49 protein-coding genes and 1 riboswitch (1 of these 50 cut by a window edge) are annotated in these 57,144 nt (G+C 62.9%); of the genes, 24 read left to right on the forward strand and 25 right to left on the reverse strand.

What is annotated here, in order from left to right; translation table 11 throughout:
• Positions 1–1,257, forward strand: the 3' portion of a protein-coding gene (locus tag LNV09_RS06165) for a SulP family inorganic anion transporter (protein WP_263556204.1). It extends 402 nt beyond the left edge of the window; only the last 1,257 of its 1,659 coding nucleotides appear in the window; the start codon falls outside the window, past its left edge; its stop codon occupies positions 1,255–1,257.
• Here LNV09_RS06165 and LNV09_RS06170 read toward each other — a convergent pair.
• The 3 genes from LNV09_RS06170 to LNV09_RS06180 are packed head-to-tail and all read right to left on the reverse strand — an operon-like array spanning position 1,247 to position 3,936.
• Positions 1,247–3,244 carry a monovalent cation:proton antiporter family protein gene (locus LNV09_RS06170; RefSeq protein ID WP_263556205.1) on the reverse strand — a complete coding sequence of 666 codons (1,998 nt, stop codon included), beginning with the start codon at positions 3,242–3,244 and terminating at the stop codon, positions 1,247–1,249. The two genes, LNV09_RS06165 and LNV09_RS06170, sit on opposite strands and share 11 nt — an antisense overlap.
• A 28-nt stretch (positions 3,245–3,272) precedes the next feature.
• A complete protein-coding gene (locus LNV09_RS06175) occupies positions 3,273–3,539 on the reverse strand; it encodes a TfoX/Sxy family DNA transformation protein (RefSeq protein ID WP_263556206.1) in 267 nt (88 codons plus the stop codon).
• A 7-nt stretch (positions 3,540–3,546) separates the two neighbouring features.
• A complete protein-coding gene (locus tag LNV09_RS06180; protein ID WP_263556207.1) occupies positions 3,547–3,936 on the reverse strand; it encodes a VOC family protein in 390 nt (129 codons plus the stop codon).
• Positions 3,937–4,038: 102 nt separating this feature from the next.
• Between LNV09_RS06180 and LNV09_RS06185 the strand changes: the two genes are divergently transcribed.
• The 5 genes from LNV09_RS06185 (at position 4,039) to LNV09_RS06205 (ending at position 12,158) form a co-directional block, all read left to right on the forward strand.
• Positions 4,039–5,421: a M16 family metallopeptidase gene (locus LNV09_RS06185; RefSeq protein ID WP_263556208.1), complete on the forward strand. Its 1,383-nt coding sequence runs from the start codon at positions 4,039–4,041 to the stop codon at positions 5,419–5,421.
• An 86-nt stretch (positions 5,422–5,507) separates the two neighbouring features.
• The gene (locus LNV09_RS06190) at positions 5,508–6,914 is read left to right on the forward strand and encodes a M16 family metallopeptidase (RefSeq protein ID WP_263556209.1); all 1,407 of its coding nucleotides are present in this window, start codon (positions 5,508–5,510) and stop codon (positions 6,912–6,914) included.
• Positions 6,906–7,082, forward strand: a riboswitch (yybP-ykoY riboswitch). It overlaps the preceding gene by 9 nt.
• 14 nt (positions 7,083–7,096) lie before the next feature.
• Positions 7,097–7,678 carry a TMEM165/GDT1 family protein gene (locus tag LNV09_RS06195; protein WP_263556210.1) on the forward strand — a complete coding sequence of 194 codons (582 nt, stop codon included), beginning with the start codon at positions 7,097–7,099 and terminating at the stop codon, positions 7,676–7,678.
• A 169-nt stretch (positions 7,679–7,847) separates the two neighbouring features.
• Positions 7,848–9,002, forward strand: coding sequence for a response regulator (locus LNV09_RS06200; protein ID WP_263556211.1), 1,155 nt, complete (start codon positions 7,848–7,850; stop codon positions 9,000–9,002).
• A 27-nt stretch (positions 9,003–9,029) separates the two neighbouring features.
• Positions 9,030–12,158 (forward strand): ATP-binding protein, encoded by a 3,129-nt coding sequence (locus LNV09_RS06205; protein WP_263556212.1) that lies wholly within the window; start codon positions 9,030–9,032, stop codon positions 12,156–12,158.
• Positions 12,159–12,207: 49 nt separating this feature from the next.
• Here LNV09_RS06205 and glpK read toward each other — a convergent pair whose 3' ends face one another.
• Positions 12,208–13,701: a glycerol kinase GlpK gene (gene glpK / locus LNV09_RS06210; RefSeq protein WP_263556213.1), complete on the reverse strand. Its 1,494-nt coding sequence runs from the start codon at positions 13,699–13,701 to the stop codon at positions 12,208–12,210.
• A gap of 23 nt (positions 13,702–13,724) precedes the next feature.
• Here glpK and glpD point away from each other — a divergent pair, with 23 nt between their 5' ends.
• Positions 13,725–15,266: a glycerol-3-phosphate dehydrogenase gene (glpD, locus tag LNV09_RS06215; RefSeq protein ID WP_263556214.1), complete on the forward strand. Its 1,542-nt coding sequence runs from the start codon at positions 13,725–13,727 to the stop codon at positions 15,264–15,266.
• 40 nt (positions 15,267–15,306) lie between these two features.
• On the opposite strand, the gene LNV09_RS06220 is transcribed toward glpD, so the two are convergent.
• From LNV09_RS06220 to LNV09_RS06235, 4 genes are all read right to left on the reverse strand, one after another.
• On the reverse strand, positions 15,307–15,930 hold the full coding sequence (locus tag LNV09_RS06220) for an NF038129 family PEP-CTERM protein (RefSeq protein ID WP_263556215.1): 624 nt from the start codon (positions 15,928–15,930) through the stop codon (positions 15,307–15,309).
• A 13-nt stretch (positions 15,931–15,943) separates the two neighbouring features.
• Positions 15,944–18,265, reverse strand: coding sequence for a CehA/McbA family metallohydrolase (locus LNV09_RS06225; protein ID WP_263556216.1), 2,322 nt, complete (start codon positions 18,263–18,265; stop codon positions 15,944–15,946).
• Between the two features lie 175 nt (positions 18,266–18,440).
• Positions 18,441–19,265 (reverse strand): PEP-CTERM sorting domain-containing protein, encoded by an 825-nt coding sequence (locus LNV09_RS06230; RefSeq protein ID WP_263556217.1) that lies wholly within the window; start codon positions 19,263–19,265, stop codon positions 18,441–18,443.
• A gap of 359 nt (positions 19,266–19,624) precedes the next feature.
• Positions 19,625–20,032 carry a DUF6524 family protein gene (locus tag LNV09_RS06235; protein ID WP_263556218.1) on the reverse strand — a complete coding sequence of 136 codons (408 nt, stop codon included), beginning with the start codon at positions 20,030–20,032 and terminating at the stop codon, positions 19,625–19,627.
• 182 nt (positions 20,033–20,214) lie between these two features.
• Here LNV09_RS06235 and LNV09_RS06240 point away from each other — a divergent pair, with 182 nt between their 5' ends.
• Positions 20,215–22,284 carry a TonB-dependent receptor plug domain-containing protein gene (locus LNV09_RS06240; protein ID WP_263556219.1) on the forward strand — a complete coding sequence of 690 codons (2,070 nt, stop codon included), beginning with the start codon at positions 20,215–20,217 and terminating at the stop codon, positions 22,282–22,284.
• Positions 22,285–22,292: 8 nt separating this feature from the next.
• On the opposite strand, the gene LNV09_RS06245 is transcribed toward LNV09_RS06240, so the two are convergent.
• Together LNV09_RS06245 and LNV09_RS06250 are read right to left on the reverse strand one after the other, a co-directional pair.
• A complete protein-coding gene (locus tag LNV09_RS06245; protein ID WP_263556220.1) occupies positions 22,293–22,850 on the reverse strand; it encodes an urease accessory protein UreE in 558 nt (185 codons plus the stop codon).
• Between the two features lie 7 nt (positions 22,851–22,857).
• A complete protein-coding gene (locus tag LNV09_RS06250) occupies positions 22,858–23,832 on the reverse strand; it encodes an alpha/beta hydrolase (RefSeq protein ID WP_263556221.1) in 975 nt (324 codons plus the stop codon).
• Here LNV09_RS06250 and LNV09_RS06255 point away from each other — a divergent pair.
• Positions 23,831–24,352 carry an ABC transporter ATP-binding protein gene (locus tag LNV09_RS06255; protein WP_263556222.1) on the forward strand — a complete coding sequence of 174 codons (522 nt, stop codon included), beginning with the start codon at positions 23,831–23,833 and terminating at the stop codon, positions 24,350–24,352. The two genes, LNV09_RS06250 and LNV09_RS06255, sit on opposite strands and share 2 nt — an antisense overlap.
• Here LNV09_RS06255 and LNV09_RS06260 read toward each other — a convergent pair.
• Positions 24,346–25,110, reverse strand: coding sequence for a spermine/spermidine synthase domain-containing protein (locus tag LNV09_RS06260; protein ID WP_263556223.1), 765 nt, complete (start codon positions 25,108–25,110; stop codon positions 24,346–24,348). The genes LNV09_RS06255 and LNV09_RS06260 overlap by 7 nt on opposite strands.
• Positions 25,111–25,185: 75 nt before the next feature.
• Here LNV09_RS06260 and LNV09_RS06265 point away from each other — a divergent pair, with 75 nt between their 5' ends.
• The 5 genes from LNV09_RS06265 to LNV09_RS06285 all read left to right on the forward strand — a co-directional run bounded on the left by LNV09_RS06265 (position 25,186) and on the right by LNV09_RS06285 (position 30,800).
• On the forward strand, positions 25,186–26,175 hold the full coding sequence (locus LNV09_RS06265; protein ID WP_263556224.1) for a KpsF/GutQ family sugar-phosphate isomerase: 990 nt from the start codon (positions 25,186–25,188) through the stop codon (positions 26,173–26,175).
• Positions 26,175–26,759 (forward strand): KdsC family phosphatase, encoded by a 585-nt coding sequence (locus tag LNV09_RS06270; RefSeq protein ID WP_263556225.1) that lies wholly within the window; start codon positions 26,175–26,177, stop codon positions 26,757–26,759. Before LNV09_RS06265 ends, LNV09_RS06270 begins: the two co-directional genes overlap by 1 nt.
• 11 nt (positions 26,760–26,770) lie before the next feature.
• A complete protein-coding gene (gene lptC / locus LNV09_RS06275) occupies positions 26,771–27,472 on the forward strand; it encodes an LPS export ABC transporter periplasmic protein LptC (protein ID WP_263556226.1) in 702 nt (233 codons plus the stop codon).
• Entirely contained in the window at positions 27,469–28,242 is a 774-nt protein-coding gene (locus LNV09_RS06280; protein ID WP_263556227.1) for an SDR family oxidoreductase, read from the forward strand. Before lptC ends, LNV09_RS06280 begins: the two co-directional genes overlap by 4 nt.
• A gap of 242 nt (positions 28,243–28,484) precedes the next feature.
• Entirely contained in the window at positions 28,485–30,800 is a 2,316-nt protein-coding gene (locus LNV09_RS06285) for a carbohydrate binding family 9 domain-containing protein (RefSeq protein ID WP_263556228.1), read from the forward strand.
• Positions 30,801–30,872: 72 nt separating this feature from the next.
• On the opposite strand, the gene rbp is transcribed toward LNV09_RS06285, so the two are convergent.
• Positions 30,873–31,391: an RNA-binding regulator gene (gene rbp, locus LNV09_RS06290; protein WP_263556229.1), complete on the reverse strand. Its 519-nt coding sequence runs from the start codon at positions 31,389–31,391 to the stop codon at positions 30,873–30,875.
• A 256-nt stretch (positions 31,392–31,647) separates the two neighbouring features.
• Here rbp and LNV09_RS06295 point away from each other — a divergent pair, with 256 nt between their 5' ends.
• From LNV09_RS06295 to LNV09_RS06310, 4 genes are read left to right on the forward strand one after another with little or no spacing between them, the layout of a single operon-like run.
• Complete coding sequence (locus LNV09_RS06295; protein ID WP_263556230.1) at positions 31,648–32,568, forward strand: hypothetical protein; 921 nt, start codon at positions 31,648–31,650, stop codon at positions 32,566–32,568.
• On the forward strand, positions 32,565–33,338 hold the full coding sequence (locus LNV09_RS06300; protein WP_263556231.1) for a helical backbone metal receptor: 774 nt from the start codon (positions 32,565–32,567) through the stop codon (positions 33,336–33,338). The genes LNV09_RS06295 and LNV09_RS06300 overlap by 4 nt, the downstream gene beginning before the upstream one ends.
• A gap of 44 nt (positions 33,339–33,382) precedes the next feature.
• Positions 33,383–34,024, forward strand: a complete 642-nt coding sequence (locus LNV09_RS06305) for a MarC family protein (RefSeq protein ID WP_263556232.1) — start codon at positions 33,383–33,385, stop codon at positions 34,022–34,024.
• Positions 34,025–34,030: 6 nt separating this feature from the next.
• Positions 34,031–35,707, forward strand: coding sequence for a GMC family oxidoreductase (locus tag LNV09_RS06310; RefSeq protein WP_263556233.1), 1,677 nt, complete (start codon positions 34,031–34,033; stop codon positions 35,705–35,707).
• Here the strand turns inward: LNV09_RS06310 and LNV09_RS06315 are convergent.
• From LNV09_RS06315 to LNV09_RS06330, 4 genes are all read right to left on the reverse strand, one after another.
• Complete coding sequence (locus tag LNV09_RS06315) at positions 35,694–37,229, reverse strand: methyl-accepting chemotaxis protein (RefSeq protein ID WP_263556234.1); 1,536 nt, start codon at positions 37,227–37,229, stop codon at positions 35,694–35,696. The two genes, LNV09_RS06310 and LNV09_RS06315, sit on opposite strands and share 14 nt — an antisense overlap.
• Before the next feature lie 54 nt (positions 37,230–37,283).
• Complete coding sequence (locus LNV09_RS06320) at positions 37,284–37,760, reverse strand: cache domain-containing protein (RefSeq protein ID WP_263556235.1); 477 nt, start codon at positions 37,758–37,760, stop codon at positions 37,284–37,286.
• A 145-nt stretch (positions 37,761–37,905) separates the two neighbouring features.
• Positions 37,906–39,282 carry a leucyl aminopeptidase family protein gene (locus LNV09_RS06325; RefSeq protein WP_263556236.1) on the reverse strand — a complete coding sequence of 459 codons (1,377 nt, stop codon included), beginning with the start codon at positions 39,280–39,282 and terminating at the stop codon, positions 37,906–37,908.
• A gap of 52 nt (positions 39,283–39,334) precedes the next feature.
• Complete coding sequence (locus LNV09_RS06330) at positions 39,335–39,700, reverse strand: thioredoxin family protein (RefSeq protein WP_263556237.1); 366 nt, start codon at positions 39,698–39,700, stop codon at positions 39,335–39,337.
• A 208-nt stretch (positions 39,701–39,908) separates the two neighbouring features.
• Between LNV09_RS06330 and LNV09_RS06335 the strand changes: the two genes are divergently transcribed.
• Positions 39,909–40,082 carry a hypothetical protein gene (locus LNV09_RS06335; RefSeq protein ID WP_263556238.1) on the forward strand — a complete coding sequence of 58 codons (174 nt, stop codon included), beginning with the start codon at positions 39,909–39,911 and terminating at the stop codon, positions 40,080–40,082.
• Between the two features lie 27 nt (positions 40,083–40,109).
• Here the strand turns inward: LNV09_RS06335 and LNV09_RS06340 are convergent, their stop codons facing one another.
• Entirely contained in the window at positions 40,110–42,968 is a 2,859-nt protein-coding gene (locus tag LNV09_RS06340; protein ID WP_411969226.1) for a DEAD/DEAH box helicase, read from the reverse strand.
• Between the two features lie 43 nt (positions 42,969–43,011).
• On the opposite strand from LNV09_RS06340, the gene LNV09_RS06345 reads away from it, so the two are divergent.
• From LNV09_RS06345 to LNV09_RS06355, 3 genes are all read left to right on the forward strand, one after another.
• Positions 43,012–44,274 (forward strand): YfiM family lipoprotein, encoded by a 1,263-nt coding sequence (locus LNV09_RS06345; RefSeq protein ID WP_263556239.1) that lies wholly within the window; start codon positions 43,012–43,014, stop codon positions 44,272–44,274.
• Between the two features lie 147 nt (positions 44,275–44,421).
• Complete coding sequence (locus LNV09_RS06350; protein WP_263556240.1) at positions 44,422–45,075, forward strand: hypothetical protein; 654 nt, start codon at positions 44,422–44,424, stop codon at positions 45,073–45,075.
• A complete protein-coding gene (locus LNV09_RS06355) occupies positions 44,981–45,577 on the forward strand; it encodes a tRNA-uridine aminocarboxypropyltransferase (protein WP_318023272.1) in 597 nt (198 codons plus the stop codon). Before LNV09_RS06350 ends, LNV09_RS06355 begins: the two co-directional genes overlap by 95 nt.
• Here the strand turns inward: LNV09_RS06355 and LNV09_RS06360 are convergent.
• Both LNV09_RS06360 and LNV09_RS06365 read right to left on the reverse strand, forming a co-directional pair.
• Positions 45,568–47,496 carry a B12-binding domain-containing radical SAM protein gene (locus tag LNV09_RS06360; RefSeq protein WP_263556241.1) on the reverse strand — a complete coding sequence of 643 codons (1,929 nt, stop codon included), beginning with the start codon at positions 47,494–47,496 and terminating at the stop codon, positions 45,568–45,570. The genes LNV09_RS06355 and LNV09_RS06360 overlap by 10 nt on opposite strands.
• 59 nt (positions 47,497–47,555) lie before the next feature.
• Positions 47,556–48,956, reverse strand: a complete 1,401-nt coding sequence (locus tag LNV09_RS06365; protein WP_263556242.1) for a TIGR03790 family protein — start codon at positions 48,954–48,956, stop codon at positions 47,556–47,558.
• Positions 48,957–49,424: 468 nt separating this feature from the next.
• Here LNV09_RS06365 and LNV09_RS06370 point away from each other — a divergent pair, with 468 nt between their 5' ends.
• Together LNV09_RS06370 and LNV09_RS06375 are read left to right on the forward strand one after the other, a co-directional pair.
• Entirely contained in the window at positions 49,425–50,186 is a 762-nt protein-coding gene (locus LNV09_RS06370) for a sulfite exporter TauE/SafE family protein (protein ID WP_263556243.1), read from the forward strand.
• A 101-nt stretch (positions 50,187–50,287) separates the two neighbouring features.
• On the forward strand, positions 50,288–51,106 hold the full coding sequence (locus LNV09_RS06375) for an HDOD domain-containing protein (protein ID WP_263556244.1): 819 nt from the start codon (positions 50,288–50,290) through the stop codon (positions 51,104–51,106).
• Here LNV09_RS06375 and LNV09_RS06380 read toward each other — a convergent pair whose 3' ends face one another.
• The 6 genes from LNV09_RS06380 to sucD form a co-directional block, all read right to left on the reverse strand.
• Complete coding sequence (locus LNV09_RS06380) at positions 51,107–52,432, reverse strand: GGDEF domain-containing protein (protein ID WP_263556245.1); 1,326 nt, start codon at positions 52,430–52,432, stop codon at positions 51,107–51,109.
• A 266-nt stretch (positions 52,433–52,698) separates the two neighbouring features.
• On the reverse strand, positions 52,699–53,352 hold the full coding sequence (locus LNV09_RS06385) for an FHA domain-containing protein (RefSeq protein ID WP_263556246.1): 654 nt from the start codon (positions 53,350–53,352) through the stop codon (positions 52,699–52,701).
• Between the two features lie 75 nt (positions 53,353–53,427).
• On the reverse strand, positions 53,428–54,216 hold the full coding sequence (locus LNV09_RS06390; RefSeq protein ID WP_263556247.1) for a Stp1/IreP family PP2C-type Ser/Thr phosphatase: 789 nt from the start codon (positions 54,214–54,216) through the stop codon (positions 53,428–53,430).
• On the reverse strand, positions 54,213–55,298 hold the full coding sequence (locus LNV09_RS06395) for a serine/threonine-protein kinase (protein WP_263556248.1): 1,086 nt from the start codon (positions 55,296–55,298) through the stop codon (positions 54,213–54,215). The genes LNV09_RS06390 and LNV09_RS06395 overlap by 4 nt, the downstream gene beginning before the upstream one ends.
• A gap of 16 nt (positions 55,299–55,314) precedes the next feature.
• Entirely contained in the window at positions 55,315–56,046 is a 732-nt protein-coding gene (locus tag LNV09_RS06400) for a TerC family protein (RefSeq protein WP_263556249.1), read from the reverse strand.
• 189 nt (positions 56,047–56,235) lie between these two features.
• The gene (gene sucD, locus LNV09_RS06405; protein ID WP_263556250.1) at positions 56,236–57,129 is read right to left on the reverse strand and encodes a succinate--CoA ligase subunit alpha; all 894 of its coding nucleotides are present in this window, start codon (positions 57,127–57,129) and stop codon (positions 56,236–56,238) included.
• Between the last annotated feature and the right edge of the window lie 15 nt (positions 57,130–57,144).

The following is a 57,144-nucleotide window of genomic DNA, read 5'->3' on the forward strand; positions in this document are numbered from 1 at the left end:
ATTGCCTTGAGCCAATTGCCGGTCTTGCTGGGCAGCTCGGCCAAGGGCTTTGACTTGCCCAGCGTGGTGCTCAGCCTGATGCACGGCGCGCGGCCCTGGCAGGGCTTGACCGCCTTGTTGGGCGGCTTGAGCGTTGCGCTGCTGTTGGCCGGGCGACGCTTGCCAAGCAAAGTGGCCGCGCGCCTGGCGCCGCTGCTGCTGCTCTTGGCCGCGATGGCGTTGGCCCGGTGGAGCGAGCTTCAAAACCATGACGTGGCCTTGCTGGGCGCATTGCCGCCCTTGGCCTTGCCGCTGGGCGCCCCGCCCCTGAACGCCGCGCTATGGGCAATGCTGCTGCCGCACGCGATGCTCCTGGCCTTGATGGCCTATGTCTCCAGTCTGGTCGTGGCCGAGTCGCTCGGGCGGCGCCGCGTCGGTCTGGGTGATGCACGGGTCAACCCGGCGGCCGAGTTGCGCGGCCTGGCCGGCGCCAACCTGGTGGCGGCCTTCAGCGGCGGTATGCCGGTGGCAGGGAGTTTTTCGCGCAGCGTGCTCACGCATGAGGCCGGCGGGCGCACCCGCATGACCGGGGTCTACATCGCCGGCTTGATGGCCTTGGCGCTCTTGTTGCTGGCCGAGCCACTGGCCTGGTTGCCCAAATCGGTGCTGGCCGCCACCATCATGGTGGCCGTGCTGTCGGGGCTGAAGTGGCAGCCCTATGCAGAAGCTTGGGCGTATGCGCGCAGCGAATCCTTGTTGATGATCGCCGTGACGCTGATCGTGTTGTGCTGGAGCGTAGCGGCAGGCTTAGGACTGGGCGTGCTGGGTTCTATCGCCCTCTTGCTCAAGCGCAGCGCACGGCCTCATGTGGCCTTGCTCGGGCGAGTGCCGGGCACCGAGCATTACCGCAATGTCGAGCGCTACGCGGTCGAATGCCAATCCGACGTGATGGGGCTGCGCATCGACGAGAGCCTCTTGTTCACCAATGCGCGCAGCTTGGCCGATGTGGTGCAAGGGCATCTGAGCAAGTTCCCCGACGTGCGCCGTGTCGTGATCATGATGTCGCCGGTCAACAGCATCGATTTCAGCGGCCTGGAGGCCTTGCGCGAGCTGCACGCCAGTCTGAAGCGCCAGGGTCTGCGACTGGATCTCTCAGAGGTCAAGGGCCCAGTGCTGGATCTGCTCAAGGCCAGCAACTGGACGCGCTGGTTCGATGGGCAGCTGTTCCTGAGCCATCACCAGGGCATGATGGGCGACGAGGACTGGGTCAGCCCCTGAGCAACTTCTCTTCCGCCAGCGCCAGGGCCTCGGGCACGCCCGACAACACCAAGGTGTCGCCGGCATTCAGCAAGAGCTGATCATCCGCCGCCACCACCGCGCCATTGGCGCGCCGCACCGACACCACCGACACATCGCCTGCATGCAGGGCCAGCAGCCCCAGTGCTTGATGGACATAGGCGCTGTTCGCCGGCAGCGTGACGGTGCGCAGGCGGGCATGATGACGCTCCTCGGCGGTATCGTCATCGGCGCCGTGGAAGTAACCGCGCAGCAAGCCATAACGGGCATCCCGCGCGTCACGGGTGAGGCGGATGACCCGCCGCATCGGCACGCCGACCAGCGCCAAGGCGTGACTGGCCAACATCAGCGAGCCCTCGATCGCCTCGGGCACCACCTCGGTAGCACCCGCGGCGCGCAAGCGCTCCAGGTCACGGTCGTCGATCGTGCGCACGATCACCGGCACCTGCGGCGCGTGTTGCTGCACCAAGTGCAAGATCTTCAACGCCGAGGGCGTGTCGGGGTAGCTGATCACCACCGCGCTGGCACGCGCCAAGCCAGCCGCCATCAGGCTTTGCAGGCGCGCCGCGTCGCCGAACACGACGCTCTGGCCGGCCGCCGCCGCCTGGCGCACACGGTCAGGGTCGAGGTCCAGCGCCATATAGGGAATGCTCTCGCCCTCCAGCAGCCGCGCCAGATTCTGGCCGCTGCGGCCGTAGCCGCAAATGATCACATGGCTCTCGGCCTTGAAGGCTTTCTTGGCAATCGTCGTCAGCTGCAGCGACTGCATCATCCAGTCACTGCTGGACAGCTTCATCACGATACGGTTGCTGTACATGATCAAGAACGGCGAAGCCAGCATCGACAGCACCATGCCGGCCAGGACCGGGCTGATGTATTGCGGCGCCACCAGCTGGTATTGCGCCCCCAGCGTCAAGATCACAAAGCCAAACTCGCCCGCCTGCGCAAGATAGAGGCCGGTGCGCAGCGCCACCCCGGTGGGAGCTTTGAAGAGCCAGGCCAGGCCGGCAATCAGCCCGAACTTGACCAGCACCGGCAGCACGCTCAGCAGCAGCACCAACCACCATTGATCGACCAAGGTGTGCCAGTCCAGCTTCATGCCTATGGTGATGAAAAACAGGCCCAAAAGCACATCGTGAAAGGGCCGGATATCGGTCTCCACTTGATGCTTGTATTCGGTCTCGGCGATCAACATGCCGGCCACAAACGCACCCAGCGCCAGCGACAGCCCCATATGCTCGGTCAACCAGGCCAGACCCAGCGTGACCAGCAGCAGATTGAGCATGAAGAGCTCGTCGCTCTTGTGGCTGGCCACCCGGGTCAGCCACCAGCGCATCACTTTTTGCCCGCCGACCAACAAAATCGTCAGCAGGACAACCGCCTTGATGGTCGCCCAGGCGAGCGACTCGGCCATCTCGGCGCCGCCGCTATTGAGCGCCGGGATCATCACCAGCAGCGGCACCACGGCCAGATCCTGGAAGATCAACACGGCAATCACGCGCCGGCCATGCTCGCTCTCCAGCTCCAGGCGCTCGGCCATCAAGCGCGCGACGATGGCCGTGCTGCTCATCGCCATCGCCGCGCCCAGCACCAGCGCGCCCTTCCAGTCCAGGCCCCAGCTGCTGCCCATCGCTACAAAGCCCCAGGTCAGCATGTACTGCAAGCCCACCGCGCCGACGATGGTGACCACAACCTGCCATGCCCCAAGACCGAACACCAGCCGGCGCATGCTGTAGAGCTTGGGCAGATTGAACTCCAGCCCGATCACGAACATCAAGAAGACCACGCCGAACTCGGCCAGATAGCGGATGCTGGCGGTGTCGCCGGCCAGCGCCAGCGCATTTGGTCCGACCAAGACGCCAACCACCAAATAGCCCAGCATCGGCGGCAATTTCAGCTGACGGCAGACCACCACGCCCAACACCGAGGCGACGAGGTAAAGCAGAGCGAGATCGAGCGAGGTCAGCATGACCCCGATATTAAGCGGCAGTGCGACCCTACTTGGGCGCCAAGCCCAGATCGTCGAGTCGTAACAACAACTCGGTGCGGCGCTGGCGCGCCACCACACGCCAATCCAACTCGTCTTGCGCGCCTATCAGCGCGTACAGCAGGTTGATGCTGGCGCCCGGCCATTGCTGTTTGAGCCGGGCGTAGAGCGCCACTGCGTCGTGCGCGCGCAGCTCGCTCAGGCTGTGCACGCCCAGGGCCGACAGTTGCGCACGACTCTTGGGGCCGAGGCCGCGCAGGGGCTGGGCCGCGTCCATCGCGGGCTCAGCCCATGGCGCTGCACAACTCCACCAGCGTGCCGTCCGGACAGCGCACATAGGCGACCGTCTGACCCCAGGGCTTGGTCTTGGGTGGGCTCAAGGCGGCAGCACCGGCCTTGACGGCACGCTCGAAGGCGGCCGCGACGTCATCGGTGACCAGGCCAATTTCCAAGCCCAAGGGCAGCGGGCTCGCAGCGGCCGCGACATAGTCATGCCCTACGCTGTCGCGCGCGGTCGCGTGATCGACGAAGGCCAAGGCGGTCGCCCCGGTCTCGAGCTCACCATAGCTGCCCGACTCATGCAAGAAGCGCGTCGGCAGGCCGAAGGCCGCCTCAAAAAAAGCCAGCGACGCGGCCACATCGGCAACGTAAACAATCGTATAGGCGAACTTCATAACAGACCTCTTGATGAGCGAAGCGCGTAGTCTGCCAGCAGGCTGCTGACAGCGCCATGTCAGCAGCGCAGATATGCTCGCCGCTATGAAAGTAGCTTTGCGATGAAGAGTCCTGTCTCTTGCCGGCGCCGGCGCCTGCTTCAAGCCGGCCTGGGCGTGGCCGCGCTCTACCGCCTGGGAGCGCAGGCGAGCCCAACACCGCTGGCTCCGCTGAATCTGCAGCGGCGATTCTTGGCCAATGGCCTGGAGGTCATCGCCCTGCCTACGCCCGGCGCCTCGGTCAGCGTGCAGGTCTGGTACCGGGTCGGGGGCAAGGACGACCCGGTCGGGCGCAGCGGCTTTGCCCATCTGTTTGAGCACATGATGTTCAAAAGCACGCGCCATATGGCTAACGAGCAGTTCGACCGCATGACGGAGGACGTCGGTGGCAGCAACAATGCCTTCACCACCGAGGACTCGACCACCTACCACTGCGTCGTGCCGGCCAATCATCTGGCCCCGATTTTGTGGGCCGAGGCCGAGCGCATGTCCAACCTCACCGTGGATCAGGCTAACTTTGACAGTGAGCGCGCCGTCGTCAAAGAGGAATATCGGCAAAACGTGCTGAGTGAACCCTACGGCCAACTCTTCAATGCGGTGCCCAGCTTCGGCTACCAGACGCACCCCTACCGGCGCCCGGTGAGCGGCAATATCGAGGAATTGGACGCCGCCACCCTGGCCGATGTGAGCGAATTCCACGCCAACTATTACCGCCCGGACAACGCCGTCTTGATCGTCGCCGGAGCCTTCGATGCACGCCAGCTTGACGACGCCGTCAATCAATACTTCGGCAGCATCCCCAGGCCCAATCGACCGATTCCGCGCAACACCGTGCTTGAAACGCGGCGCATACGCGATCAGACGCATAGGCTGCCGGGCAAGCATGCGCCGCTGCCGGCTACGCTGCTGATTTGGCAAGGGCCGCGCGCCGACAGCCCCGACGCGGTCGTTTGGCAAATCGCCCAAGCGCTGCTTTCCTTAGGGGAATCGTCTCGTTTGGCCGAGGCGCTGGTGTACCGCGATCAAGTGGCGCAGAGCGTGGGCTTCGAGGCGCAGCTGAATGCCGAAGCTGGGCTTCTGGTCGCACATGCGATGGCGGCGCCGGGGCACGCCGCCGCCTCTCTGGCGACGCCACTGACGCGCGAGGTGCAAAGGCTGGCCGAAGAGCCGATCGCTGAGCGCGAACTGGCCAAAGTCAAGACCCAGCTGATGACCGCCGCCCTGATCAAACGGCAGACCGTGCAGGGGCTGGCCGAGTTGGTGGGCATGGCGGCCATGCTGCGCTTTGATGCCGCTGCCGCCACACGCGACTTGGACGCTTTGCAGGCCGTCAGTGCCGCCGACGTGCAGCGGGTGGTGCGGCGCGATGTCCAGCAAGCGGCCCGCGTGACCCTGCTGTATGAGCCGCAAGCGAGCAGCAAGCCGGCGAGGCCTCGGTCATCATGAGTCGCTGGGCCCGGCTGTTGATATTGTGTTGGCCATTGCTCGCGCAAGGGGCTAGCTTCGACACGCCCCCCGTACCGTCACCGCCATTGCCCTTGCAAGTCCCGGTGTTTGCACAGGCCGCGCTGCCCAACGGCATGCGCTTGGTGGTGATAGAGCGCCGTGGCCTGCCCTTGGTCACGGCGATGTTGAGCGTACAGGCCGGCAGCTTGGCCGACCCGCCGGGCAAGAGCGGCCTGGCGGAGTTGAGTTTCGGCGTGCTTGGCAAGGGAGCAAGGCGCGGGCGCACGACGGCCGACGCCACCGCGCTGGCCTATGCGGCCGACGCCTTGGGGAGCGCGCTGGAGATCAGCACCGGCGCGCAGGCCAGTCGCTTGAGCATGACGGTGATGAGCGAGCACCTGAGCGAAAGCCTGAGTTTGCTGGCCGATGTGTTGCGTGCACCGACTTTGCCGGGGCCGGAAATCAACAGCAGCCGCCTGCAATTGCAGCAAGCGATCAAGCAGGAGGCGGCCGACCCCGCCGCACTGGCAAGCCAGTTGGCTTGGCGGCTCTACTGGGGTGACAGCCCGCCCGGTCGCCTCAGCACCGAGCAGACCCTGGCGCGCATCAAGCGCGAGGATGTGCAAGCCTTTTGCCGCGAGCACTTGGCACCTGGGCAAACCACGCTGGTCTTGGCAGGCGACCTTGATCTGGCCCAAGGCATGGCACTGGCCGAGCGCTACTTTGGCAGCTGGCCTGTGCCCAAGCCCGTGAGCCCTGTCACCGCCGCCCCGGCGAAGCCTGCACAGGTCGCCGGCCCGCAGCCTCTTGGCCCCGCGAATTTGCTGATCGACCTGCCCGGGAGCGGCCAAAGCGCGGTGCTGCTGCTGGCCCCCTTCCCGGCCCAACTCACGAGCAGCGACGGGCGAGCACAAGCACGTATTGCGGCGCTGGCCAGCGCGGTCTTGGGCAGCGGCTATTCTTCACGCGCCAACCAACAGGTCCGCATCAAGCGTGGCCTGAGCTACGGCGCCTACAGCAGCGCCGAGTCTTTGCCGACCGGCGGCCTCTTCATGCTGAGCACCCAAACCAAGCACAACAACGCGGCCGAGGCCGCGCAACTGCTGCACAGCGAATTGCTTGGCATAGCCAGTGAAGCGGTGCCTGCGGAAGAATTGCTGGCGCGCCAAAACGGCTTGCTCGGCGACATTGCGCGCCAGCTGGAGACCACCCAGTCGCTCGCCAGCTTGGCCGCCGACCAACTCGAGCGCGGCGAGGTGCTGGCCGATCTGGCCACCTATGCCGATCAGCTCAAGCGCGTCAGCGCAGCGCAAGTGCAGGCTTTTGCGCAGCAATACTGGCCGGCGGCGGCCGTGCGCATGGTGATCGTGGCGGACCTCAAACAGGCCGGCGCCGGCCTGCGCCAGCAGTACCCGCAAGCCCAGCTGATTCCGGCCGCCGAACTGGATCTGTCCACCCCGAACCTTCGGCGCTCGCCGTCTCGGCTAAAATGAGGGCGTCATTGGGGAGTAGCCGCCGCACCATGTGCCGGCCCGCGTCAACATACTTGATCCTTATGATCATGGCGCCGGCAGTAAAAACCTTACCTGGCAAGACCTTTGACCACCCACACCTGCTTTGCAGCCGGCGTGCGGGTGGTCAATGGTTCAACAAAGCCGGCCGCTAAGGAAACACTTTGGAAGCATTTCTCATCTCCACCGGCGTCGTCGCACTGGCCGAAATCGGTGACAAAACCCAGCTCCTCGCCTTTTTGCTGGCCGCCCGCTTCCGTAAACCATTGCCGATCTGCCTGGGCATCTTGGTCGCCACCGTCGCCAACCACGCCTTCGCCGGCGCTCTGGGCGCTTGGATCACATCTCAGGTCAGCCCGATGGCAATGCGTTGGGTCCTGGGCCTGGGCTTTCTGGCGATGGCGGCCTGGACGCTGATTCCCGACAAGATTGACGAAGAGGTCGAAGGCGGAGGCAAACTCAAGCTGGGTGTCTTCGGCACCACGGTGGTGGCCTTCTTCATGGCCGAGATGGGCGACAAGACGCAGATTGCCACCGTCGCCCTGGCCGCTCAGTTCAACGCGTTCGTCGCGGTCGTTGCGGGCACTACCTTGGGCATGATGATCGCGAATGTGCCGGCGGTATTCCTGGGCGACAAAATGGCCGGGCGCATCCCCGTGCGCTTGGTGCACGGCGTCGCGGCGCTGATCTTTGCCGGGCTGGGTATAGCCACTTTGGCTGGCTTGGGCCAGGGCCTGGGCTTCTGACGCTTTTTGCCATTCATCGCTATGCGGCGCTGCCGTTTGCTGTTTCAATCAAAGCGCGAGGACGTGCAGCGCTCAAGCTTTGTGAGCCGCTGTCGATGTACCGAAGGGGCGCACCGCCAACGCGGTCGGCCCTGGGGTGATTTGTTCAGCTGCCAAGGGGAATTAAAAAATGTCAGAGACTTCACGCGTGCTGCTCGTCGACGATGACGAACTGACCTTGCAAATGCTCGAAGCCACCTTGGAGGACGATTACCAGATCAGCAGCGTCACCAGTGGTGCCGAGGCACTGGCCCGTTGTGCGGCCGAAAGCTTTGACTTGATCGTGCTCGATGTGGACATGCCGGGGCTCGACGGCTACGAGACCTGTCGCCAACTCAAGGCCGATCCGGCCAGCGCCGAGATCCCGGTGATCTTCCACTCGGCCCGCACCAGCATTGACGAGCGCTTGCAAGGCTATGCGGCCGGCGGCGCCGACTATCTGCCCAAGCCCTTCGATGCGGGAGAGTTGATCGCCAAGATCGGCTTGGTACTGAGCAACCGCGCCAAGCAGCGCGAGTTGAGCGGCCAACTGGAGGAGACCATGAACGCGGTCTTGTCCACCGCCGACATGATGGGCGAGGCCGGCGTGGTGCTGGAGTTTCAGCGCCAACTTGGCAGCTGCGCCGGCTACGCGGACGTGGCGCATGCCGTGTTTGACGCACTGCACCGCTACGGCCTGGAGGGTTGTGTGCGGATACAGGGCAAGGGCGAGCTGTTCGCCAGCAATGGCCGCGGACCCTGCAGCGCGCTTGAGAATTCCATCCTCGATCATCTGGTCAGCCAAAAAGAAGGCCAACGGATTCGGCCGCTGGGCCCGCACACCGGCTTCGCCTATGGCTCGGTGGTGCTTTTTGTGCGCAACCTGCGCATGGACCGGGGCGCCAGCATGATGGAGCGCAGCGAGTCGGAGCGCATGGGCCGCGCGATCGACAATGTAGCGATGTTGGTCGAAGGTGCGATCGTGCGCGTGGCGGCACTCGATACCGAGTTGGCGAGCCGCGATTTGGCCGATGTGCGCCATCTGGTCAGCATGACACGAGGCGCCTTGACCGATATCTCGGCGCGCAGCCACTCTCAGCGCATGGAGATCCAGCACGCGTTCGAGGAGTTGACCGAGGAGGTCGAGCTCAGCTTCGTCAAGCTGGGGCTGACCGACGACCAAGAGAACTTCCTCAGCAGCATCATCAAGAAGCAAGCCGCCAAGGTGATGGCCTCCTTGGACCAGAGTCAAGAAGTCGAACAGTTTCTCGGTCGCGTGATTCACAAATTGAATCAGCACGGTTGACCCTAGCAAATCCGGGGAGCGAGAGTTATGGATGGGGCGATTGACGAAGCAGTTGATGCGCCCGGCGGCACGCCAGCAGAATCGCGTTTTCGGAGTCTGGGTGATCTGAATAGCAAGTTAGTCGATCAGATTGCCCGCAGCGCCTATTTGCTGCTGGGATTGATGATGGTGACCGCCACGCTGCATCTGCTGGTCACCGCGATGCAAACGGACCAGAGCTGGCCGGAGCGCTTGATGCAAATGCGCACGGCGTCTTGTGTTTGGGTGCTGTCGCTGATTGCATTCGGCCTGGCCCGCTTTTTTGGCATAAGAACGGCGGCGGCGTTTTTCGGCTGGTCCACCATGCTGGTCCTGTTTGGGTCGGCCGCCCTGTCGGGCTTGGGGCTGCAGGCGCCGGGCTTGATCGGCGTGATGGCCTTGCTGGTGATCATGGGCCTGTTGGTAGGCACCGGCTCCGCAAAATTGGCCACCGCCTTGGCCGTGCTTGGCTATTTGGCCTTGTGGCAGCTCGAGGCCTATGGCTGGATCAACGGCATCGCGGCCGAGCCGGGCAGCATCGCGCCCTCTTCGGCCAGCCACGCGGTGGTCTATATCGCCACCAGTTCGATTCTGGGTTGGCTGGTGGCTCGCTACAGCACCCTCTTTTGGGACGTTACGTCTTCCTTGGAAGGCTCGCGCCGCTTGTTGGCCGACACCGTCCGCGCGCAGCAGTTGGCAGCGCAAGACCTGCGCGACAGCGAAGAACGCCTGCGCATCCTGCTCGACAACTCGCTCACTTGCATACAGATTCTTGAGGGTGACAGCGGGGCGCTGCGTTTTGCTAACGCGCAGACCTTGCAGGCCTATGGTTGCGCACGGGTGCTCGAATTGGACTTCAGTTTGATTTGCCCGGGGGAGCCCTACTCCAAGGACAAGCTGATGCAACGGGTGCGACGTGCGGTCGAACATGGTGCGCAGTATTTTGAATGGCAGTCCAAGCGACTCGATGGCGCCCCGGTTTGGTGGGACATCAAAATGGAGCGTTTACTGCTCGGAGAGGAGTCCTGTGTAGTGGTGTTCGGCCACGACATCACCGCGCGGGTGCGCGCCGAGACCGAGTTGCGGATCAGCCGTACCCGTCTTGAAGACGAGGTACGTGAGCGCACCGCCGAACTGGTGGCCGAGAAACTGCTGATTCAGAGCATTCTTGAGGCGCTGCCCATCACGCTCAGCATTCGCGACCTGCAAGGCCGCTACACGCTCGTCAATCGCAGCTTCGAGCGCGCTACCGGTATCCAAAGACAAGCAGTCTTGGGCAATACCGCGCGCGATATCTTCCCCGCAGCGACCGCCGCCGAGATTGCCGACACCGACGCCCGCCTGATGGCGGGTGCCGGGAGCCTGACCTTTGAGCGGCAGATGGGCGAAGCCAAGGTCAGCGGCAACGACTACCTGATCACCACCGTGCCGCTACTGGATGCCCATGAGCGGCCCATCGCGGTGCTCAACCTCGGCACCGAGATCAGCTCCTTGAAACGCCTGCAGCGCGAGCTCAGTCTGGCCAAGGACGAGGCGGAGCGCCTGGCGCTGGCCAAGAGCGATTTCTTGGCCAATATGAGTCACGAGATCCGCACGCCCTTGAACGCTGTCTTGGGTCTGGCGCAACTCGGTATTGGCCGCAGCGCCGACCCAGTGGCCGCACGCAGCGGGTTCGAGCGCATCGTCCGCTCGGGCCGGCATTTGCTCGGCGTCATCAACGACATCCTGGACTACTCCAAGGTCGAAAGTGGCAAGCTCGATATTGAGAACCTGCCCTGCAATCTCAGCCATTTGGTCAGGGAAGTCCTGGAACTGGTGTCCGAGCGTGCCGACGCCAAAAGCCTGCGCCTGCGCGTCGAGTACAAGGCGACCCAAGATTGGGTGATGCTGGACACCTTGCGGGCGACCCAGATTTTGGTCAACTTGCTGTCCAACGCGATCAAGTTCACCGACAAAGGACGCGTGGTGCTGAGCGTCGAACAACGCGAGGGGCGCTTGCAGTTCGCCGTCACCGACACCGGCGTCGGGCTCTCGCCCGAACAGCAATCGCGCGTGTTCACCGCTTTCGAGCAGGCCGATTCCTCCACCACCCGCAAATTCGGCGGCACCGGCTTAGGGCTGAGCATCAGCAGCCAGTTGGCGACGGCGATGGGCGGCAGCATCAGTGTGAGGAGCGAGTTGGGCGTAGGTTCTTGCTTCACCTTGGACTTGCCATTTCTTCAGGCAAGCCCCGAACTGTCGAGCCCGCTGCATGAGGTGGCCGCACCCGAGGTCTTGCCGCTGCTTCAACCTGGCAGCTCGCAGCCGACCAGCCCAGAGCCGCTGCGAGGCCTGCGCATTTTGATCACCGACGATGTGGACATCAACCGTGAGATCCTGCAGGACATGCTGGCCGCAATGGGCGCAGAAGTGACGGCGGCAGATGGCGGCGCCGAAGCCTTGCTGAGGCTGCGAGAAGCAGGCCCGAGCGGCTACGACTTGGTGCTGATGGACGTCCAAATGCCGGACATGGACGGCTACGAGGCGACCCGCTTGATTCACCAATTAGCGCCAAAACTCAAAGTGCTCGCCTTGACCGCGCATGCGCTACCGGAGGAGCGCCGGCGCTGCCTGGCTGCGGGCATGGTGGCCCATGTCACCAAGCCGATCGACCAGGCCGAGTTGATACGCGTGCTGCTAGCGCAGGCCGAGGGCATACCGCGACGCAGCGCTGCCGAGCCCGCCAGCATCACAGCGCCGGCCTTGGCCACTGCCCATGAAGCTGCCACTCCATGGCCGGCCTTGGCTGGCACCGACTTCGCCGCCGCGCTGACGCGCTGCGCCGGCAGAAAGGAGTTGTTGGCCAAGCTACTGGGTACTTTTGCCAAGCAATATATGCAGCATCAGTCCTTGTTCGAGGAAGCTCAGATCAACGGACTGCCGGCACTGTGCAGCGCCGCGCACAGGCTCAAAGGTCTGGCCGGCAACCTGGGCCTGATCAAGCTGGCCGAGAGCGCCACCGCGCTTGAGTCTGCAGCGGGCGAACATGGCGACGCCGGCCAGATAACGGCCACGCTGATGGCCCTGAATGCCGAATTGGCGAGTCTGGTGGGCGTGATCGCCGACTGGCATAGGGATTACGGGCTCAGCAAGACCTGAGCGCGCTTCGGTCGATCAGCCATGGTTCTGGTTGTCAGCGGCAACCCTGTCAAGGCGCGCAAGCCTGCCTCACCGCCCGCTCCCAATCCGCCATCCGCTCCAAGGCCCGCTCGCGCGACAGGGTCGGGAGGAACACGCGCTCGGCGCGCCAATGGCCGCTGAGCTCGTTCAAATCGCGGTACACACCGGAGCTCAGGCCGGCCAGATAAGCGGCACCCAAGGCCGTGGTCTCGATCACGCTCGGCCGCACCACCGGAATGCCCAAGAGGTCGGCCTGAAACTGCATCAAGAGGTTGTTGACGCAGGCGCCTCCGTCGACGCGCAACTCGCTCACGGTCGCGCCGCCAGCAGCCACCGCGTCGCGGCTCATCGCCTGCAACAAGGCAGCGCTTTGAAACGCAATGCTCTCCAGCGCGGCGCGGGCAATATGGGCCAGCGTCGAGCCACGCGTCAATCCGACGATGGCGCCGCGTGCGTCGGCCCGCCAATACGGCGCGCCCAGGCCGGTAAAGGCAGGCACAAACATCACGCCGCCGGCGTCCGGCACGCTCTCGGCCAGGCCTTGCACTTCACCGCTCGCATGAAAAGCCTGCAAACCGTCGCGCAACCACTGCACCACCGCGCCACCGATGAAGACGCTGCCCTCCAGCGCAAATTCCGGCGTAGCGCCGATCTGCGCGGCGCTGGTCGTGATCAGGCCATTGGCCGAGCTCTGGAATTGGCTGCCGCTGTGCATCAGCATGAAGCAGCCGGTGCCGTAGGTGTTCTTGGCCATGCCGGCCTTGAAGCAGGCCTGGCCGAACAGCGCCGCCTGCTGATCACCGGCGATGCCGCCGATGAGGATTTCGCCGCCCAGATGTTCGGCCGCGACCTTGCCATATTGATGGGCGGATGGGTGCACCTCGGGCAGCACCGAGGGCGGGATATCCAATGCGGCCAGTAACTCCTCATCCCATCGGTTGGTATGCACATTGAACAGCATCGTGCGCGAAGCGTTGCTGACATCGGTGGCGTGCACCGCGCCATTCGTCAGCTGCCAGACCAACCAGCAGTCGATGGTGCCAAACGCCAACTCGCCGCGCTCGGCCCGGGCACGCGCGCCCGGCACCTGGTCGAGCAGCCATTTCAGCTTGGTCGCAGAGAAATAGGCGTCAATCACCAAGCCGGTCTTGCGCTGCACCAGCGGGGTCAGGCCTTGCTCGCGCAGGGCCACGCAGGTCGGCTCGGCGCGGCGGTCTTGCCAAACCAGCGCATGGTGAATGGGCAGGCCGGTCTTGCGGTCCCACAAAACGGTGGTCTCGCGCTGGTTGGTGATGCCAAGCGCCTTGATGTCGGCAGCGCGCAAGCCGGCCGCGGCGAGCGCCTCGCGGGCGGTGGCCAGTTGAGCCTGCCAGATCTCCAGCGCGTCATGTTCGACTTGCCCGGGTTGCGGGTAAATTTGGCGCAAGGCACGCTGGGCCATCGCGACGATCTGGCCCTGGCTGTCAAAGACAATGGCGCGTGAACTGGATGTGCCTTGATCAAGCGCGAGTAAGTAGGTCATCAGTCTTGCCTTAGAGTAGGGCGATGGAAGAACATTTTGACGTATTGGTGGTCGGCGGCGGCATCAACGGCGCCGGCATCGCCCGCGACCTGGCTGGGCGCGGCTGGAAAGTGATCTTGGCCGAGGCCTCGGATTTCGCCGCCCACACCTCGTCCAGCAGCACCAAGCTGATTCATGGCGGCTTGCGCTATCTGGAGTATTTTGAGTTTTCGCTGGTGCGCAAGGCGCTGCAAGAGCGCGAGGTCTTACTCAAGAGCGCCCCGCACATCATCTGGCCGCTGCGCTTTGTGATGCCGCATGACAAGGCGATGCGGCCGGCCTGGATGGTGCGCATCGGCCTCTTTCTGTACGACCACCTGGCCCACCGCGAGGTACTGCCCGGCTCCACCAGCGTCAATCTGCGCAGCTCAAAGCTAGGCGCGCCACTGAAAGCGCAATACAAGCGCGGCTTTGTCTACTCCGATGGCTGGGTCGATGATGCGCGACTGGTGTTGCTGAATGCGCTGGATGCACGCGACAAAGGCGCCGAAATGCTCACGCGCAGCCCGGTCACCTCGGTGCAGCGCCATGCCCAAGGCTGGACGGCGCAGATCGCCACCCCCGAGGGCCCGCGTCAAGTGCACGCCCGCGCCTTGGTCAACGCGGCCGGCCCCTGGGCCGAGAGCTTTTTGCGCGCTGTGGCCCAACCAGTGCAGGGCGAGGCCTTGGCGACCAAACATCTGCGCCTGGTCAAGGGCAGTCACATCATCGTCAAGCGCTGCTTCGAGCATGACCATGCCTATATTTTTCAAAACCCCGACAAGCGCATCATCTTTGCCATTCCTTACGAGGGCGAGTACACACTGATTGGCACCACCGACGTTGAGCTCGCTCCCGCCGCGCTGGAGGGCTTCGCCAAGGCCAGCATTGATGAGAGCGAGATCGCCTATCTGTGCAGCCAAGCCAGCCGCTATTTCACCAAGCCGGTACTGCCGGCCGATGTGGTGTGGACTTATGCCGGCGTGCGTCCCTTGCTCGACGATGCCTCGGGCGACCCTTCAGCCGTGACGCGAGACTATTTGCTGGAGACCAACACGCTGGGGGCGCCACTCTTGAGTGTCTGGGGCGGCAAGATCACGACCTTCCGCAAGCTGGCCGAGGATGCGGCCGACTTGGTCGGGGCAATGTTGGGCGACCGGCGCTCCGCTTGGACTGAAAAAGCAATGCTTCCCGGCGGCGACCTGCGCGAATGGATAGGCGCGCCAGTGCGACCGGACAGCGACTTTGAGCGCTTGGTGGCCGCCGTAAACCAGCGCTACCCCTATCTCCCACCTAAATTGGCACGCCGGCTGGCGCGGGCCTATGGCTCGCGGATCGACCGCGTGCTCGGCACCGCAGCCCGCATCAGCGACCTGGGCATGGCCGTGGCGCCGGGGCTGTATGCGATCGAGTTGCGCTATCTGCAGCGGGAGGAATGGGCGTGCAGTGCCGACGATGTGCTGTGGCGTCGCTCCAAGCTCGGCCTGCATTACAGCGAGGCCGAGCGGGCAGCGGTGGCCGCTTGGTTCCAGCAGAACCCGCTCTAGATCGGATCAGGGCGGGACAAAAGCCGGATTTGGGCCAAATTCATCGAGCCTGGCGGCGGCGAGTGACGCCGACCAACAAAGCCAAGCCGCCCAGCAACAAGGCATAGCTGGCCGGCTCAGGCACGGCGGCGGTCACCGTGGTGATGCTGTTATTGAGAATCTCCGGGCTGATATTGAGATTCATCGGCATCAACTCAATCTTGAAAAGATTGCCATCCGGATTGCCCAGATAGCTGGTCTGATCAAACCCAAGTAGACCGACCGCGAAGCTCGTTCCAACATTGCCGGCGGTGCTGGCAAAAGCGCCGCCGAAGCTGATGTCGAAGCCAAACTTGCCGCCCAGATTGACGGCCTGGAAGAGGTCGTTGTAGCTGCTGGTGTTGCCCAGCACAAAGCCACTCGCCAGCGAGCCGGCCACATCGCCTTCCAGCACCTGGGCTGCGCCAAAACTGCCGCTGAAATTGCTCAAGCTCACGGTGGTGCCAACAGCAGGCAAAGAGCCCGGATTGAACTGGATATCGAGCCAGCCGCTGCTGGCCGCAAAAGCAGCGGTGTTGATCTCGGCATGAAAGGTTTCGGCCCTGGCCAAACCGGCCGATGCAGCCAGCGCCAGCGCCAGCAAGCTGTGCGCCAAGTTGGATTTTGAAATTGTGCTGATGTTCATGGAAATGTCCTTCTTAGAACGAACCGGAATAGATCTTGTTGCTGTAGCTCAGACCGAGCTTGCCTGGATTGCTGAAGCTGACCGGCACCGTGACGCTGGCGCCGGCTGCCAGATTCGCGCCGGTGACGGTGATGTAGGGCGAGCCGGCATGGCTGCCAGTGGCGTTGACCAAGCTCACGCCCGCAGCCAAGCCATCCAGCTGCAATTGCAGCGGGCCGCTCAGCGCTTGCGTGGCGGTCAAAGTGATGCTGCCGTTGTAGCGCTGGGTGACGCGGTTGAAGACCAGGCCCGCGCTGCTGACGCGCACCAAGGCGCTGACGTCGGCCACATTGGCCACCGTGAAATCCACATTGCCCGAACTGCCCGAGTTGTTGGCGGCGTCGAAGGCCACGGCGCTGAGCGCGTGCTTGCCGTTGGCGAGCAGGCTTGAGTCAAGCTTCAGCGCAAAAGGTGCCGCACTGCTGCTGCCCTTCAAAGTGCCGTCGACGCTGAAGTCAACCCGTTTGACACCGACGTTATCGCTGGCGCTGGCGTTCAACGTGATCTGGCCGCTGCTGCCGCTGACGCTGGCTGTTACGACGGGGGCTTCGGTGTCGGCCACCTGCGTGACCCAGATCGGTGCCGACCAGAGGATCTTGCCGTCGGTCTGCGTGACCTTGGCGTAATAGAAATGCTCACCCAGGGCCGGCGTGAAGTTATTGACGGCTTGGGCTGAGAGCACCGAGACCGTGCCATTGCGCTTGGGCACGCCCTCCCAGATTTGCACCGTGGCGGCGGCCTTGCCGGTGCCCGGCGCGTAGTTGGCGACCAGATTCAGCGGGCCGGCATTGCTGAAGCTCTCACCCATCAGGTGGCCGTTGGCTGTCAGGATCAGCTGCGAGGTCTTGTCCATGGTGGCGAAAACGCGCCGCGCCTTGATCGCTTCGATGAAAGCGTCTTTGCTCAGCGCCACGCCGGTCGGGATCAAAATGCCGTTGCGGTTGGTGCCCGAGGCGCCCCAGTTCGCGCAGTGGTTGTCCTGATTGGTCGTGAAGGCGACCTTGAAACCTGCCTCCAGCGCCTTCTTGCAAGCGCCCTCGTAGCCGCTTGTGCCCTTGTCCGATTCATCGGTGGTGTTGGAGAAGGCGGGGGTGTTCATCACCTCGCACAGCGCCATTGCCTTTTCACCATCGGCGGTGTAGCCAAACGCCGTGCCGTTCACCAAGTACTGGCCGCTGCTGGCCGGGTGGTTGAACTGGCCGACCAGGCCGCGCTGCGCCATCAAGGTGTAGAGCTTGTTGGCGATGTTCTTCTCGGTGAAGGTATCGGCCAGCAATTCGCCGCGGGCGTTGTATTCCCAGCCCAGCAACTCATTCGAGTTGAAGATATTCAGGTGGCCGCCGCCGCTGATGGTGCCCCATTCCATGCCGTAGACGCCCAAGAACTTCGGGTTCGCGGCATTGAAGCTGGCTGCCGCAGCCAAACCGGCCTGGTACAGATTCTTGGCATAGGCCGGCGTCTGCGCGGCGTTGGTGCCAGTGTCACCATCGAACATATGGTTATGTTCGGAGGTCATCAAGATGTCCAGGCCGCGGTCCATCGCGTACTGGTAGGCCTGGACCGGGCCCTGGCCCATATTTTGCTGCGGATGCTGTTCGCCATTGCAATTGCCGAGCGTTCCGCCGCCGTCGCTGTGGCCGGTCTGGCTGTGCAGATTGCCAAGGTAGACGGTGTAAGGCAGGCCGATGGCAGCAATTGCCGGCGCGGCCAAGGCGCTGCTGCGCGGCGCCAGCTTGCCATTGGCTGTGGCGCTGCGCGGGGTGGCCAGCGCCTTGAAGGCAGGCAGCTCGGGTGCGGGGATCTTGCCGACCTGCATCTCCCAGCTTTGCTCGACCAGTTCGGCGTCGGGCGCGCTCAGGCTGCTCTCAACGAAATCGGCCATCACACCGGTCGAGGGAAGTTCTGTCGCCACGGCGGAGGCGGCGCTCAAGCGCACCTGATAAACGCCGTCGGCCGCGGCCATACCGAACTGGCGGCCGGCCCAATCGACCTGCACCGCCAACTCGCCCTTGACCAGCGACTCCACGCCATACCAGCGCTGCACCAAGGCACCGGCCGGGTCAAGCAAGTCCAGGCGCCATGAGACGGTCTGCGCCAGTTCCACCTGCGGGTACTCGAAGCGCAACGTAAAGCTGCGCGCTTCGGCGATGGCGCCCGCTGCGGCGCGATAAGGCACGTGCAGCGTCGCTTCGAATTCCTGGTGATCGGGGCTGACTGCAGAAGCAGCCATGCCTGCGTTGGCGGCGCAAGCGCTCAGCAGCAGGGCGATGGAGCGCTGGATGGTATGGATGTGCATAGAGGGGACAGGGATGGGTCAGGGCGGGGCGAAACGCGGCCATGACTAAGCCAGCCCGGCTGCGCTTAGGCAGCCGGGTTGGCTTGACTGAAAGACCGGGATTAAGGGGAAATGGCACCAAGCCTGGCCGACATCAAATCGGCCGGCCTGACACCAAAGGCCTAGCGGCTGCTTTTTAGGCTTGCTTGCGGCGGCGAGCAACGAAGCCCACAGCGCCCAGACCGGCCAATAGCATCGCGTAGGTGCTTGGCTCGGGGACGGCGGCCACTGCATCAACGCTGAAAGTCACGTTGTCGATGGCCAGGCCGTGGTCGTTACCGGCATCATTCTTGTCAACCCAACGCACCCACAGGGTCTCACCTGCAGCCCAGTTGGCAGCGACAACACCGCCCTTGCCGGCGACTTTGCCGGCGACATTGCCATCAACTGCAGCAGGTGATGCCGTGTGGACAGGTGACGCCCAGTCGAAGTTGCCACCGGGTGCCGTCCATGTGCCGACCGATGCAAAGGTGGCACCAAAGCCATATTCCATCACCATGGTCTGGGCGGTAGCGTTGCCGTTGTTGCGCCATTGTTCGCCGTCGAAGCCAATGGAGAAGGCAGTTCGGGCAGAGCCAGTATTTGTCACGGCCAAGGCGGTCCAGCCAGCGACAACACCGGCTGCTGCGCCAAAGTAGGTGTTGTTATTGACTTGACTACCGAGTGCGCGGTCGGTGGAGTTGGCCGAACCATAGCTTTGGAACGAGGAGATCGAAGTTGCACCGGTATTCACCACATAAGTCGGTGCGGCGCTGCCGTTGGCAATGAACAAGCTCCAACCTTCGATCGTGCTGTCATTTGCCCAAGCGATTGCACCAGCGCCCGAGTTGGCCAAGCTGTCAAAGGTTTGCGTGTAGGTCGAAGCTGCGTCCGACACGGTCACCGTTGCAAGCGCAGGCGCCGCCGCCAGCATTGCGGCCGCAGCCAACAGGCTCAAGGATGTAATCTGTTTGAAGTTCATGTTTGCTATCTCTCAAAAGAAAAACTGGACGCGGTAGAAAAAGTGAGGACTGAAAAAGAATGCCGCCCACAAAAAGCAAACGTTTGCTACTCAATTCAAAAAAAGAGTCGCTGAGTGCACGGGACAAAAGCATTTGCTCCGCCCATGCTGTCAAAACGAAACTCCTGCTGCACCGAAACGGTACATACAGTCGAGTCATTTCGACCACGTTTGTACTGCGATGAGCATAACGATCATTCGATGACAAACCTGTGTCAAGCCTAAGGGCTATCCCTTGCACCCCCGCAATCAGGGGGTGCTGGTAATCGATTAGTTGTGCGGTTTCTGAACGGCAGCTGAAAAGCGCAAGGAGCGCGGAATCACTTGACTTCGATCTGCCCGGTCAGCCTCGCCCCAATCAGCGACCAGCTCAGGCCTATGCCCAGGAGGATGCCCAACGCTCCCAAACTCAACCAGGCCATATTGCCAGTGCCATCGGGGTCGATCCACTTCAGGTCGACCATTTCCCACACCAGGCTGCCCAAGAGGGCGCCCCCTAGCAGCGCACCGAGCAAACCCAAAGCCACATAGGCCGTGCGCAAACAAACCACCCAGCCGATCAGTAGCAACACTCCGGCAATGGCCTTGGGCGCATTGAACTCAGGTGGTGGCGCCGTCAGCCAGTGATAGAAGGAATGCCCGCTCGGGTTGTAAGTGACCAAGACCAAGGCAATGCCCAGTACAACCCGGACGCCAATCCCGAACCATGAAATGCCGCGCTCAGCCATTGTTTGCGCCCTGAAGTGAATCGAATGGCGCAAATGATAAAGCCTTGACCCGGCACGACAGCCCGCTTTTTACCCTTCAAACGCTACCCGCGGGCGCGTATTCCGGCACTCGTCCGGCGAACGCTCAGCTCGACGTCAACTCAGGCAGACTGCGCCAACTTTTTGAGTCCTTGAGGGAATATATGCACAGCAGCAGTCATCAGCGCCGCACCACCCGGCCGGGCCTTCGCGCAATGCCGCATCGCCACCAACTGACCTTGGCACTACTGGCCATTTGGGGCAGCAGCCTGGCACCCTATGGTTTGGCACAGGCGAGCGAAGACGTCGCCAAGAAGGACGACCCCGAGCAGCTGGCACCGGTCATCGTCCAGTCCAATCGTGTGCCAGCGTCCAAAACGGTGATGAGTGGTGAGGAGCTGGGCCGAGTAGCCGGCACCAGCGGCGACCCCATGCGAGCGCTGCAAAGCCTGCCCGGCGTGGTGGCCACCAGCGACAGCAATGCTGCGCCGGCGATTCGCGGCTCGCGCCCCGGCGACAACGCCTACTACATCGACTTCCTGCCGGTCGGCTATGTCTACCATTTAGGCGGTTACTTGAGCACCGTGCACCCGGAGCTGGTCAAGCAGTTCGAGCTCTACACAGGTGCATTTGGGCCCGAGTTCGACGATGTGCACGGCGGCATTGTCGACATCACGCTGCGCCAGCCGCGCGCAGATCGTCTCGGAGGGCAGATCCGCGTCGGCGCACTGGGCGCAGATGTGCTGGTTGAAGGACCGGTGACGGAGAACCAGAGCTTTTACTTCGCGGCCAAGAAGAGCTATATCGACCTGCTGATCCGCGGCAAGCAAACCGATAAAGACAGCGGCGTGATCTACACCATGCCCAAGTTTCAGGACTACCAGGGCAAGTACAGCTGGCGCTTGAACGACAGCAATACCTTGAGCTTTCACGCCACCGGCGCGCAAGACCAGATCAAATTCACGGTGCCGGCCGATACCGATATGGCGATCCAGGACCCTGCGCTGGCCGGCGACTCCAAGTCCAAGGAGTCCAGCAACACACAGGCCGTGGTGTGGGACAACAAGCTCAACGCGCGCGTCAGCAACAAGCTGGCCGTGGGCCATATGGATTCGCGCAGCCAGGGCAAATTCGGCTCGGCGGCGGACGCCGACGTCAAGGTCGACAACTTCTTCGTGCGCGACCAGCTGCGGCTGCGCCTGGGCGAAGATCACGATGTGGCGCTGGGCACCATCCTGTTCGCCCAGAAATACAAACTGGACCTTGACCTGCTCGACGCGCGCTGCACCGAGTTCGATCCGGCCTGTGACCTGACCAGCGCCGAGCGCAAGAAGTTCAAAGATGAGCTGAAGGTCAATTACTCGATCTTCTACGCCAAGGACCGCTGGCAACTCACGCCCGAATTGGCCGCCACCGCCGGCCTGCACTTCACCCGTGACGGCTATTTGAATCGCAACTACACCGAGCCCCGCCTGGGCCTGGAATGGCGCGCCTTCAAGAACACCACCTTCAATATGGCTTGGGGCAAACATAACCAGTTCCCCGATGGCCTGCAGGTCTTGCAGAACTTGGGCAACCCCAAGCTGGGCCATATGCAGGCCACCCATTCTGTGCTGGGCGTCAGCCAGGCGCTGGCCGATGGTTGGTCCGTCAAGACCGAGGTCTACCAGAAGAAGTTCGACAACTTCGTGGTCGCCGACCCGACGCTGAACTACATCAACGGCGGCAGCGGCGACGCCAGCGGCGTGGAGCTTTTCATCAAGAAGGATGCGCTGGCCAACTCGAAGCTATCGGGCTGGCTGTCGGTCAGCCTGGCCAAGGCAAGGCGCCAAAACGATGTAACCGGGCATGAGTTCAAGTTCGAGTACGACCAGCCGGTGGTGGTCAACCTGGTCGGCAATTACAAGTACTCGGACAGATGGCAGTTCGGCGCCAAGTGGAGCTATCACAGCGGCAACTTGTTCACGCCGGTGGTCGGCACCGGCACTTATCCGGACGGTCGAGTCAAGCCCATCTACGGCGACCTGAACTCCGAGCGCTTGCCTTCCTATCACCGGCTGGATCTGCGCGTCGACCAGGTCTATTCACCGAACCTGAGTTTCTACTACGAGTTGCTCAATGCCTATGCGCAGAAGAATATCTCGGGCTATACCTACACGGCCGACTACAAGAAGCGCAGGTCCAATGTCGAACTCGGCATCACGCCCAATGTGGGGCTTGACTACAAGTTCTGAACCATCGCTCAATGACCGTGATTGCAGCCGGGACCATGCACATGGCCTCTGTGATCATGGTCATGGGCGTGAGAATGGGCGTGGCCATGCTCATGCTGCTGCGCGATCACCTCGGGCAGTTGGCTGAGCAGGGGCAGCGGATCGAACGGTGCCTCCAGCGGCGCCAAGGCAAAGTCCTGACGCTCCAGCCATTGCGCCAACTCCGGATCACCCGGCAGGCGCAAGTGGTCGTCGGCGGCTTCCATATGCACATGCATCTCGCCCAGCTGATGTGCCAGACGCAGCAGATCGGCCAGGCTTTGTTTGGCCGATGCGCGCACCTGCAGCAAGGCCTCTGGCGCCGCCTCGACGCGCAAGAGCGAGCCATCTTCGGCCACCAGCACATCGCCATCGCGCAGCGTCGCTCCGACGGGCAGGCGCAGGCCCAGCTCGGCGCCTTGACCGTCGCTCAGATTCGCTTCGTGGTGTTGGCGCGCGGCAAAGGGCAGCGACAACACGCCCGCACGCTTGAGCAGCACGGGTGCGAGACCGGCACCTTGGGGAAGTAATTTATTGATGATCAACATGATGTATCTATTCAGCAAGCGTGGCAGGGATGTGGGGCAAGACTGTACGGCATTCGCCGGGCCAGGGTGCGCCGGTCTGGATGCTGGCGATCAAGGCCTGCAGCGCCTGCCGGTAGGCTTGCGGAAACTCGCTGTGCAAACGGCTGTGCGAACCGCCTTCGATTTCGACCCAGCAAGTGCTGGCCTTGGGTGCCGCATCGCGCAGGCGCCGGCCCAGCACGACCGGCACGGTCTGGTCGGCCGAGCCATGCAGCATCAAGATCGGCGCATCAACGCGGCCAATCTTGCTCTGCGAATCGAACTCCAAACGGGTGATGGCCGCACCAATTTTCCCCAGCATGCCGGCCTCGGCCGCTACATCCGGTAGGCGGGTAAAGGTCGATTCCAGCACCAGCGCGCCATAGTCTTTACCCTGCTGCAGCGAGCTGGCCAGCGTCACCGCGACCGCACCGCCCATCGAATGGCCGAACACCACGCGCTTGTTGGCATCCGGCTGCCGCTTGAGCAGCTCGGCCCATGCCGTGCGTACATCCGCATCGATGCTGGCCTCCGACGGGATCAAGGCCGTGCTGTCACCCCAGCCGCGGTAGTCCACCGCGACGATGGCAAAGCCCGCGTCGCGCAGAGCCTCGATCTTGGGCAGATTGCCGTACAGATTACGCAGCGTGCCGTGCAGATACAGCAGCGTCGGCGCGGACGGGTCGGGATGCGGCAGCCACCACAGCGCCAATTGCTGTGGGCTGCCGTCCTCGGCCGTCACCGCCTGCAAAAAGCGCTGGTCGCCGGCGCGCAGGCCGACGCCGTCCTTGGCATAGGCCACAGGCCGACCCGGCGACGGCCGCAGCGCGAGTTCGCGCTCCTTGACACTCCACCAAGCACAGCCGCTCAAGTTCGACGCAACAACCCACACCAGCAGCAATGCACCGAGTGATCGTTGTTGGAATCGCCATATGAAATAAGTTTCAGCGAGAATGCGCGCCATGATTTGTCTGCCCAAAATACCCTCGGTCAAGCTACTTGCCCCTTTGATCATCGCTGCTTGCGCGTTCGCCTCGCCTTTTGGCGCCCGCGCCGAAGGCGTGTTCGACCTGGCCGCACCCGGCCATTGGCGCTTGGTCGTGTCGCCCTACAGCTATCATTTTCACTACAGCGATGAGCACCGTTACGTCTGGGCCATAGGCGGCGAGCGCCAGGCCGACGACGGTTGGCTCTGGGGTGGATCGTATTTCAGCAATTCCTTCGGCCAGCCCAGCGGCTATGTTTATGTCGGCAAGCGCTATCCCGATTTGTTCAGCACGCCGCAGCTGTTTGCCCAATGGTCGGCCGGCATACTTTACGGCTACAAGGGCGAGTACCAAAACAAAGTGCCGTTCAACCACGGCGGCTTCTCGCCCGGCGTTTTGCTCTCGCTCGGCTGGGCCTTCAACAAAGAGACGGCGGTGCAGGCCAATCTGCTGGGCAACTCGGGCGTGATGGTGCAGCTCTCTTACGATTTTCACTGATCCGAATCGGCCTGCCATTTCAGCCATGCTGCACGCACCCGCTCGAAGGCAGGCAGCAACTCAAGCCAAGCCTGCTCGTTGAAGTCTGGCGGCCGGCGCAGCAAGGAGCCGCGCAGGCGCGCCAGCAGGTCACCGCGGCAGGCCAGCACAATGCTGTTACCACTGGCCTCAAGGCCTATGCGCAGCAACTGATCAGCAAAACGCTGGCGCAAGCGCGCCAGATGCAGCGCGTAGTCGATATGACCGCTGTGCAAATTCAGCACCAACAGGCCCTGCTCTTGCAGTGCGTCAAAGCAGTCGTCGTAAAAGCGCTGCGAGCACAAGGCCGGCGGCGTGCCACCCAGATCGAAACCGTCCACCATCAAGACATCAAAACAGCCGACCGCCCGCTGCACAAAATCGGCCCCGTCGACACAGTGGACCTGAAAGCGCGGGCCGTCTGCGGGCACGTTGAAGCGCTCACGCAAGGCGATCACATGGGGATTGATCTCGGCCACCTCGATATGGCTGGCGGGCAGGTGCCGAGCGCAAAACTTCGCCAGTGAGCCGCCACCCAGGCCGATCATGCCAATGCGCTTGGGCGCCGCTTGGAACAGCAAAAAGCCCATCATCAAAGCGGTGTAGTCGAGCTCCAGCGCGTCGGGCCGGCTCGCGTCCATGCGGCTTTGGATCGACGCGAACGAGAAATGCAAGCTGGTGGAGACCGGCGTCTCCAACACAAACGGTTGACAGTGAGGATCGGCGGCTGGCTTGAGCATCCCGCCGAGCGTAACCGATCGAGCTGGCAGCACAGTTTGTCGGCCCGGCCTGACCCCGTCGATATACTTCGACCCATGACGCAAGCACCTTCATTTGACCCCTCCCGCGCCGTCGACATCGCCCGCAAGGCCTTGTTGATCGAGTCCCAGGCTTTGCAGGACTTGGCGCCGCGCCTGGGCAGCGAGTTTGCACGAGCGGTGCAGGCCGTTTTGAACTGCCCAGGGCGGGTTGCCGTGATGGGTATGGGCAAGAGCGGCCATGTCGGGCGCAAGATCGTTGCCACTTTGGCCTCGACCGGCACGCCGGCCTTGTTCGTCCACCCAGCCGAGGCCAGCCATGGTGACCTCGGCATGGTGGCGCGCAATGATGTGGTGCTGGCGCTCTCGAATTCGGGGGAAAGCGATGAGTTGAATGTCGTCCTGCCCGTGCTCAAGCGTCTCGGCGTGACGATTGTGGCGATGACGGGCAAGCCCGAATCCAGCCTGGCTCGTCATGCCAATATCGTGCTCGACAGCGCCGTCGCCGAAGAAGCTTGCCCGCTCAATTTGGCGCCTACCGCCAGCACCACGGCGCAAATGGCCTTGGGTGATGCACTGGCCGTAGCGCTGCTGGATGCTCGCGGCTTCAAGGCCGAGGACTTTGCCCGCTCACATCCCGGCGGCGCACTCGGCCGCAAGCTCTTGACCCATGTGCGCGACCTGATGCGGGTGGGTGCAGACTTGCCGCGCGTCGCCGCCGCTACGCAGTTCACCGACTTGATGCGAGAGATGTCGGCCAAGGCCTTGGGCGTGGCCATCCTGGTGGACGACGCGGACCGCGTGCAGGGCATCTTCACCGACGGCGATTTGCGCCGCTTGATTGAAAAGGGTCAGGACTTGCGCGGTCTGACAGCGGCCGATGTCTGCTCCAAGCATCCTCGCACCGTCGCGGCCGAAGCCTTGGCGGTGGATGCGGCCGATTTGATGGAAGCCGCGCGCATCACCGTGGTCTTGGTGGTCGACACCGAACAGCGTTTGCAAGGTGCCATCACCATCAATGATTTGATGCGCGCCAAGGTGATTTGATGATCTTGCAAGCGGCTTTGAAATTTGCACCCGAGCTTTTGCTGTTGGCACAAGGCAGTGGCCTGGGCCTGAAGGCGGCGATCTTCGATGTGGACGGCGTGCTGACCGACGGCCGCATCTATATCGGCGAGCAAGGCGAGAGCTTCAAAGCCTTCTCGACGCTGGACGGCCATGGCCTGAAGCTGCTGGCGCAGGCCGGTATCACGCCCATCATCATCACCGGACGCGACTCCCCCGCCGTGCGCCGCCGCGTCGCTGATCTGGGCCTGCAACACGCGGCCTACGGGGCCAAGGACAAATACGCGGTGGCGCAGCCCATCCTGGACAGGCTCGGCCTGCAATGGGCCGAGGTGGCGGCGATGGGCGACGATTGGCCAGATCTACCGTTGCTGACCCGTGTCGGCTTTGCCTGCGCGCCGGCGCAAGCGCATGCGGAGGTGAAGGCGGTCGCACATTACGTCACCCAGGCAGCGGGCGGCCATGGCGCGGCGCGCGAGTGCTGCGACTTGATGCTGCAAGCCTGCGGGCGCTACCAGCTATTGCTGAACAGCCATCTGGACACGCTGGACGGAGGCGCGCCCTGATGCCAGCAGGCATGCCAGTGTCGCCTCGCTTGGCACCGCCGCTGGCTTCAAGCCGGCCACGCCTGGCCAAGACCTGGTTGTGGCGTCTGCAGTCCTTCTTGGCCAGTTTCTTGCCGCTCTTGCTGATGGCCTTGCTGGCCAGCGGCACTTGGTGGCTGCTGAAGAACACCCCCTCGCCTGACGGGGTAGACGTGCTGCCGCCGCCTCGCCATGAGGCGGACTACGAGATGAAGAATTTTGATCTGCAAAGGATCGCAGCCGACGGCCTGATGCGGGTGCGCATCGAAGGACGGGTCCTGCGTCATTACCCCGACACCGATACCTTGGAGATTGACGGCATCAGCCTGCGCAGCTTCGGCGCCGATGGCGGCCTGACGCTGGCGACCGCCAATCGCGCCATCAGCAATAGCGATGGCAGCGAGGTGCAACTGCTCGGCGGCGTGCATGTACAGCGCTTCGATCCCGTGCCGGCAGGCAAGCCAGCGGGCGGCCCCAAATTGGAGGTGCGCGGCGAGTTTCTGCAGGCCTTTGCCAACGCCGAAATCTTGCGCTCACACCTGCCTGTGCAATTGAACTACGCCGGCGCAGAGTTGAAGGCGCAGAGTTTTGAGTTTGAATATTTGACCAGCCGCTTGAGCTTTGGCGGCCGCACCCAAGCTCGCTTTGACGCTGCAGCATCAAACCAGGCAAGCAGGAAGGCAAAGACACTATGAGCGGCTTGGTCTATATCACCGGTGCGTCCAGCGGCATTGGCCAGGCACTGGCCTTGCAGTATTACCGCGCCGGCTGGCGCCTGGGTCTGGTGGCCAGGCGCACCAGCGATCTGCAACTTTGGGCGCAGACGCAAGACCTGACCCCAGCACGCTACGCCATCTACGGCGCCGATGTTTGCGATGTTGCCGCCATCACAGCGGCAGGCCAAGCCTGCATCGCTGCGCAGGGTCTGCCCGATGTCGTGATCGCCAATGCCGGCATTAGCGTCGGCATCGACAGTGCCATCTTTGATGACCTCGAAGTGATGCGGCGTGTTTACGCGACCAACAATATCGGCCTGGCCGCGACCTTCCAGCCCTTCATCACGCCAATGCTGCAGCGCGGCAGCGGCGCCTTGGTCGGCATCGCCAGCGTGGCCGGCATTCGCGGCCTGCCCGGTCACGCCGCCTATTGCTCCAGCAAGGCGGCGGTGATCAGCTATTGCGAAAGCCTGCGCGGCGAATGTCGGCCTTACGGCGTCAAGGTGGTGACGATTGCGCCGGGCTATATCGACACCCCGCTGACGCGCGAGAACCGCTACAGCATGCCGTTTTTGATGCAGCCGGAGGACTTCGCGGCGCGCGCATTTCAGGTCGTCAATGAGGGTGCCAGTTTTCGCGTCATCCCCTGGCAGATGGGGTTGGTGGCGCGGCTCTTGCGCCTGTTGCCGAATGCCTTGTTCGATCGGCTGCTGGCCGGCCGGCCCCGCAAGCACCGGCAGGCCGAATAGAAGCTGGCAGAAAAAAACCATTACACTGCCGGCCGACAAGCCAAACGAATAGCTGCGGCATATTCGCCGCAGGCCAGGAGGCCAGCATGATGAAAGTTCTACACCCCTGCTAGCGACCCCATTCGACGCAATCATTGTTTGATCTGCGTTTTTTTGGAGTTCCAACGGTGCCGCGCGAGTCGCCGCACAAGTGTTAGCTCTGCACCTTGCTCAAAAGCACGTGCCCTCTGGCTTGTCAACACATGAAAACTTTGTTCTATGGCTTGGCCGTGGCTGCCCTCGGCCTGTCGGGCCACGCCTTCGGCAAAATCGAAGCACTGCGCCTGCAGCCCGGCGAGGCCGCCATCCAGATCGATGGCCGTCTCGATGAAGCCACTTGGCAACGCGCGCCACGCTTCGATCAATTTGTGCAGTACCTGCCGCAAGACAAGCTGCCCGCTCGTTGGCGCACCACCGTACAAGTGCTGCTCACCGAAGATGCGCTGATTTTTGGCATCAGGGCCTATGACCCGGCGCCCGAGCTGATCCGTGCACCGCTCTCAAGGCGCGACAAGGTGCGGCGAGACCAGGACTTTGTGTCGGTGGTGCTGGACCCGGTGGGCCAGCGCCGCTCGGCGCAGTTCGCCCGCGTCAGCGCGGCCGGCGTGATCGCCGACGGCCTCTTCAGCGCCGATGATGACAGCGAAGACTTCGCCCCCGATTTCGACCTGCAAGCGGCAGTACAACTGCTGCCCGATGGCTACAGCGTTGAGCTGCGCTGGCCACTGGCGGCCTTGCGCTTCCCCTATGCCGATGGGGCGCCCTGGCTGCTGATGGTGGCGCGCAATACGCCACGCGAGAGCAGCAGCTTGGACGTCAGCGCGCCCTTGACCAAAGACTCGCTCAGTTTCATTGCCGAGTTGCAGCCCCTGGGCGGGCTGGGCGATCTGGTCGAGCAGGTGCGAGAGCGCAGTTTCTTGAGCATTCGCCCCGAGCTGACGGCGCGCCAGGAGCGCGCGTCCGACCCCAATAGCCGGCACGAGCACAGCAGCTTGTCGCTGGGTGCCGAACTGAAATGGCGTCCGCGTGCGGACTGGGTGATCGACGCGACCTTCAACCCCGACTTCTCGCAGGTCGAGCTGGACACCCCGCAACTGGCCGGCAACACCCGCTTTGCCTTGAGCGTGCAGGAAAAGCGCAGCTTTTTTCTGGAGAGCACCGATGTGGTCGGGCAAAGCCAGTCCGAAGAAGATCACGAGCAGCAAAGCCTGGCGGCCTTTTACTCGCGCGCCATCACCGACCCCGACTGGGGCTTGCGGGCAACTTGGCGCGGCGCCTCGGCCGAAGCAACCATGCTGAGCCTGCGGGATGCCGGCGGCGGCCAGATCTATCGAGCTAACGCCTATGGCACACGGAACTACGCGCAAAGCGTCGCCTCCAATGCCAGCTTTGCGCGCACCAGACTGCAGCTCGAGCCGGGCGGCCAAGCACTTGGCTTGGGTTTGCTTGCCTCCCAGCGCGACTACGGCAATGGCGCGAACAACAGAGTGCTGGGCAGCGACTTCGCCGCGCCCTTGGGAGACACCGATCTGCTGCGCGGCCATCTATTGGCGTCAAGCACCAGCGCAGGCTTTGACGCCAATGGCCAGTTGACGCGCATCTCGGCCGAGTCCGGCCACAAGCTCTGGATCGAATGGCGGCGCCGCAACGAAGACTGGAACAACAGCGCACAGTACGAGCAGGCGAGCGCGCGTTTTGCCAATGACAACGGTTTCGTCAGTCAAACCGGCTTGCGCCGCGCGACCGCCCATCTGAACAGGCGCTTGCATGGGCAGACATTGGCCTTGCCGGCGCTCGGCGATTGGGCCGCGCTTGAGACCCATGAGCTGGAATTGCAAGTCAAGCTGATGCAGGCGCAAACGCTGGATGACCCCCAGCAAGGCATCAAAGCCGGCGAGGTGATTGAGCGGCAAGTGCAGCCAGGCTTCTGGTTGGCGGCGGCACGCAATACCGGAGTCTGGGGCCATTTGGGCCTGGACCAGCAACGCGCGCGCAGCGGTGGAGCATTGCATCAGCCGCGCACCCTGAACCTCGGTTTTGAGTCGAATCCCAACGCATGGTTGACCTTGCTGAGCGCCGACTGGAGCTGGGGTCAGCGCCTAGACGTCGAGGCTGATCGCCTCGGGCGCGGCGCCAGCCTGATGCTGCAGGCCAAGCTGCGCAGTCCCTTGCCCTGGGGCGCCTGGCTGGAGCTGGAGCAGCAACTCGGCCAAAGCTATGTGCGTAACTCATTAGGTCAGCGCAGCTATACCGAAGCCAATGCGCAGACCTTGCTGGTGCTGCATCTGAGCGCCCGCGACTCGTTGCGCGCGATCGCACAACAGACCCGCTATGAGCGTGTGGCGGAGTCGAGTTTAGTAGCCGCAGACGAGCGCTCGCGCCACCTCTCGTTGGTATTCCAGCACCGCATTGGTTTGTCGCGGGTGTTGAGTTTGGGCCTTGTCTCGGCACGGGACAAGGCCGCGCAGCTGCGCAACACCGAGTTGTTTGCCAAAGCCGCCTTCGCCTTTCAGCCCTGATCGCAGGAACGCTTCGCCCAATGAAAAAGGCGCCCGAAGGCGCCTTTTCTCGCTGAGCGATCTGGGGGCTAATTAATAGCCGCCGCCGCCCGAACGGCCACCGCCGCCGCCGTAGCCGCCGCCACCGCCGGAACGGCCACCGCCGCCACCGCCGTAGCCGCCGCCACCGGAGCGGCCACCGCCGCCACCAGCGCCGCCGCCGTAACCGCCGCCGCCACCACCGTAGCCGCCACCGCCACCGCCGCCGCCGTAGCCGCCGCCACCACCGGAACGGCCACCGCCGCCGCCGAAACCGCCGCCACCGGAGCGGCCACCGCCGCCACCGAAGCCGCCTGGACGCTCTTCACGAGGACGAGCCTCGTTGACAACGATGGCACGGCCGTCGATGTCTTGCCCGTTCATGCCGTTGATGGCGGTTTGCGCCTCGGCATCAGAACCCATTTCCACAAAGCCGAAGCCCTTGGAACGGCCGGTGTCACGGTCCATCATGACTTTTGCAGATGTCACTTGACCAAATTGCGAGAATGCCTCTTGCAGTGTCTCGTCACGCACGCTGTAGGCAAGATTGCCAACGTAAAGCTTGTTTCCCATGGGGAAGCCCTTTCAAATACCAAAAAAACCATGCGGAGCTTCAACCCATCCTGAACCATTCAAGCGAAGGTGCGGCTTCCATACACAGGTAAACGATTATGGGCGAAGGGTCCAGCTACGCACACCCTCAGCAGGGTAATTGTTGTTTTTTAGCCGATAGAAAAAACCCTAGCCTCGGCGCCGTGCGAATGGCGGACTAGGTCGCTGAACCGGGCTTCAACAGGCGCCGGCAAGGCCGCTGGCTATGATGACCGCCATGTCTCAAAAACTCTCGCTCCACGCCTTGAACCGGGTGCTCGCCAGCATCGATGCGCCGCGCAATGGCCGTGCGCTATATGCCTTGTTGAGTGCGTTTTGCTTGGCCGGCTTGATGCTGGCGTCGGCGGAGTCTGCGCTGGCCAAGGCCGACAACACCTGGGGCGTGATTTGGGCCGGCCTGGGTTTGCTGGCGGCCTTTCTTGGCGTCAACACCACCGGCCTGCTCTTGATGGATCAGGCACGCGGCCGCCCGGTGCGCGACGTTGTTGACGCTTTCCATGATGCGCTGCGCGTTGCGCCCAAGGTGCTGCTGAGCCTGTTGATGATGCTTGCCTTGATGGCGTTGGCGCTGGGCGGCCTGGTGGCGCTGCTCTGGGCCGTCAAGCTGCCATGGATAGGCGCACCGCTGTTTGCGCTCTTGGTGCCGCTGGGTGTCGCCTTGTTGGGCGTGATGGCCTTCAGCGGCGCCGTCATTGTCGGCCCCCTGACGGGGCCGTCGATGTGGAGCGGCCGCAGCGCGGTCGGCACCGCCCGGCTTTTGCTGAAGCAGTTGCGCCACGGCGCGCTGGAAGCGGGCGCCTTGATGATGGCCGTACTCTTGACCACCGGCTTGGTCAGCGCGGCGGTCAGCTTTGTGGTCGTCAGCGGGGGCCGGGCCTTGGCGTTTTTGATGGTCTGGCTGATCGGCATCGATGTGCCGGCCCAACAATTGATGGCGGGCCTGTTTGGCTACGGGCTGCGCAGCCTGGGCGCCACCGGCGCGCCGGTCGCTGCGACGCCGCTGGGCATGGCGACCTTGGTCGGCGGCGGTGTCGTCTTCGCCGTCGCGTTGGTCTTGCCCACCTTGGTCTATCTGCGCGGCTGCTGTGCGGTCTTCCTGGCCTTGCAAGACGCACCGGCCGACGACGCGGCGCTATGACGCCGGGCCTGCGCATCGCCAGCCTGGTGCCCAGCATCACCGAGTTGCTGGTGTCGCTGGGTCTGGGTCCGCACTTGGTCGCGCGCACCGGTTTTTGCATCCATCCGCAGGCCGCCTTGGCCGATGTGCCCAAGGTCGGCGGCACCAAGGACGTCAACCTCGCCAAACTGCGCCAACTGGCGCCCAGCCATGTCATCGTCAATGTCGACGAGAACCGCCTAGAACTGGCCGAGGCCTTGCGCGAATTTGTGCCGCATATTGTGGTCACCCATCCGCAGTCGCCGGCGGACAACCTGAGCCTGTTGGCGCAAATGCAGCTGCACTTCGGCAGCGAGCCGGGCGTCAACGAACGCTGCGCGACGCTGGCCGCCGAGCTGCGCCTGGCCTTGCAGCGTTGCCGCGCCCAAAGTTGGCCGCTACAGCGCGTGCTGTACCTGATGTGGCGCGAGCCTTGGATGACGGTCGCACGCGACACCTATATCGCGCGCATGTTGGCCGAGGTCGGCTGGCAAAGCTGGCCGGCGGTGCAGGGCGGCGAGGCCGGCGCGGCGCGCTACCCTGTATTGCAGGGCGGCGAGGCTTGGTTGGCGCAAATCGACCGCGTCTTGCTCAGCTCGGAGCCCTATCGCTTCGACGCCAGCCACCTGCCCCTCGCCCAGGCCTTGTGCCCGCAAGCCAAGGTGCAGCTGATTGATGGCGAGTTGCTCAGTTGGTATGGCCCGCGCGCCGCGCGTGGGCTGGACTATTTGCGCCGCTTGGCGACTCAGTAACAACCCCTTGCTCGAGGCGCCGGTCCAGCCCACACAATCCAGCCATGGACATCTACAAACCTCTGGTCGCTCTGCTCGCCATCGTCAACCCGGTCGGGGTCGTGCCCTTCTTCATTCACTTCACCAGCCACCTGACGCGCGAACAGCGCAAAAAGACGATTCTGGTCAGCTCCTTCACCGCCTTTGTGGTGATCTCGATCAGCGCCCTCTTTGGGCTGAAGGTGATCGAATTCTTCGGCATCTCGCTGGCATCCTTCCAGGTTGGCGGCGGCACCCTGCTCTTGATCAGTTCGATCCAGATGCTGAACGCGCAGCCGGCAGAAAGCCGCAAAGACGACCTGACCGAAGGCGCAGACAAGGCCGACAGCGGCGCCAGCATTGCGGTTGTGCCCTTGGCCATCCCGCTACTGACCGGGCCGGCGACGATCTCGACCATGGTCATTTACGCTGACAGAACCCGCCATTGGTGGGAGTTAGCGGTGCTGGTGGGTTATGGCGTGGTGGTGGGCTTGCTCACCTATCTGGTGTTTTCAGCCTCGGGCCGCATCGCCCGCGCCTTGGGCCAAACCGGCATCAACATCATGACCCGCTTGATGGGGCTGATTCTGGCGGCGCTGGCGGTGGAGCTGTTGGCCGATGGGCTGATCAAGCTCTTCCCCGTGCTGGCCTCACATATTTCTGGCTAAGCCGGCATGTTTGACTACATCATCGTCGGTGCCGGCACGGCCGGCTGCCTGCTGGCCAATCGCTTGTCGGCCAACCCCGACAAACGCGTGCTGCTGCTGGAGGCCGGCGGCAAGGACGATTACCACTGGATCCACATCCCGGTCGGCTATCTGCATTGCATCGGCAATCCGCGCACCGATTGGCTCTACCAGACCGAGCCCGAGCCGGGCCTCAACGGGCGCGCCTTGCGCTACCCGCGCGGCAAGGTGCTGGGCGGCTGCTCCAGCATCAACGGCATGATCTATATGCGCGGCCAAAGCCGTGATTACGACGGTTGGGCAGCCGCTACCGGCGACCCGGCCTGGCGCTGGGACGCTTGCCTGCCCTTCTTCAAACAACATGAGAACCATTGGCGACTCGACCAGCCGGCTGGTGCCAGCGCGGCCTTCAAGGCCGCCCATGGTCATGGCGGCGAATGGCGCATCGAGCGTCAGCGCCTGCGCTGGGATGTGCTGGACGCCTTTGCTCAAGCGGCCGTGCAGGCCGGCATTCCGGCGACCGAAGACTTCAACGCAGGCAACAACGAAGGCGTCGGCTACTTCGAAGTCAACCAGCGTCAGGGCCTGCGCTGGAATACGGCCAAGGCTTTTTTGCGGCCGCTTTGTTATGCGCGCTCAAATTTCGAGTTATGGACCGGCAGCATGGTGCAGCGGCTCAAGCTGGAACACATCGACGGGCAGCTGCAATGCCTGGGCGCCGAGGTGCGAACGCCCGCCGGGCTGGAAAACGTCAAGCTCAATCCTGGCGGCGAGCTGCTGCTGGCCGCTGGCGCCATCGGCACGCCGCAGATTCTGCAACTCTCCGGCATCGGCCCGGCCGACTTGCTGCATGGCCTGGGAATAGTTATTCAGCAAGCGTTACCGGGTGTCGGCGCCAACTTGCAAGACCATCTGCAGATCCGCAGTGTCTTCAAGGTCGAGGGTGCTGCGACCTTGAATACGCGCGCAGCCAGTTTATTCGGCAAGGCCAAGATTGCGCTGGAATATGCGCTCAAGCGAACCGGGCCCATGAGCATGGCGCCGTCACAGCTGGGTGCCTTCACCCGCAGCAGCCCGGACCTGGCCTGGCCGGACCTTGAGTATCACGTCCAGCCCTTGTCGCTGGAGGCCTTTGGAGAGCCCTTGCACAGCTTCAACGCCATCACCGCCAGCGTCTGCAATTTGAACCCAAGCAGTCGCGGCAGCGTGAGGATTCGCTCGGCCGACCCGGCCCAGGCACCGGCCATCGCACCGAACTATCTCAGCACCGAGCAAGACCGCCGCACCGCCGCCGCCAGCTTGAGGCTCACACGCACAATACTCGCGCAGCCGGCCTTGGCGGCCTACCGCCCGGAGGAATACAAACCAGGCCCGCAGTATCAAAGCGATGAAGAGCTGGCCGCCATTGCGGGCGAGATCGCCACCACCATTTTCCATCCCGCAGGCACTTGCAAGATGGGCTCGACCGATGACGCCACGGCCGTGGTGGACAGCCGCCTGCGGGTGCGCGGGGCCAATGGGGTGATTCAGGGCTTGCGCGTGGTGGATGCCAGCGTGATGCCCAGCATCACCAGCGGCAACACCAATTCACCGACCTTGATGATTGCCGAAAAAGCGGCGGCCTGGGTACTGGCCGATGCCCGTAAGCCGGTCAAGGCAGCTTGAAAGTGTCAACGATGTCGGCCAGTTTGATGGCCTGATCTTTCATGCTCTCGGCCGCCGCTGCGGACTGCTCCACCAAGGCGGCGTTTTGCTGGGTCATCTGATCCAGCTTGACGACCGAGCCATTGACCAGATCGAGCCCCCTGGACTGCTCGGCCGCGGCGGTGGAAATCTCGCCGATGATGGCTGACACGCGCTCCACACTGCCGACGATCTCGCCCATGGTCTGACCGGCGTCGGCCACCAGCTTGGTCCCGCCTTCGACCTTGTCGACCGAAGCGCCGATCAAGCCCTTGATCTCGCGCGCCGCCTGCGCGCTGCGCTGCGCCAGCGAGCGCACCTCGCCCGCCACCACCGCGAAGCCGCGCCCCTGCTCACCCGCGCGCGCGGCCTCGACAGCGGCGTTCAGCGCCAAGATATTGGTCTGAAAAGCGATGCTGTCGATCACGCCGATGATGTCGCCGATCTTGCGCGAGCTGATATTGATGTCTTCCATGGTGCTGACCACCTGGGCCACCACCCGGCCACCGCGCGCCGCGACCTCGGCGGCAGAGGCGGCCAAACGATTGGCCTCCAAGGCCGAGCTGGCCGACTGCCTGACCGTGCTGGTCAATTCATCCATCGACGAGGCCGCCTGCTGCAGGCTGGAGGCCGTCTGCTCGGTACGTTCGCTCAGGTCCATATTGCCGCTGGCGATTTCGGCGCTGGCGGTGCGGATCGAGGCCGAGGCCGCCAGCACCGCCTGCATAGAGCCACCAAGTTGCGCCGTCATGCGGCCCAAGGCTCGCACCAGATCACCGACCTCGTCGACGCGCTCGCTGCTGGCGTCAACCGCCAGATTGCCGGCCGCCACTTCGCCGGCGATTTCGGTGGCGCGCTGCAACTCATTCGTCAACTTGCGCTGCATCAGCCAGGACAGATAGACCGCCGCCGCCGCCAACATCAAGCCAAGCGCAGCCAGCAGCCATTTGCTGCGCTGCGCCTGCTGGTTAGCAGAAGCCACTGACTCGGCCGAGGCCGACTCGACGCGCGTGATCATCGCCCGCATGGTCTGTGTCAGCGCCTTGAAGCTCTCGTCGGCGCTTTGCAGCGCGGCGATACCGGTATTTGGGTCCACCGAAGACAGGTCGATCGCCTCGTCAGCCTGCTTCTGATACTTGGCCATCAAGGGCGCCAATTGGCCCGTGCTTTTACTCAGCTCTGCGTCATCCGCATGGGATTCACCGATGCCTGCTGCGACTCTTTGCACGCCCGCCAGCTGCTGCACCAACTCGGCTCGGAAAGACTTGATCTTGGGTTCATCCAAAGAAGCAATCAAGGCCACCGTGCGGTACACACCGGTGTGAATATGAGCCAATTGTTCCTGCGCGTTGCTGAGCGTGCGGTAGTCCTCCAACTGGGTGTTCATGGTGGCGAGGTTGGTATCGGCCACCCGCGTCATCAGCAGCACATTGAGCTGGCCGGTGCTGAACACGACAACCGCCGTCAATAGCGGCGCAGCAAGCAATTTCCAAGCTAGTTTCATTTCCACTCCCTGTTAACGAGTAACGCGGGCTCTCTGGCCCATGGAACGAACTGATTACTTGTAGATGCCGCCGCAAATCGCCATGTCTTCGAACTTCTCGCAATACATGCGCTTGGGCTCGATCTTTTTGTTCTCGGGGTTGGTGAATTTGTAGTCTTGCCAGAACGTGCCCTTGCTGGCGGCCATTTCGACCCGCTCCTTGACGAAGGCCTTGCCGTCCACGTCTTTCAGATCGATCAGGTTCTTGCCGACCATCTTGATATTGGCGCCGTGCGCGCGCACCGTGCCGTCCAGACCATAGGCCACCAAATAGAGGTCCTGAAAAGTGAACTGCCCGCCCTTGGTGGAGATTTCGGCAAAACCCTTTTCACGACCATTGGCCTTGATGAAGGCGACACCCTTCTTGACCATGGCCACCGCCTGCTCCTCGGTGGCGCCACCATCGGCCGCCAGGCAGATCTGCGATGCGCAAGCGGCAAGGCCGGCAACAAGTGCTGCTTTCAGGGCAAACATGGAGACAGTCATGTGCATCTCAAACTCCTTTAAGGGCCGAGGCGGCCGTGTGGATAAAGCCAGGACAAGTATAGGCAGTACAAACCCTGAGCAGGGTCAGCTTCTTGCCTATCGGCCGGCTTCGGTCAGCCTTGAGGAATTTGTCACGCCTGAGGCGCGCCGGTCAGACGAAACGCTGCTCCAAATAAGCCAGCAGCGTGCGAATTGTCTGCGCTTCGCCGCCGACCGGGCGGCCGGGCCGCGCCACATCGTTCCAGGCGAACAGGTCGATGTGCAACCAGTCCTGGTTCTCGGGCACAAAGTACTCAAGAAAAAGTGCCGCATTGATGGCGCCGCCCAGTGCATTGCGGCCGGTATTGACGATGTCGCCGATGCTGCTCTCGATGCCGGCCTTGTAGGGCGCCCACAGCGGCATATGCCACATTGGATCTTCCAGTTTGAGTCCCAAATCGACCAAGTCACGCGCGCTGTCGAAATGCTTGCTGAACAACGCCGGCAATTGCGCGCCCAGGGCCACACGGGCTGCGCCGGTCAGCGTGGCCAGGTCGATGATCAGCTCCGGTTTGCCTTCCGAGGCATAAGCCAGCGCATCGCTGAGCACGACGCGGCCTTCGGCATCGGTATTGCCGATCTCGATGTGCAGGCCCTTGCGGGTCTTGATCACATCGCCGGGGCGGTAGGCATTGCCGGCAATCGAGTTCTCCACCGCCGGTATCAGCACTTGCAGCCGAACCGGCAGCTTGAAGGCCATCACCAAGGCGGCCAGGCCCAAGGCATTGGCGGCGCCGCCCATGTCTTTTTTCATCTGACGCATGCCCTCGGCGCCCTTGATGTCGAGGCCGCCGGTGTCAAAACAGACGCCTTTGCCGACGATGGCCAGCAGCGGCGCATCCGCAGCACCCCAATTCAGCTCGATCAGACGCGGCGCGCGCGTCGAGGCTCGGCCCACCGCATGGATGGCCGGGAAGTTCTGCTTCAACAAGTCATCGCCGACGATTTGCTTGAATTTGGCGCCATGCTGTTTAGCGATCATTTGCGCGGCCTTGGCCAACTCCTCCGGGCCCATATGCTCGGCGGGAGTGTTGACCAGGTCGCGGGTGGCGGCCATCGCCGTGGCGAAGGCCAGGCCGCGTTGCGCGTCGACACTCGGCGTCAATAGCAGCTCTGCCGGCGCACGGCGCCGCGCCTTGTAAAGATCAAATTGATAAGCGCCCAGCTCCCAGGACAGGGCGGCCGCTTCGGCTTGCAATGCCAAACCCTGATCGGACAAGCAATACCGCCCCTCGGGCAGTGCTTGCGGCAAAGCTGCCAAGGCAAAGGGGTCGGCCACATGGCTGATGCCGGCGAAGACCTGGCCGAGCTTGCCGTCCGGGCCAGGCACCAATGCGAAGCTGTCCGGCGCACCCACAAAGCCCAGTGCGGACAACCAATGCCGAGTTGCTTCGGGCAGCGTGGCGGCCAAGGCCTTGAAGCTGCTGCGGTCGACCACGGTGATGGCGATGGCGCCTGTTGAGGCAGATGTCTTGAATTGGACGGTCATGGTGCGGCTGGCTCCGTTGCGGCGCTGAAGAAGCGCCGATTGTCCGCCTGAACTAACAGCTGCTCTGCAAACGCACCAGCAAAGCCTGCGCGGCCGGACTGGACTTGGCGGGCGGCATCTCGCCGGCAGTAGCCAGCAGGCGTTGGGCGGTGGCCAGATGCGGCGTCACCGGACCGATAAAGCGCAGCTGTTCGCCGACGCCGATCAGCAGGGTCGGGAAGGTCTCGACCTCCAGGTCACCGACCAACTCCTCGTCATCCTCGATATCAACCCAGACAAAGCGGAAGTTCGGGTACTGCAAGCGCAAGGCGGCAATCACCTCGTGATAGGCGTCGCAAGTGCGGCACCAAGCGGCGCAAAGACAGGCCACCAAGGTGGTCTGCGCGCAGCGGTCATGGGCATCGGTGGCAATCATCATGGTGCTAAGCATAGCCATGCTGGCCGGCCCTGCCGCAAGGCACGGGGGCTGCGTTGCAAACTGGCGACGCCCGGCCGGGTAAAGACCCCGATGGAAAAACTTCAACAAAATGGTGCACAGCTGTCAACCGCACCTATTTAGCTCGCGTTGTGCCCTCAGACGGAGCGAGATTGTTGGAATCTCACCCGCAGTAGCAAAGGCAGTAGCCATGAAAACGCAACAACATTCGTCCGAACCCCAGCCCCGCCGCATGCCTTGCCCCGAGTTGCAAGCCGGTCAGGCCGACTACAAGGGCCGCAAGCACGAGGCTTTCGAGGCCGGCAGCTTTGGCAGCGACCGCCGCAGCCTGGCGCGTGCGATCCGCTTCGACCGCAAGCGTTGAAGACTTGACTGCACCATGACGGTGCGGTCAGGCACTCAAAGGTGCCATCAATAGTTCCAAATCCTGCTCAGTGAACTTGAGCGCTTCGGCCGAGTCACTGCCCAGCACCCCTTCCGCCAGCGCCAGTTTGCGCTGCTGCAACTCCAGCATCCGCTCTTCGATGCTGCCCGCCACCACCAGTTTGTAGACGAACACCGGCTTGTCCTGGCCGATGCGGTGCGCGCGTGCGCTCGCCTGCGCCTCGACGGCCGGGTTCCACCAGGGGTCGACATGGATGACCGTGTCGGCCGCCGTCAGATTCAGGCCGACGCCGCCGGCCTTCAGGCTGATCAGCATCAGGGGCAGCTCTTGCGCTTGAAAGCGCCTCACGATCTCGCCGCGCGCCGCCACTGGCGTGGCCCCGGTCAATGTCAGAAAAGGCAGCGCCAGCCGGTCCAGCTCATCGGCGATCAGGCCCAACATTTCGGCGAACTGTGAAAACACCAGCACGCGCCGCCCTTCGGCCAGCAGCTCTGGCAGCATCTCGCTCAGCAATTCCAGCTTGGCGCGTTCGGTATCGGCGGCCATTGCCATGCCCTTGATCAAAAACGGGTCACAACAAACCTGACGCAGCTTCAGCAGCGCATCGAGCACCGAGATCTGTGCGCCGGCAAAACCGCGCCGGGCCAAGACCCGCCGCACCTGCTTGTCGGCCGCCACCCGCACGCTCTCGTACAAATCGCGTTGCTGACCGTAGAGCTGCACCTTGCGCGTCACCGTGGTCAGCGGAGGCAGCTCGGTCGCCACATCTTCCTTGCGGCGGCGCAGGATGAAGGGCCGCACCCGTTCGGCCAGCAGCCGCGCGCGCAAGGTCTCGCCATTGGTTTCTATCGGCTTGCGCCAAAGCCGCGCGAAGCTGCGGGCGTCGCCCAAAAAACCCGGCATCAGAAAGTCGAACTGCGCCCACAACTCGCCCAGATGGTTCTCCAGCGGTGTGCCGGTCAAACACAGGCGATGGCGGGCGCTGAGCTTGCGCACGGCGGCCGCCGCCCGGCTGCTGGCGTTCTTGACCGTCTGCGCCTCGTCCAGAATCAGCAAATGCCAGGGCTGCGCCGTCAGCGCGGCGGCGTCCCGCCAGAGCAGCGGATAGGTGCTCAGCACCAAATCGTATTCGGCCAAATGCGAGAAATGCTGCGCCCGCTCCGAACCCTGCAGCGAGAGCACGCGCAGCTGCGGCGCGACGCGAGCTGCCTCGGCCTGCCAATTGAACAGCAGCGAGGTCGGCAGCACCGCCAACGCCGGGCGATTCACGCCGCCGAGCCGGCCGGCTTGCTTTTCAAGCAGCAGATGGGCCAGCGCCTGGGCGGTTTTGCCTAGACCCATATCGTCGGCCAAGATGCCGGCCAAGCCCTGCTCGCGCAGATACTGCAACCAGGCCAGGCCGCTCAATTGGTAGGGTCGCAGCGTCAGGCCCAAACCAGCAGGCGGGGCCACCGAGCGCGGTTCGCCGGCGGCCAGCAGCTTCTGGGCCATCAAGCGCAGGTCGGCGTCGCCATGCATCTGCCAGCCCGAGCGCTCATCCAAGCCCATCAAGCGCGTGGCTTCCCAATCGCTCAAAGGCAGCGGGCCTTCGCGGCGCCTTGGGTCGGTCAGCAGGTCGACCATCGCCGCCACAATGGGTTTCAAAATGGACGCCGGCGCCTCGATACGACGACCGCCTGGCGCGTGAAGCAAGATGATGGCGTCGTCGTCGATGGACGCGATCGCCTCGGCATCGAGCCAGCGCGCGTCGCGCTTGAGCAGGTCGGCAATCATCGGCGCCAGATCCAGCATTTCGCCCTCGATCTCGACCCCCAGCGTCAGCAGCCAAGAGCCCTCGCGGGCCGGCAAGCCGAGGCGTTTGATGTCGATGCGCCAGGCCTCCGGCGCAAGCGGCCGATGCGCAAAACCCGGCTGCACAAGGATGGCCCAGCCCTTGGCCTCCAACTCGGGCACGCGCGTCAGCCAGAATTCAGCGAAAAGGTCTTCTTGCGTCAGCGTCCACAAATGCGCCAGACCGGCCGCGTTGTCCGGATGCCGCCATTGCAGCAAATCGGCATCAAGCGGAATCAGGCCTGAACTCCACAGCTGGTCACGCGCCTCGGCCTCGGCCAACAAATCGCGTGCCAACAAGCGGGCACCAACCGTTTGGGTCAAGGGTGGGCGGCTATTCAGCAGCGAGCGCGGCGCGGGTGTGTCCCACAGCAGCTTGGTCTCGCCGGCATAGGTCCAGTCGACTTGCGCAACCGTCACCGCGTCGCCGCGTGGTCCCAGCTTGCCACCAGGTGCCAGGCCTAACAGCCCATCCCCACGGCTCAAGGTGCGCAGCGTCAAGCGTGCTCGAAAACGGGCCGGCTCGCCTTTGGGCAACGAAGGGGGCGGCGCTGCGGGCAAGGCAGGCGGAGCCGGCACTGCGGCGTCGCTGAGCAAGAGATCCATCAGTTTGGCCGCGTCGGCCTCGGGCAGGCGCGGCAGTGTCTTGAGCTCGTCGCGCCCGGCCTTGCGGCGCAGCGCTTCGACCCAGACCTGCAATGTGGCGGCACGCTGCGGCGCGTCGGCCGCTATTTGCAGCTTCAGCATCACTGCGGCCGCGTGTTCACAAAAATGGCGGGCCCGGCAGCTGCATTGGGCGCTGTAATGCGGCCGGCCATCGCTGCCTGCGACGCCTTGCAGCGCCAGCTCGTATAGCTGCTCGCCGCTGCCCGCCACCCGGGCGCTGGCGCCAGACTCGTCTTGCTGCAGATCCAAAATCTGCGCTTGCAAGGTCCGCCCGCGTTGCAGGCGATGGCGCTCGAACAGGCGCGCCAGTTCAGGCTCGGTCGGAGGCCAGATACGTTGCTCAGCGGCGAAATTGGGGCTGGTGGACATGGCCGTCATTGTCGGGTCTAGCTTTGCTGGCAGACTGCAGCCCATGCGACTTGTATTGATCCGAAGAATTTTGCTCGGCCTGGGCAGCGGCTTTTTGCTGCTGTCGGGCTTGACCCTCGCTTTGACTTTGCAGCGCACGCCCTTGGTCGCCGTGGCCGCCGAACTGCAAGCGGCCGACGTCAAACAAGCCAAAGATTTTTTGCGCCGCAATGACCCACGCCAACTTGAAACGGGTGCGCCGCGGCTATTGAATCTGCGCGAGCAGGAGCTTAATTTGATGTTGGGTCAAGCCGCCAAAGTCTATGGCCACGCGGCAGCGCAAGTGCAGTTGCGGCCCGGTCGGGCGCAAGTCCAGGCCAGTTTGCCGGTGCCGAAGTTTGGCGTCTGGTTGAACCTCGATGCCGAGCTGCGCGACGGCAAGACGCTGCCGGTGTTCACCCGCTTGCGCATCGGCCACTTGCCGCTACCGGCCTGGCTGGCCAACTGGGGCATGAAGCGCACCTTGCAAGGGCTGCCGGCCGCGCTTGATCTGCCAATGACCGATGCGCTGGTGGGCGATATGGTGGAGCGGGTCGGCTTCGGCGCCGAACTCTTGCACATCAAGTACCGCTGGAACAAGGACAGCATGGCCCGCGTGATGTCCTCCTTGTGGCCGGCCGCCGAGCAGCAACGCGCGCTCGCCTACCAGGAACATTTGGCGGCTTGGGTGCAAACGCTGCCGCCGGGGCAGCCTGTGTCTTTGGCGAGCTTGATGCCGCCGATGTTTGTATTGGCACAGCAACGCAGCGCCGGCCTGAGTGCCCAGGCCGCAGCGGAAAACCGCGCCGCCATTCTGACGCTGGCGCTTTATGCCACCGGGGAGAGCTGGGCGCGCGTGATGCCGGCGGCGCAGTCGTGGCCAAGGGCGATGCCGCTGCAAGTGACCTTGAACGGGCGTGAAGACTTTGCCATGCATTTCCTGGTGTCGGCCGCGCTGGCGGTGGAGGGCGGCGGAGCGCTGGCCGATGCGATCGGCGTCTACAAAGAGTTGTCTGACTCGCGCGGCGGCAGCGGCTTCAGCTTCAATGACATCGCCGCCGACCGGGCCGGCACGCGTTTCGGGCTCTTGTCCGAGCAAGCGCCGGAGAAGCTGCAGTCGCTGGTCGGTCGCGGCCTGCCCGAAAGCGCCTTCATGCCCGATGTATCCGATCTGCCCGAATTTCTGAGTGAGGCCGAGTTCTTGCAGCGCTATGGCGGCGTCGATGGAAGGGCCTATCGGCAAATGATGAAAGAGATCGAAGCTCGCCTGAGCGCACTCTCTTTGTGACTTTGTTCACGTCGCGGAACAAATACCCCCCGAATGAATGGGTCTGCTGCGCGCGCTACCCCCCTGAGTCCGGGGCTGCCAGCCCCCCCTAGTTTCACGGTCGCGTCGAAAATAGTACCTACGATTTTTGGTACGAGGGCGGCGGCGATGCGAGACACAAGAAGGTTGGCGGCACTCTGCTCGGGCCTGCTGTTGTACGGCGTTTGCTGGACTTTGGCCTGGTTGCTGGCCGACATTCGATTGCCGGCCCATGTGTTCCCGCATGCCCTGGTGGGGCGCGGCAGCTTAGGCGCCGTGCTGGGCGAGGCCGGCGCTATCGCGCTGCTGCTGTTCGTGATCGCTCTGGTTTGGGGCTATTTGACCGTTCGCTCGCCTAAATTGGGTCAGCGCCCGACCACCGCCTGGTGCCTGACTGGCTTGGGGCTGGCTTGGTTTGCATGGCTTTTGATGGGCGTGTTCAAGTTGTCTGACACCCAATCCGTCGCCGAACGTTCAATCGGCATCTTGTTGTTGTCAGCCACACAGCCGCCGCTGTGGGGCCTGCTCAACACCTTGGCCTTGCTGCTTGGAGCGATCATTGCCGGCATCTTGGCGGGCAAACACTATCGCGCACTCGGCGGTGGTCAGGGTCGTACCATCAACGCTTCTTATGCGCGACGCCGTGACAAATTCAGCCGAAAGACTGCCAGCAAGCAAGCTCCCAGCGGTGTTGACGCCGGCTGGCCCGCAACGCGCCCGATGTCCGAGCTGCCAGAGGCCACAGGCGGCCTGCATCTGCCAATGGGTCAGACCGGCCGCTAACCGGGCCGAGCTGCTGCTGCTCCAGCATCCGCTAGAGCAAGGCCACGCCAAGGGCAGCGCCAAATTGTTGCAGCTGTCGCTGCAAAATTGCCGCATCTGGGTGGGCGAGCGCTTTGATCCGGAAGAACTCGCGCAGGCTTTGGCAACTACCGAGGCTGGTTCAACCTGGCTGCTTTATCCCGAAGACCGCCCGCATATCAAGCCAGGCTTGATGGCCGCGCCGGCCTGCCGCCGCTTGGTGCTGCTGGATGCTACCTGGCGCAAAAGCCGCAAGATGCTGTTGCTCAACCCCTTGCTGCAAAGCTTGCCGCGTTTGGCTCTGCTTGATCCGCCGGCCTCGCGCTATCACGTGCGCAAAGCTCATCTGGGGCACCAGCTCTCGACACTGGAGGCCGGCGTCTTGGCCTTGCAGCAATTGGAGGGTCCGTCAGCGGCCTTTGACGACTTGCTCAAGGGCTTCGACGGTTTTGTCGCGCAACAAGCAGCTCGCTTTCAGCCCTGACCCGAGAGGCTGAGCGCGCGCGCAATGCGGTTGCGCGCCACCGTTGTCTTGGGCACCTTGAACGGGAACCAGGTCCGCACATCCTCTTCCAGCCCGATGCCATGCATATAGTTGTAGATGGCCTTCTTCAAGCCGACGCCGAGCCGGTCATGGTCAACCCCGGTCGGGTCGATAAAACCGACATCGTTCTTGGCGAATGAGACCGGCGGCAGCGGCTGCAAGCTCACGCCATAAGCGGCCGGGTCGCGTCCCACCGGGGAATGCACCGTGCAGGCAAAGCGATGGAAAAAGCCGCTTTGTATGCAGCCCTGCTCGAACAACTGGCGCACATATTCCAAAGCGTCGACGGTGTCTTGCACGGTCTGGGTCGGAAAGCCATACATCAGATAGGCGTGCACCAGGATGCCGGCATCGGTGAAGCCACGCGTCACGCGTGCCACCTGCTCGACCGAGACGCCCTTCTTCATCAGCGTCAGCAGGCGGTCGGAAGCGACCTCCAGGCCACCCGAGATGGCAATACAACCGCTGTCGGCCAGTTGTTGGCAAAGCTCCGGGCTGAAGGATTTCTCGAAGCGGATATTGCCCCACCAGGAAATGCTCGAATTGCGCGCCTGCAACTCGGCCGCCAGCGCCTTCAAGGCCTTGGGCGGCGCGGCTTCATCGACGAAGTGGAAGCCAGTCTGGCCGGTCTCGGCGACGATGGCTTCGATACGGTCCACCAAGGTGGCTGCCGAAGTGCCTTCATAACGCGAGATGTAATCCAGCGAGACATCGCAAAAACTGCATTTCTTCCAGTAGCAACCATGCGCGACCGTCAGCTTGTTCCAGCGCCCGTCCGACCAGAGCCGGTTCATCGGATTGAGCATGTCCAGCAAGGACAGATAGCGATCCAGCGGCAGGCCGTCCCAGGTCGGCGTGCCGACTTCGGCGAAGGCAATGTCTGGCTCGACGAAGTTGATGTACCTGACCTGTCCTTCTTCTCTGACAAAAGTCCTCACCAACCTCTGCCTGGAGCGTTTGCCATCGAGGTGTTCCAGCAGCGCCAGCAGTGGCCGCTCGCCGGCGTCCAGCGTCACATAGTCAAAGTAGTCGAAAACACGCGGCTCGGTCAGCTCGCGCAGCTCGGTATTGACGAAGCCACCGCCCAGCGCGATTTTGATGTCGGGATGCTCGGCGCGGATGAATTGGGCGATCCGAAAGGCCGCGTAGACAGCGCCTGGGAAAGGGATCGAAATCAAGATCAGGCGCGGCTGATGGCGAGCCATCGCCGCCAACGCCAGCTCTTGCAAGGTCGTATCGACGAGATTCAGCGGTGCCGCCAGCGCCTGGGCCAGCGGCTCGAAGGTTGGCTGACTGGTCGCCAGCGACTCGGCATAACGGACAAACTCGAAGCGCGGATCGACCGCGTCGCGCAGCACATCGGCCAAATCGTTCAAGTACAGCGTGGCCAGATGGCGGGCCTTGTCTTGCAAGCCCAGGGCGCCAAAAGCCCAGGCCAAAGGATCGCCACCGTCTTCGTCGATATAGACATCGAGCGAGGCAAATCGCGGCCCCTCGGGCAGAAAACTGCGGCCGCAGATGCGGTGCGCCAAGGTCGGGTCGCGCCCTTGCAAAAAGGCGATGGTGGCGCCTATGGTTGACAGATAGACTTCAAAAGCAGCGTCGAAGCCTTGCACCAGGGGCGTGCGCTTGTCCAAGGGCAAAGCGTGAATGGCCTCACGCAGTGACAGCAGCCCGGCGCGCGAGAAGAGCTTGAGCATCAAGGCCAAGGCCAGGTCTTCTTGCACCGCGTCGACAGCACGCGAGCGCAGAAAGCCGGTCAGATAGGCGGTCGACGGATAAGGGGTGTTGAGCTGGGTCATCGGCGGGATGACGGACAGCACACGCATGGCGGGTGGCACTGAGGGCTGGATGGACATAGAAGAGCCTGGACGGAGCCTCATTTTGCCAGCCCCGCGAGCGCGGCGGGCTCAGCGCTTCACAAGGTGCATTGCGAGGCCGCGTTGGTGGGGCAGGGCCCGCGCCAGCGCAGTTCGGTCGCATTCGCCGGCGGCAAGGGCGAGCGCAGCGTCTGCAGCTCGGCGCGGCTGATTTTGAATGCGGCCAAGGCGGTCCAAGTTCCCGTCGCGCCGGCACGATATTCCAGGCTGTAGCTCGCATTGCTGCGCAGCGCTCGCGTGCTGATCAGGTACTGGCCGTTCTCAAGCGTGAAGCTCGGGCTGTCGGTAAAAGGCCTTGCCAAGGGTTCGCCGACGAACAGGCCTTGGCCCGGCCATTGCACCGACTTCCAATAGGCCTCGATGACGGTCTCGCCGCGAAAGTAATGCTCCATCAGGATAGAAGCTTGCGGGAATTTCTGGGTGTAGTTGCAGGGTTCCTCGACGGTGCCATAACTGGCCGTGACGCCGGCATCCAGCCAGTCGGTGACGGGCATCTGGCCCGTCCGAGGCAAGACGCCGCCATGGGAAGTCAGGTGATCGGCCACGGCGCCGGGCCTGAAGCTCAAGCTGGCCAGCTTGGGCACATTGGCCAAGCCGGTGAAGTAGAACAAGACGTCGGTCTTGGCTTCGATGAAGTCGGCAGCGGCAGCGGCCGAGTTGTCGATGTAATTGAGCTTGAGGCGCCCTGACCAAGCCGCCGGCAGGCCGATATAGTCACTGAAGCGTACGCTGCGCGCCGCGTCACTGGTGCGCAGCAGATAGCCTTCACCAGCGGGCTGCCTGGCGTCGGCGCTCACACCGCGGTCGATCAAGGTCTTGGCCGCAGCCAAGTCGGCTGCACCCAGCATCATCGAGGGCCGGATCTTGTGATCCACCCAAGCCTGCCTGGATTCGGAATCAAAGTAACTGGATGTCGCGGTGCTGGAGCAGCCGCCGCAATATTTGCTGTCGTAGCCGTAGGCCATCGCGCTGGTAATACTCATCGAGCAAGTGCCGACCACGCGAGACGGCGCGGTCCAGGTCAGCAGTGTCGCTTGCACATTGGCCGGCAACTTGGCATCCACCTCGGCCTTGAGCGCGGCGAAGTCGGGCTCCGAGATCGTCGCCGAGGCCGTATTCAGCTTCACCCGGATGATATTGGCCGCCGGAATGCCGCGCGCCGCTTGGTAGTAGCTGGCAATCGCTTCGGATTGCGCGTCGCCGTCGACCACGAGCACCGCCAAATCGGCCGCACTCAAGCCTGCGCTCGGCAAGCGGAAACCCAAGCTGCTGGTGGCGCTGCCGACAGGCACCGGCGTCGTCGCTGGGGTCTGCGCGCTGCCTGAACCGCCGCCCCCACCGCAAGCGCTGAGCAGCAGGGCCAGCAACAAAGCGCCCCCATGCGAGTGCAATAGGCGCAGCCATGGGCCGAGTCGAGCGTTGGTATTCAATCCATACATGGTCCGAATTGTTCCGCCGCGCACTTTTTGGCAAATCGAAAAATGCACAACAGTTCGCTGCTTGTTCGACCCTTCCCGGCCACCTTGGTGTGAATGAATTTGCTAAAACACCACAGACTTCGAATTTAGGGCATGGGCCACGACCTAAATCAGTGCAGCATGAATTTCTAATAGCTTCATATTTCATCTCTACATTTGAAGTAGTGAGCGCACGCCAACACGACCAAGTCGGTGCACGCTGACCGTAAAAACCCCAAGTGCGGGCATACAGGCTCGGACCTACATTCGCGTCACTCGATGTATCCGCGATCCGGATGCTAGGGCGGCCTGAGGAGACAATCTCGAGCTAAGCAGTACCAACAAAAAAGTGACACTGTCACAATCAATAGGCCGCTGAGACCAGTTTTCAGCGGCCTGTTTTTCTTTTCAGCGACAGTTTGATGCTGCAGTCCCTTTTTCCTTTCTCGCATGCTTGAGCTTCTCACTGTCGCGATGGCCTCATTGTTGGCCGGCTTTATTGATGCAGTCGTCGGTGGCGGCGGCTTGATCTTGGTGCCGGCCCTGTTTGGCGTCTTCCCTCAAGCCGCACCCGCCACCCTGTTCGGCACCAATAAAGGCGCATCGATCTGGGGTACCGCCTGGGCCACGGCTCAATATGCGCGGCGGGTGTCACTGAACTGGTCGGCGCTGCTGCCTGCGGCAGGCATCGCCTTGGCGGGCAGTTTTGCCGGCGCTTGGACGGTCACCCTGGTCGACCCCAGCTTTTTGCGCCGTGCGCTGCCGCTGATACTGGCCCTGGTCTTGATCTACACCTTGGCACGCAAGGACTTGGGGCGGCAACATGCGCCGCGCTTCAGCGGCCGCGCCGAGACGCTGGTGGCGGGCGGCATCGCGCTGGTGATTGGTTTTTATGACGGCTTCTTCGGCCCCGGCACCGGCAGCTTCTTTGTCTTCCTGTTCGTGCGGCTCTTGGGCTATGACTTCTTGCATGCATCGGCGACTGCCAAGCTGATGAACACGGCCACCAATGCAGCGGCCATCGCGCTGTTTGCCTACAAGGGCCATATCTGGTGGCATATCGCTGCCGTGATGGCCATCACCAACGTCATGGGCAGCCTGGTCGGCACGCGCATGGCCTTGGCGCGCGGCGCAGGGTTTGTGCGCGGCATGTTCATCATGGTGGTGAGCAGTCTGATCCTGAAAACGGCTTGGGACGCCTTCTTGCGCTAACCCTGCGCTGCAACGCATGCTTGCAAACTCTTGCTGAATTGCAGGCGCAAAATAGCCGTTCTAAGCACTAAGATCGGCCTAGTTATTGGAGATTTCCCACCATGCCCGTCGATCCAACATTGCGCACGCTTGACATTGAAATTCCGACTCAGCCCGAGGTCTTGGTCAAGCTGTCACTGTTGATGGCGGCTGAGGACATTGATCTGCTGGCGATGTCGTCCCTGGTCGAGACCGATATGGCCTTGGCGGCTGCAGTTTTAAAAGCCGTCAACTCCTCGCTCTACGGCTTGCGCGGCCGTGTCCAGACCGTGCATCAAGCTTTGACATACCTGGGCATGCGCGAAGTCGCCTCCATCACATTCGAGATGGGCTTGCGGGCCGCCTTCCCGCCGGCGGCCGAGTTGGAGCCGGTCTGGAAGCGCGCCGCCGAACGCGGTTTGCTGATGGGCCGGATGGGGCAGATGCTGGGCATCGATCCCTGGGCTGCGCACTCGGCCGGTCTGTTCGAGGAATGCGGCAAAGCGGTCTTGTATCGCCACGCGCCTGCGCACTATCCGGCCATGTTGCGGGCGGCCGCCAGCGATGTCGAGTTGGTGCAACTCGAACACACGGCTTTTGGCGTTAGCCATGATGCGCTGGGTGCCGCGCTGTGCGAGAGCTGGGGCTTGGCGCCGGCGGCAGTGGCCAGTGTGAGGCACCATGTCGAAGTACAAGCCACACTGCTGATGCCAGAGGCCCTGCAGCGCCGCGGCGTTAGCGCGATTTCCACCATTGCCTGGGCTTTGCTACAGCATCCCGAACGATTGGATGAGGTGGCGAGCGACATCGCCCCACAAGCCTCTTTGGATGAGGCCTTGGTGCTGCGCGCCGCGCGCCGAGTCAGCGATCAGATGCAACAGGCGCTGGAGCGCGATCGCTGATTAAGCCTGGCGGGGCTCAGGATGGCCGCTGGATGCCGCCAAGCTGAGTCGGTCACGACCGGCATGTTTGGCGATATAAAGTGCTTCGTCAGCGGCCTGCATCAAGGCATGCGGGCTCAAATAGGGATGCGCCGGGCTGTAGGCAGCCAAGCCCACACTGACGGTCAATACTTGGCCGTTCACACCACCTTCATGCGGCAATTGCAGTTCGCGCAGATCTTCACGCAATTGTTCCAGCAGGCCTTGGGTAAGGTCCAAGCCAAAACCAGGCAATAAGGCGACAAACTCTTCACCGCCCAGTCGCGCTACCAGATCCGTATCGCGTTTGAAGCGCACCGAGAGCAGTTGCGCAAAACGTGCCAATACGGCGTCGCCGGCTGCCACGCCATAGCGCTCGTTGAAGTTCTTGAAATGATCCAGGTCCAAGACTGCCAGGGCCAAATGCCCACGCTGGCGCTGCGCACGTTTGAACTCGCGCCTTAAACCTTCATCGAATTCACGCCGATTCGCCAAGCCGGTCAACTCGTCGATGCGGCTGAGTCGCCCCAACTCCAAATTCTTTTGTGCCAGGGCCTGCTCGGCCGAGCGCAAGGCTTCCTGCTGCCGACTCACTTCAAGCCGCAACTGCTCGGCACGGATTTGTTCTTCTTGCAATTGCTGCCACAGGCTTTGCTGAGCACGCGTGATCGAGCGCGAAATACGGGCCAGCTCGTTGGGCTGCGACTGATGCTGCGGCGACTCCAGCGGCGGCGGCAACGTGGCGTCAAAAGCATCGGCGTGACTGGCCAGCCGACGCAGCGCCTGCAAGGGCCGCAACAGCATGCGGTCCAAGACAAAAATCAACACCAGACTCAAGAGCAGCACCAGAGTCAGATCACGCCACAGCATGGCGGGCAACTGCTCGCGCCAAAAGGTGTTTTGCCAGGGCTCAGGCTGCGCCACGACCCGCACCGAGGCACCGCCCGCAGCCGGTGGGCCCAGCTTGAAGTCAATTTGACGCATTTCCGCTCGCGATGCCGCGCTGAAGTCGCCCAGGCTGACACGGCTGCCGCTGCCAGTGTCGAGCTCTACCGCGACCACGCCCGGCCTAGCCTGCACCTTGCTCAGCAGTTGCCGCGTCAGCTCACTCGGATTTGCATCCGCATCTGCAGCAGCAGAATCCGCCGAATCCGCCAGGCTGCGCGCCAAAGCAAGGCCGTATAGCTGCGGCAAGGCCCTCATTTCGGCCTCGAACGCGAGTTGGCGCTGCTGGATTTGGTAACGCAGATGCAAAGCATCGGTAGCGCACACCAGCAACAAACTTACCGACACGACGGCAAGTGCCAAGCGCAGTCTGATTGAGCCCAGACGAGAAGGCGGTGACATTGCGCCAGCAGTGGCCGAGGCAGCAGGAGAGGCAGAAGCGGCTGCAGATGAAAGAGGGCGCGGACTCACGGCTGGACTCGGGCAAGGTGAAGGGTCTGAGCTGCCATTGTGCATGGCAGGCAGGCCCCAGACCGCCCCAATTCACCAGGGTATTCCCAGACTAAGCGCAAATTCGGCGGTGAATCCGTGCCTCTTTGGCACGCCCGCTAAAGCCTGAGCGTCGAAGCTCAGGCGTTGACGAACTGCATCTGCGTGCCGGCCAACTCGATCACGTCACCGTTCTTGAGCGCGACCGACTCGCCGGTTAAGGGTGCGCCATTGACGCTTGGGCGCGCTACACCTTCAACATGGGCAAACACATAACCGCTGGGTCGCTTGGTGATGGACGCGACTTGCACTCCTGGCTTGCCGACGGTGGTCACAACCTTGGTCAGGCTGACCTCGCGGCCTGCTGCCGCACCATTCAAGACCTTGATCGACGCTGGCGAGGCATTGGCTGCAGCGGGTAGCGTACCGAATCCCGACGGTACGCCGCCGGTGACCGGCAAGGCCGCGCCGGGTTTCAAGATCATGGTCTTCTCGTAGTCGCCGGCATCCTCCAGCAAGAATTTGATCTTGTATTTGCCGATTTCGACGATGTCACTATTGGCCAGCAACTGCTTTTTGATCGCCTTGCCGTTGATGTAGGTGCCATTGGTCGAATTCAAGTCTTCGATGAAGACATCGGCACCCACCATTTGCAACACGGCATGCTCACCGCTGACAGCCAGGTTGTCGATCACGATATCGTTGTACGGACGGCGCCCAAGCGTGGTCTTGTCCTTGGTAATCTGGACATCTTTAATCACCACCCCATCGAGCGAAACCACCAGTTTGCCCATGCTTTGACCTCAATCCTGTTGTCTTGTAGCTTGCCTCGGCGCCGTCTTGCAACGCCATTGAATTTCTAAACCAAGTCAGCGCCGCCCAAATGGCCACCAAGCCCGACCTTCTGACTTGACGCGACCTTCGGCGCGAACCAGCACCAGCGCGATATTATCTCGGCCACCCATGTCATTGGCGCCGTCTATCAAGGCTTGCGCCGCTTCCGACAAGGAAGGGTGGTTTAAGAGCAACTGACAAATTGCTCCATCGTCCAGCATATCGGACAGGCCGTCCGAGCAAAATAGGTAGACATCCCCAGGCTGGACTTCGTGCAGATGCAACTCCAGCATCACCGAATCCTCCACGCCGACGGCGCGGGTGACCAAGTTCTTGTTGCTGGATTGGGCCGCTTCTTCAGCCGTCAGCAGGCCGGCATCGAGTTGCTCTTGCAAGAGCGAATGGTCGCGGGTGATTTGGGTCAGATGGCCGGCACGCATGCGGTAGGCACGCGAATCACCGACATGGCCCATCAACAAGCCCTCCTCTCGAAAGACGCCGACCACCAAGGTGGTCCCCATGCCGGCATAGCGCGGATTGGTATTGGCGGCGTTGAAAATCGCACGGTTGGCATTGTCAACACAGATGTCCATGGCCCGCCTCACATCGGCGGCACTGGCGCTGCTGGCCGACTCTTTGAGCCAGCGTCCCAGTTCAGCGCGGATGAAGCTGGTCAGCATCTGACTGGCCACTTCACCGGCGTTGTAGCCGCCCATACCATCGGCCAGCACAGCCAAGCCGACCGCCTCATCCATGGCCACCGAGTCTTCGTTGTTGTCGCGTGCGCGGCCCACATCTGTGGCGCTGAAAAACTCCAGGGTCATGGCTTTGTCTTCGGTTGCTTGTCGGCCAGATTCTGCCCTGCTTCCACGGCATCTAGACGGACTGTTTGTGCAAAAGAATCGGCAGATTCAGCTGACTCGACGGGGATATCCGGCGTCACTGGAGTCGTCGTCGCCTCATCCCAATCCGATTGGGCCAGCACGGCGTCCAAATCTTGTGCCATCTGCTCACCACTGCCATAGCGCAGTTCAGGGCGTTTCTCCAGCGCCAGCGCCAGCACCAGAGCCAAGGTTTCGGGCAAGCCGGGGCGGTAATGACGCACGTCGGCCGGGGTCTGGTTCGCGATTTGATACATCAGTCGCGCCATTGAGTCGGATTGGTGTGGCAGATGAGCGGTCAGCAATTGGTAAATCATCGCGCCCAGCGAATACAGGTCGCTGCGCCCGTCCACCTTGAGCCCCGCCAATTGCTCGGGCGACATAAAGGACGGCGTGCCCAACACCAAGCCGGTGCGCGTGCGGCTGCCGTCGGCAATGCGAGCGATGCCAAAGTCCATCACCTTCAGCACGTCGTTTTGCACATCCAGCATCACGTTGGCCGGTTTGATGTCCCGGTGCACCACCCCTTGCTTGTGCGCATAGTCCAAGGCCCGCGCCAACCTGGCGCCCAGACGAACCACTTGGCGCGCCGGCAGCCGTTGATCCGCTCGGGTGTAATGGCTGAGATCCTTGCCTTGCACGAACTCCATCGCGATCCAGGCATCTTCACCCGCTTCGCCGGCATCCAGCACCTGCAGGATGTCAGGGTGATGCAAATGCCCAGCGGCGCGTGCTTCGCGCATGAAGCGCTGACGCACATCGACCAAGTCCTCGGCCGCAAATTCGCGTTGCAGCGACAGGCGCTTGATCGCCACCATTTTGCCGTTACTGAGTTGACGGGCCAAATGCACGACCGCCATCGCGCCGCGGCCGAGTTCGCGCTGCAGTTCATAACCCTGCAAGCCAACGGCCACTTTGGTGGCTTGCACGGCCAAAATAGAAGCGCCATCGGCGGCAGCCAGCGTCGATTCGCCCCCCACCGGAGGACTGGATTTACCGAGAATTCGCCGCCAGAAACCCGTCATTCGTGCGCCCTTTTGCCTATTCGGATTTTTTGCTTCGAGCAGCCATCAATTTGCCGGCTGCCAGTACAAACAATGCGCCAACAATTCCGCAGCCGTAATGCCACGCCGGCACCACCATAACGCTACCGGCTGGTTCGCCCGGCTGAACGGGTACCCAGGCCTTTAATGCCGGATCGCCAATGATCATCGTACCGGCGATCCAGCCCAGCAGCATTGCGCCGACGGTGATGACCACCGGGAAGCGATCCATCAGCTTGATCACCAATTGGCTGCCCCAGACGATGATGGGAATCGAAACCAACAGGCCGAAAATAACCAGGGGCATTTGGTGATCGCCGCCCGCGCCATGGGCCGCGCCGGCAATTGCAATCACATTGTCCAAGCTCATCACAAAATCGGCCACGATGACGGTTTTGACCGCCGCCCACAGCTTGTCACTGGCCTGGATATGGGCATGCTCTTCCTCGTTCTCGGGCACCAGCAACTTGATACCGATCCAAACCAAGAGCAGTCCGCCGACGATCTTGAGATAGGGCACTTGCAGCAAGGTCAAGGCAAAAAATATCAACAACACCCGCAACACAATGGCGCCGGCCGTGCCCCAGATGATGCCCTTGGTGCGCTGGGCCGCTGGCAGCTTGCGGCAGGCCAAGGCGATCACGACCGCATTGTCGCCGCCGAGCAGGATGTCGATCATGATGATCTGTCCTACGGCCAGCCAGAACTCGGGACTCAAAAGGGTATCCATGGATTCTTGTAGAAATGTTTGCGCTTATCGCGTGCAAGAGGCTTGTCAGCCGCCCACTATAGCGAAGCGGGGGTGAAGCACGGGAGCAGAAAGGTTAGGCATAAAAAAAGGGGCTAATGCCCCTTTTCGTTTGATAGCGCAGAGTGGATGCCGGCGCGCCTGGCCGGCTACGCATTATTCAGCGCTCGATTACAGCAAGCCCTTCAGCAGCTTGGCCATTTCCGACGGGTTGCGCGTGATCGTGAAGCCGCAGGCTTCCATGATCGCGAGCTTGGCGTCGGCAGTGTCGTCGCCACCGGAGATCAAGGCACCGGCATGACCCATGCGCTTGCCCGCCGGAGCTGTGACACCGGCGATGAAGCCGACGATAGGCTTCTTCATATTGTCTTTGCACCAACGTGCCGCTTCGGCCTCGTCCGGGCCGCCGATTTCGCCGATCATGATGACGGCGTCGGTGTCCGGGTCGTCATTGAAGGCCTTCATCACATCGATGTGCTTCAGACCATTGATCGGGTCGCCACCGATTCCGACGGCGCTGGACTGACCCAGGCCGATTTCGGTCAGCTGAGCCACCGCTTCATAAGTCAGCGTGCCGGAGCGCGAAACCACGCCGATCCGACCCTTGCGGTGGATGTGGCCGGGCATGATGCCGATCTTGATTTCGTCCGGGGTGATCAGGCCTGGGCAGTTAGGGCCAAGCAGCAGCGTGCGCTTGCCGCCGGCGGCTTCCTTGGCGCGCATCCGATTGCGGATCATCAGCATGTCGCGGACCGGGATGCCTTCTGTGATGCAGATGGCCAAGTCCAGGTCGGCTTCGACAGCTTCCCAGATCGCGGCGGCGGCGCCGGCAGGCGGCACATAGATCACCGACACGGTGGCGCCGGTGGCTTGTGCGGCCTCGGTCACATTAGCGTAAATCGGGATGCCTTCGAAGTCCTCACCGGCCTTCTTGGGGTTCACGCCGGCGACGAAGCAATTCTTGCCGTTGGCGTAATCGCGGCAGCCGCGTGTGTGGAATTGACCGGTCTTGCCCGTGATGCCTTGGGTGATGACCTTGGTGTCTTTATTGATGTAGATCGACATGATTTCTTATCCTTA

Source organism: Paucibacter sp. B2R-40, from assembly GCF_025717555.1.
Classification (GTDB): Bacteria; Pseudomonadota; Gammaproteobacteria; order Burkholderiales; family Burkholderiaceae_C; genus Paucibacter_A.

Bases quoted from the DNA above. Each gene is read 5' to 3' on its own strand.
- LNV09_RS06400 (WP_263556249.1), bottom strand. From the start codon at position 56,046: ATGGATACCCTTTTGAGTCCCGAGTTCTGGCTGGCCGTAGGACAGATC.
- LNV09_RS06310 (WP_263556233.1), top strand. From the start codon at position 34,031: ATGTTTGACTACATCATCGTCGGTGCCGGCACGGCCGGCTGCCTGCTG.
- LNV09_RS06205 (WP_263556212.1), top strand. From the start codon at position 9,030: ATGGATGGGGCGATTGACGAAGCAGTTGATGCGCCCGGCGGCACGCCA.
- LNV09_RS06270 (WP_263556225.1), top strand. From the start codon at position 26,175: ATGATCTTGCAAGCGGCTTTGAAATTTGCACCCGAGCTTTTGCTGTTG.
- LNV09_RS06180 (WP_263556207.1), bottom strand. From the start codon at position 3,936: ATGAAGTTCGCCTATACGATTGTTTACGTTGCCGATGTGGCCGCGTCG.
- LNV09_RS06325 (WP_263556236.1), bottom strand. From the start codon at position 39,282: ATGACCGTCCAATTCAAGACATCTGCCTCAACAGGCGCCATCGCCATC.
- LNV09_RS06330 (WP_263556237.1), bottom strand. From the start codon at position 39,700: ATGATGATTGCCACCGATGCCCATGACCGCTGCGCGCAGACCACCTTG.
- LNV09_RS06240 (WP_263556219.1), top strand. From the start codon at position 20,215: ATGCACAGCAGCAGTCATCAGCGCCGCACCACCCGGCCGGGCCTTCGC.
- LNV09_RS06370 (WP_263556243.1), top strand. From the start codon at position 49,425: ATGCTTGAGCTTCTCACTGTCGCGATGGCCTCATTGTTGGCCGGCTTT.
- LNV09_RS06245 (WP_263556220.1), bottom strand. From the start codon at position 22,850: ATGTTGATCATCAATAAATTACTTCCCCAAGGTGCCGGTCTCGCACCC.
- LNV09_RS06265 (WP_263556224.1), top strand. From the start codon at position 25,186: ATGACGCAAGCACCTTCATTTGACCCCTCCCGCGCCGTCGACATCGCC.
- rbp (WP_263556229.1), bottom strand. From the start codon at position 31,391: ATGGGAAACAAGCTTTACGTTGGCAATCTTGCCTACAGCGTGCGTGAC.
- LNV09_RS06235 (WP_263556218.1), bottom strand. From the start codon at position 20,032: ATGGCTGAGCGCGGCATTTCATGGTTCGGGATTGGCGTCCGGGTTGTA.
- LNV09_RS06170 (WP_263556205.1), bottom strand. From the start codon at position 3,244: ATGCTGACCTCGCTCGATCTCGCTCTGCTTTACCTCGTCGCCTCGGTG.
- LNV09_RS06390 (WP_263556247.1), bottom strand. From the start codon at position 54,216: ATGACCCTGGAGTTTTTCAGCGCCACAGATGTGGGCCGCGCACGCGAC.
- LNV09_RS06200 (WP_263556211.1), top strand. From the start codon at position 7,848: ATGTCAGAGACTTCACGCGTGCTGCTCGTCGACGATGACGAACTGACC.
- LNV09_RS06295 (WP_263556230.1), top strand. From the start codon at position 31,648: ATGTCTCAAAAACTCTCGCTCCACGCCTTGAACCGGGTGCTCGCCAGC.
- LNV09_RS06315 (WP_263556234.1), bottom strand. From the start codon at position 37,229: ATGAAACTAGCTTGGAAATTGCTTGCTGCGCCGCTATTGACGGCGGTT.
- LNV09_RS06385 (WP_263556246.1), bottom strand. From the start codon at position 53,352: ATGGGCAAACTGGTGGTTTCGCTCGATGGGGTGGTGATTAAAGATGTC.
- LNV09_RS06350 (WP_263556240.1), top strand. From the start codon at position 44,422: ATGCGAGACACAAGAAGGTTGGCGGCACTCTGCTCGGGCCTGCTGTTG.
- LNV09_RS06375 (WP_263556244.1), top strand. From the start codon at position 50,288: ATGCCCGTCGATCCAACATTGCGCACGCTTGACATTGAAATTCCGACT.
- glpD (WP_263556214.1), top strand. From the start codon at position 13,725: ATGGAAGAACATTTTGACGTATTGGTGGTCGGCGGCGGCATCAACGGC.
- LNV09_RS06175 (WP_263556206.1), bottom strand. From the start codon at position 3,539: ATGGACGCGGCCCAGCCCCTGCGCGGCCTCGGCCCCAAGAGTCGTGCG.
- glpK (WP_263556213.1), bottom strand. From the start codon at position 13,701: ATGACCTACTTACTCGCGCTTGATCAAGGCACATCCAGTTCACGCGCC.
- LNV09_RS06345 (WP_263556239.1), top strand. From the start codon at position 43,012: ATGCGACTTGTATTGATCCGAAGAATTTTGCTCGGCCTGGGCAGCGGC.
- LNV09_RS06320 (WP_263556235.1), bottom strand. From the start codon at position 37,760: ATGCACATGACTGTCTCCATGTTTGCCCTGAAAGCAGCACTTGTTGCC.
- LNV09_RS06225 (WP_263556216.1), bottom strand. From the start codon at position 18,265: ATGCACATCCATACCATCCAGCGCTCCATCGCCCTGCTGCTGAGCGCT.
- LNV09_RS06280 (WP_263556227.1), top strand. From the start codon at position 27,469: ATGAGCGGCTTGGTCTATATCACCGGTGCGTCCAGCGGCATTGGCCAG.
- LNV09_RS06340 (WP_411969226.1), bottom strand. From the start codon at position 42,968: ATGTCCACCAGCCCCAATTTCGCCGCTGAGCAACGTATCTGGCCTCCG.
- LNV09_RS06260 (WP_263556223.1), bottom strand. From the start codon at position 25,110: ATGCTCAAGCCAGCCGCCGATCCTCACTGTCAACCGTTTGTGTTGGAG.
- LNV09_RS06335 (WP_263556238.1), top strand. From the start codon at position 39,909: ATGAAAACGCAACAACATTCGTCCGAACCCCAGCCCCGCCGCATGCCT.
- LNV09_RS06185 (WP_263556208.1), top strand. From the start codon at position 4,039: ATGAAGAGTCCTGTCTCTTGCCGGCGCCGGCGCCTGCTTCAAGCCGGC.
- LNV09_RS06255 (WP_263556222.1), top strand. From the start codon at position 23,831: ATGATTTGTCTGCCCAAAATACCCTCGGTCAAGCTACTTGCCCCTTTG.
- LNV09_RS06220 (WP_263556215.1), bottom strand. From the start codon at position 15,930: ATGAACATCAGCACAATTTCAAAATCCAACTTGGCGCACAGCTTGCTG.
- sucD (WP_263556250.1), bottom strand. From the start codon at position 57,129: ATGTCGATCTACATCAATAAAGACACCAAGGTCATCACCCAAGGCATC.
- LNV09_RS06300 (WP_263556231.1), top strand. From the start codon at position 32,565: ATGACGCCGGGCCTGCGCATCGCCAGCCTGGTGCCCAGCATCACCGAG.
- LNV09_RS06395 (WP_263556248.1), bottom strand. From the start codon at position 55,298: ATGACGGGTTTCTGGCGGCGAATTCTCGGTAAATCCAGTCCTCCGGTG.
- LNV09_RS06230 (WP_263556217.1), bottom strand. From the start codon at position 19,265: ATGAACTTCAAACAGATTACATCCTTGAGCCTGTTGGCTGCGGCCGCA.
- LNV09_RS06365 (WP_263556242.1), bottom strand. From the start codon at position 48,956: ATGTATGGATTGAATACCAACGCTCGACTCGGCCCATGGCTGCGCCTA.
- LNV09_RS06305 (WP_263556232.1), top strand. From the start codon at position 33,383: ATGGACATCTACAAACCTCTGGTCGCTCTGCTCGCCATCGTCAACCCG.
- LNV09_RS06285 (WP_263556228.1), top strand. From the start codon at position 28,485: ATGAAAACTTTGTTCTATGGCTTGGCCGTGGCTGCCCTCGGCCTGTCG.
- lptC (WP_263556226.1), top strand. From the start codon at position 26,771: ATGCCAGTGTCGCCTCGCTTGGCACCGCCGCTGGCTTCAAGCCGGCCA.
- LNV09_RS06250 (WP_263556221.1), bottom strand. From the start codon at position 23,832: ATGGCGCGCATTCTCGCTGAAACTTATTTCATATGGCGATTCCAACAA.
- LNV09_RS06360 (WP_263556241.1), bottom strand. From the start codon at position 47,496: ATGTCCATCCAGCCCTCAGTGCCACCCGCCATGCGTGTGCTGTCCGTC.